This window comes from Arenibacter aquaticus, from assembly GCF_003957295.1.
GTDB lineage: Bacteria > Bacteroidota > Bacteroidia > Flavobacteriales > Flavobacteriaceae > Arenibacter > Arenibacter aquaticus.
This window is the reverse complement of sequence record NZ_RQPJ01000024.1, coordinates 1,730-59,400: the sequence shown is the minus strand read 5'-3', so window position 1 is coordinate 59,400 and position 57,671 is coordinate 1,730. Positions and strand designations below refer to the sequence as shown.

55 protein-coding genes and 3 tRNA genes are annotated in these 57,671 nt (G+C 40.5%); 26 read left to right on the top strand and 32 right to left on the bottom strand.

Translation table 11 applies throughout. From position 1 onward, the window contains the following. Positions 1-22 precede the first annotated feature (22 nt). From EHW67_RS20200 to EHW67_RS20190, 3 genes are all read left to right on the top strand, one after another. On the top strand, positions 23-877 hold the full coding sequence (locus EHW67_RS20200; protein WP_262707179.1) for a transketolase: 855 nt from the start codon (positions 23-25) through the stop codon (positions 875-877). Positions 878-916: 39 nt separating this feature from the next. Continuing rightward, positions 917-1,870 carry a transketolase family protein gene (locus EHW67_RS20195; protein WP_126164217.1) on the top strand — a complete coding sequence of 318 codons (954 nt, stop codon included), beginning with the start codon at positions 917-919 and terminating at the stop codon, positions 1,868-1,870. A 244-nt stretch (positions 1,871-2,114) separates the two neighbouring features. Then, positions 2,115-2,693 (top strand): outer membrane beta-barrel protein, encoded by a 579-nt coding sequence (locus EHW67_RS20190; protein WP_126164236.1) that lies wholly within the window; start codon positions 2,115-2,117, stop codon positions 2,691-2,693. 80 nt (positions 2,694-2,773) lie between these two features. Here EHW67_RS20190 and EHW67_RS20185 read toward each other — a convergent pair whose 3' ends face one another. Further along, a complete protein-coding gene (locus tag EHW67_RS20185; protein WP_126164216.1) occupies positions 2,774-3,781 on the bottom strand; it encodes an FKBP-type peptidyl-prolyl cis-trans isomerase in 1,008 nt (335 codons plus the stop codon). Between the two features lie 90 nt (positions 3,782-3,871). On the opposite strand from EHW67_RS20185, the gene EHW67_RS20180 reads away from it, so the two are divergent. Genes EHW67_RS20180 through EHW67_RS20170 form a run of 3 tightly spaced genes read left to right on the top strand, consistent with a single transcriptional unit; the run spans position 3,872 to position 5,326 of the window. After that, the gene (locus EHW67_RS20180) at positions 3,872-4,246 is read left to right on the top strand and encodes an RNA-binding S4 domain-containing protein (RefSeq protein WP_126164215.1); all 375 of its coding nucleotides are present in this window, start codon (positions 3,872-3,874) and stop codon (positions 4,244-4,246) included. Continuing rightward, positions 4,230-4,817, top strand: coding sequence for a methyltransferase domain-containing protein (locus EHW67_RS20175; RefSeq protein WP_126164214.1), 588 nt, complete (start codon positions 4,230-4,232; stop codon positions 4,815-4,817). The genes EHW67_RS20180 and EHW67_RS20175 overlap by 17 nt, the downstream gene beginning before the upstream one ends. 8 nt (positions 4,818-4,825) lie before the next feature. After that, on the top strand, positions 4,826-5,326 hold the full coding sequence (locus EHW67_RS20170; RefSeq protein WP_126164213.1) for a phosphoribosyltransferase family protein: 501 nt from the start codon (positions 4,826-4,828) through the stop codon (positions 5,324-5,326). On the opposite strand, the gene EHW67_RS20165 is transcribed toward EHW67_RS20170, so the two are convergent. Then, positions 5,315-5,830 carry a shikimate kinase gene (locus tag EHW67_RS20165; protein WP_126164212.1) on the bottom strand — a complete coding sequence of 172 codons (516 nt, stop codon included), beginning with the start codon at positions 5,828-5,830 and terminating at the stop codon, positions 5,315-5,317. The genes EHW67_RS20170 and EHW67_RS20165 overlap by 12 nt on opposite strands. Before the next feature lie 135 nt (positions 5,831-5,965). On the opposite strand from EHW67_RS20165, the gene EHW67_RS20160 reads away from it, so the two are divergent. From EHW67_RS20160 to EHW67_RS20135, 6 genes are all read left to right on the top strand, one after another. Continuing rightward, positions 5,966-6,038: transfer RNA gene (locus EHW67_RS20160), tRNA-Lys, on the top strand. A gap of 111 nt (positions 6,039-6,149) precedes the next feature. After that, positions 6,150-6,233 (top strand) — tRNA-Leu (locus tag EHW67_RS20155). 150 nt (positions 6,234-6,383) lie between these two features. Further along, positions 6,384-6,456, top strand: a tRNA-Lys gene (locus tag EHW67_RS20150). A gap of 251 nt (positions 6,457-6,707) precedes the next feature. Beyond that, positions 6,708-8,171, top strand: coding sequence for a phytoene desaturase family protein (locus EHW67_RS20145; protein ID WP_126164211.1), 1,464 nt, complete (start codon positions 6,708-6,710; stop codon positions 8,169-8,171). A gap of 2 nt (positions 8,172-8,173) precedes the next feature. After that, on the top strand, positions 8,174-9,013 hold the full coding sequence (locus tag EHW67_RS20140) for a phytoene/squalene synthase family protein (RefSeq protein ID WP_126164210.1): 840 nt from the start codon (positions 8,174-8,176) through the stop codon (positions 9,011-9,013). Between the two features lies 1 nt (position 9,014). Next, a complete protein-coding gene (locus tag EHW67_RS20135; RefSeq protein WP_126164209.1) occupies positions 9,015-9,473 on the top strand; it encodes a sterol desaturase family protein in 459 nt (152 codons plus the stop codon). 17 nt (positions 9,474-9,490) lie between these two features. Here the strand turns inward: EHW67_RS20135 and EHW67_RS20130 are convergent, their stop codons facing one another. The 6 genes from EHW67_RS20130 to EHW67_RS20105 all read right to left on the bottom strand — a co-directional run bounded on the left by EHW67_RS20130 (position 9,491) and on the right by EHW67_RS20105 (position 16,541). Beyond that, positions 9,491-10,069 (bottom strand): TlpA family protein disulfide reductase, encoded by a 579-nt coding sequence (locus tag EHW67_RS20130; RefSeq protein WP_238390003.1) that lies wholly within the window; start codon positions 10,067-10,069, stop codon positions 9,491-9,493. A gap of 86 nt (positions 10,070-10,155) precedes the next feature. Next, the gene (locus tag EHW67_RS20125; protein WP_126164208.1) at positions 10,156-10,716 is read right to left on the bottom strand and encodes a TlpA family protein disulfide reductase; all 561 of its coding nucleotides are present in this window, start codon (positions 10,714-10,716) and stop codon (positions 10,156-10,158) included. Between the two features lie 77 nt (positions 10,717-10,793). After that, entirely contained in the window at positions 10,794-13,061 is a 2,268-nt protein-coding gene (locus EHW67_RS20120) for an aconitate hydratase (RefSeq protein ID WP_126164207.1), read from the bottom strand. A gap of 193 nt (positions 13,062-13,254) precedes the next feature. Then, entirely contained in the window at positions 13,255-14,208 is a 954-nt protein-coding gene (locus EHW67_RS20115) for an AAA family ATPase (protein WP_126164206.1), read from the bottom strand. A 4-nt stretch (positions 14,209-14,212) separates the two neighbouring features. Beyond that, on the bottom strand, positions 14,213-15,664 hold the full coding sequence (locus EHW67_RS20110) for a peptidylprolyl isomerase (RefSeq protein ID WP_238390002.1): 1,452 nt from the start codon (positions 15,662-15,664) through the stop codon (positions 14,213-14,215). Then, complete coding sequence (locus tag EHW67_RS20105; RefSeq protein WP_126164204.1) at positions 15,648-16,541, bottom strand: peptidylprolyl isomerase; 894 nt, start codon at positions 16,539-16,541, stop codon at positions 15,648-15,650. The genes EHW67_RS20110 and EHW67_RS20105 overlap by 17 nt, the downstream gene beginning before the upstream one ends. A 117-nt stretch (positions 16,542-16,658) precedes the next feature. Between EHW67_RS20105 and EHW67_RS20100 the strand changes: the two genes are divergently transcribed. From EHW67_RS20100 to EHW67_RS20090, 3 genes are read left to right on the top strand one after another with little or no spacing between them, the layout of a single operon-like run. Continuing rightward, positions 16,659-16,913, top strand: coding sequence for a hypothetical protein (locus EHW67_RS20100; RefSeq protein ID WP_126164203.1), 255 nt, complete (start codon positions 16,659-16,661; stop codon positions 16,911-16,913). A 17-nt stretch (positions 16,914-16,930) separates the two neighbouring features. Beyond that, positions 16,931-18,073: a serine hydrolase gene (locus EHW67_RS20095; protein WP_126164202.1), complete on the top strand. Its 1,143-nt coding sequence runs from the start codon at positions 16,931-16,933 to the stop codon at positions 18,071-18,073. Positions 18,074-18,075: 2 nt separating this feature from the next. After that, a complete protein-coding gene (locus tag EHW67_RS20090) occupies positions 18,076-18,591 on the top strand; it encodes an SRPBCC family protein (RefSeq protein ID WP_126164201.1) in 516 nt (171 codons plus the stop codon). A 51-nt stretch (positions 18,592-18,642) separates the two neighbouring features. On the opposite strand, the gene EHW67_RS20085 is transcribed toward EHW67_RS20090, so the two are convergent. After that, positions 18,643-19,587 (bottom strand): sugar phosphate isomerase/epimerase family protein, encoded by a 945-nt coding sequence (locus EHW67_RS20085; protein ID WP_126164200.1) that lies wholly within the window; start codon positions 19,585-19,587, stop codon positions 18,643-18,645. Between the two features lie 178 nt (positions 19,588-19,765). Beyond that, complete coding sequence (rimO, locus tag EHW67_RS20080) at positions 19,766-21,067, bottom strand: 30S ribosomal protein S12 methylthiotransferase RimO (RefSeq protein WP_126164199.1); 1,302 nt, start codon at positions 21,065-21,067, stop codon at positions 19,766-19,768. Between the two features lie 115 nt (positions 21,068-21,182). On the opposite strand from rimO, the gene EHW67_RS20075 reads away from it, so the two are divergent. Continuing rightward, complete coding sequence (locus EHW67_RS20075; protein WP_126164198.1) at positions 21,183-22,271, top strand: serine hydrolase domain-containing protein; 1,089 nt, start codon at positions 21,183-21,185, stop codon at positions 22,269-22,271. A 17-nt stretch (positions 22,272-22,288) separates the two neighbouring features. Here the strand turns inward: EHW67_RS20075 and EHW67_RS20070 are convergent, their stop codons facing one another. From EHW67_RS20070 to recR, 12 genes are all read right to left on the bottom strand, one after another. After that, entirely contained in the window at positions 22,289-23,296 is a 1,008-nt protein-coding gene (locus tag EHW67_RS20070; protein ID WP_126164197.1) for an alpha/beta hydrolase, read from the bottom strand. Next, positions 23,293-24,255, bottom strand: a complete 963-nt coding sequence (ftsY, locus tag EHW67_RS20065; RefSeq protein WP_126164196.1) for a signal recognition particle-docking protein FtsY — start codon at positions 24,253-24,255, stop codon at positions 23,293-23,295. Before ftsY ends, EHW67_RS20070 begins: the two co-directional genes overlap by 4 nt. Positions 24,256-24,345: 90 nt before the next feature. Beyond that, positions 24,346-24,498 (bottom strand): DUF4295 domain-containing protein, encoded by a 153-nt coding sequence (locus EHW67_RS20060; RefSeq protein WP_126164195.1) that lies wholly within the window; start codon positions 24,496-24,498, stop codon positions 24,346-24,348. Between the two features lie 6 nt (positions 24,499-24,504). Next, on the bottom strand, positions 24,505-24,687 hold the full coding sequence (gene rpmG / locus EHW67_RS20055; RefSeq protein ID WP_031444791.1) for a 50S ribosomal protein L33: 183 nt from the start codon (positions 24,685-24,687) through the stop codon (positions 24,505-24,507). A 21-nt stretch (positions 24,688-24,708) separates the two neighbouring features. Then, the gene (gene rpmB, locus EHW67_RS20050; protein WP_031444792.1) at positions 24,709-24,945 is read right to left on the bottom strand and encodes a 50S ribosomal protein L28; all 237 of its coding nucleotides are present in this window, start codon (positions 24,943-24,945) and stop codon (positions 24,709-24,711) included. 72 nt (positions 24,946-25,017) lie between these two features. Further along, positions 25,018-26,265, bottom strand: a complete 1,248-nt coding sequence (locus tag EHW67_RS20045; protein WP_126164194.1) for a competence/damage-inducible protein A — start codon at positions 26,263-26,265, stop codon at positions 25,018-25,020. Further along, entirely contained in the window at positions 26,265-26,603 is a 339-nt protein-coding gene (locus EHW67_RS20040) for an Hpt domain-containing protein (RefSeq protein ID WP_126164193.1), read from the bottom strand. Before EHW67_RS20040 ends, EHW67_RS20045 begins: the two co-directional genes overlap by 1 nt. Continuing rightward, positions 26,604-27,215, bottom strand: a complete 612-nt coding sequence (locus EHW67_RS20035) for a fumarylacetoacetate hydrolase family protein (protein WP_126164192.1) — start codon at positions 27,213-27,215, stop codon at positions 26,604-26,606. It lies immediately after the preceding gene. 99 nt (positions 27,216-27,314) lie between these two features. Continuing rightward, complete coding sequence (locus tag EHW67_RS20030; RefSeq protein ID WP_126164191.1) at positions 27,315-28,091, bottom strand: 3'-5' exonuclease; 777 nt, start codon at positions 28,089-28,091, stop codon at positions 27,315-27,317. Positions 28,092-28,244: 153 nt separating this feature from the next. Further along, positions 28,245-29,483 carry a DUF481 domain-containing protein gene (locus EHW67_RS20025; protein ID WP_126164190.1) on the bottom strand — a complete coding sequence of 413 codons (1,239 nt, stop codon included), beginning with the start codon at positions 29,481-29,483 and terminating at the stop codon, positions 28,245-28,247. A 167-nt stretch (positions 29,484-29,650) separates the two neighbouring features. Then, positions 29,651-31,030: a dihydrolipoamide acetyltransferase family protein gene (locus tag EHW67_RS20020; RefSeq protein WP_126164189.1), complete on the bottom strand. Its 1,380-nt coding sequence runs from the start codon at positions 31,028-31,030 to the stop codon at positions 29,651-29,653. A 98-nt stretch (positions 31,031-31,128) separates the two neighbouring features. Then, complete coding sequence (gene recR, locus EHW67_RS20015; protein ID WP_126164188.1) at positions 31,129-31,746, bottom strand: recombination mediator RecR; 618 nt, start codon at positions 31,744-31,746, stop codon at positions 31,129-31,131. A gap of 147 nt (positions 31,747-31,893) precedes the next feature. Between recR and EHW67_RS20010 the strand changes: the two genes are divergently transcribed. After that, positions 31,894-33,396, top strand: coding sequence for a sodium:solute symporter (locus EHW67_RS20010; protein ID WP_126164187.1), 1,503 nt, complete (start codon positions 31,894-31,896; stop codon positions 33,394-33,396). 580 nt (positions 33,397-33,976) lie between these two features. Here EHW67_RS20010 and EHW67_RS20005 read toward each other — a convergent pair. Beyond that, entirely contained in the window at positions 33,977-34,987 is a 1,011-nt protein-coding gene (locus EHW67_RS20005; protein ID WP_126164186.1) for a 3-oxoacyl-ACP synthase III family protein, read from the bottom strand. 273 nt (positions 34,988-35,260) lie between these two features. Between EHW67_RS20005 and htpG the strand changes: the two genes are divergently transcribed. The 3 genes from htpG (at position 35,261) to EHW67_RS19990 (ending at position 38,483) form a co-directional block, all read left to right on the top strand. Further along, on the top strand, positions 35,261-37,147 hold the full coding sequence (htpG, locus tag EHW67_RS20000; protein WP_126164185.1) for a molecular chaperone HtpG: 1,887 nt from the start codon (positions 35,261-35,263) through the stop codon (positions 37,145-37,147). 78 nt (positions 37,148-37,225) lie between these two features. Then, positions 37,226-37,585 carry a DoxX family protein gene (locus EHW67_RS19995; protein ID WP_126164184.1) on the top strand — a complete coding sequence of 120 codons (360 nt, stop codon included), beginning with the start codon at positions 37,226-37,228 and terminating at the stop codon, positions 37,583-37,585. A 253-nt stretch (positions 37,586-37,838) separates the two neighbouring features. After that, entirely contained in the window at positions 37,839-38,483 is a 645-nt protein-coding gene (locus tag EHW67_RS19990; protein ID WP_126164183.1) for an MOSC domain-containing protein, read from the top strand. 68 nt (positions 38,484-38,551) lie between these two features. Here EHW67_RS19990 and EHW67_RS19985 read toward each other — a convergent pair whose 3' ends face one another. Beyond that, the gene (locus EHW67_RS19985; protein ID WP_126164182.1) at positions 38,552-39,139 is read right to left on the bottom strand and encodes a hypothetical protein; all 588 of its coding nucleotides are present in this window, start codon (positions 39,137-39,139) and stop codon (positions 38,552-38,554) included. Between the two features lie 223 nt (positions 39,140-39,362). On the opposite strand from EHW67_RS19985, the gene EHW67_RS19980 reads away from it, so the two are divergent. Beyond that, positions 39,363-40,235, top strand: a complete 873-nt coding sequence (locus EHW67_RS19980) for an AraC family transcriptional regulator (protein ID WP_126164181.1) — start codon at positions 39,363-39,365, stop codon at positions 40,233-40,235. Continuing rightward, complete coding sequence (locus EHW67_RS19975; RefSeq protein ID WP_126164180.1) at positions 40,232-40,831, top strand: alpha-ketoglutarate-dependent dioxygenase AlkB family protein; 600 nt, start codon at positions 40,232-40,234, stop codon at positions 40,829-40,831. The genes EHW67_RS19980 and EHW67_RS19975 overlap by 4 nt, the downstream gene beginning before the upstream one ends. Before the next feature lie 236 nt (positions 40,832-41,067). Here the strand turns inward: EHW67_RS19975 and EHW67_RS19970 are convergent, their stop codons facing one another. After that, entirely contained in the window at positions 41,068-41,841 is a 774-nt protein-coding gene (locus EHW67_RS19970) for a S1/P1 nuclease (protein ID WP_126164179.1), read from the bottom strand. 210 nt (positions 41,842-42,051) lie between these two features. On the opposite strand from EHW67_RS19970, the gene EHW67_RS19965 reads away from it, so the two are divergent. The 4 genes from EHW67_RS19965 (at position 42,052) to EHW67_RS19950 (ending at position 47,316) form a co-directional block, all read left to right on the top strand. After that, a complete protein-coding gene (locus EHW67_RS19965; protein ID WP_126164178.1) occupies positions 42,052-44,307 on the top strand; it encodes a transglycosylase domain-containing protein in 2,256 nt (751 codons plus the stop codon). A 153-nt stretch (positions 44,308-44,460) separates the two neighbouring features. Beyond that, the gene (locus EHW67_RS19960) at positions 44,461-45,264 is read left to right on the top strand and encodes a Cof-type HAD-IIB family hydrolase (protein WP_126164177.1); all 804 of its coding nucleotides are present in this window, start codon (positions 44,461-44,463) and stop codon (positions 45,262-45,264) included. Positions 45,265-45,304: 40 nt separating this feature from the next. Beyond that, a complete protein-coding gene (locus EHW67_RS19955) occupies positions 45,305-46,567 on the top strand; it encodes a DUF819 family protein (protein ID WP_126164176.1) in 1,263 nt (420 codons plus the stop codon). A gap of 44 nt (positions 46,568-46,611) precedes the next feature. Next, entirely contained in the window at positions 46,612-47,316 is a 705-nt protein-coding gene (locus EHW67_RS19950) for a DUF4369 domain-containing protein (RefSeq protein ID WP_126164175.1), read from the top strand. Between the two features lie 53 nt (positions 47,317-47,369). Here the strand turns inward: EHW67_RS19950 and EHW67_RS19945 are convergent, their stop codons facing one another. From EHW67_RS19945 to EHW67_RS20960, 7 genes are all read right to left on the bottom strand, one after another. Continuing rightward, on the bottom strand, positions 47,370-47,639 hold the full coding sequence (locus EHW67_RS19945; RefSeq protein WP_126164174.1) for a hypothetical protein: 270 nt from the start codon (positions 47,637-47,639) through the stop codon (positions 47,370-47,372). A gap of 31 nt (positions 47,640-47,670) precedes the next feature. After that, positions 47,671-48,639: a type I phosphomannose isomerase catalytic subunit gene (locus EHW67_RS19940; RefSeq protein WP_126164173.1), complete on the bottom strand. Its 969-nt coding sequence runs from the start codon at positions 48,637-48,639 to the stop codon at positions 47,671-47,673. A gap of 108 nt (positions 48,640-48,747) precedes the next feature. Continuing rightward, complete coding sequence (locus tag EHW67_RS19935; protein WP_126164172.1) at positions 48,748-49,155, bottom strand: 6-pyruvoyl trahydropterin synthase family protein; 408 nt, start codon at positions 49,153-49,155, stop codon at positions 48,748-48,750. Positions 49,156-49,361: 206 nt separating this feature from the next. Further along, positions 49,362-49,895 (bottom strand): isopentenyl-diphosphate Delta-isomerase, encoded by a 534-nt coding sequence (gene idi, locus EHW67_RS19930; RefSeq protein ID WP_126164171.1) that lies wholly within the window; start codon positions 49,893-49,895, stop codon positions 49,362-49,364. Between the two features lie 370 nt (positions 49,896-50,265). Then, positions 50,266-51,234: a PorP/SprF family type IX secretion system membrane protein gene (locus tag EHW67_RS19925; protein ID WP_126164170.1), complete on the bottom strand. Its 969-nt coding sequence runs from the start codon at positions 51,232-51,234 to the stop codon at positions 50,266-50,268. 3 nt (positions 51,235-51,237) lie between these two features. Beyond that, positions 51,238-53,262, bottom strand: coding sequence for a T9SS type B sorting domain-containing protein (locus tag EHW67_RS19920; protein ID WP_126164169.1), 2,025 nt, complete (start codon positions 53,260-53,262; stop codon positions 51,238-51,240). 31 nt (positions 53,263-53,293) lie between these two features. Next, on the bottom strand, positions 53,294-57,671 hold a 4,378-nt coding region (locus tag EHW67_RS20960; protein WP_317126900.1), incomplete at its 5' end, for a hypothetical protein.

Here is a 57,671-nt window from a genome sequence, read left to right as displayed (position 1 = left end):
ACTTTTGGAAAGTTTTAAAAAGATAGAAAAAATGCCAAAACTTCAAGAATTACAAGATTTGACCGTTCAGGTCCGCAGAGACATTCTAAGAATGGTCCATAAGGTTAACTCGGGACACCCAGGAGGCTCTTTAGGCTGTACTGAATTTTTTGTTGCTCTTTACAATGAGATAATGGAGCTCAAGGACGGATTTGACATGGACGGCAAGGATGAAGATTTATTCTTTTTGTCCAACGGCCACATATCTCCTGTCTTCTATAGTGTTTTGGCGAGAAAGGGTTATTTTCCCATTGAGGAGTTAAATACTTTTAGGTTAATAGATTCCCGACTACAGGGACACCCTACCACCCATGAAGGCTTGCCAGGGGTACGTATTGCCTCCGGATCATTGGGGCAGGGCTTGTCCGTTGCCTTGGGCGCGGCGCAGGCAAAAAAACTTAACAATGACCCCAAATTAGTTTATACCCTTCACGGCGATGGTGAATTGCAAGAAGGACAAAATTGGGAAGCTATAATGTATGCTGCCGGTAAAAAAGTGGACAATCTAATTGCCACCGTGGATTACAACGGACAGCAGATTGATGGTTCTACGGATGACGTATTGCCAATGGGCGACCTTAAGAAGAAATTTGAAGCCTTTGGCTGGGATGTACTGGAAATCCAAGAAGGGAACAACCTTGAAGCCATCATCAACGGAATGAAAGAAGCCAAGGAAAGGACCGGAAAAGGTAAACCTGTCTGTGTTCTTTTACACACCATAATGGGTCACGGAGTAGATTTTATGATGTATACCCACGCTTGGCACGGAAAAGCCCCCAACGATGAACAACTGGAAACGGCCTTGGCCCAGAATCCCGAAACCGCTGGAGACTACTAATCCCTATCATTTTCTAACAAACAAAAAAAGAAAGTACAAATGAAAAAATATATAGATCAAGGTAAAAATGATACGCGAAGTGGCTTTGGAGCGGGACTGACCGAATTAGGAAGAACCAATCCGAATGTAGTAGCACTCTGTGCCGATTTGGTGGGCTCCCTTAAAATGCAGGATTTTATTGATGAAAACCCTGAACGTTTCTTTCAGGTCGGAATTGCAGAGGCCAACATGATGGGTATAGCTGCCGGACTCACCATTGGAGGTAAAATTCCTTTTACCGGAACATTTGCAAACTTCTCCACCGGTAGGGTTTACGACCAAATTAGACAATCTATTGCCTATTCTGATAAAAACGTAAAAATTTGTGCCTCCCATGCGGGGATTACCCTTGGAGAGGATGGCGCTACACACCAGATCTTGGAAGATCTTGGATTAATGAAAATGTTGCCAGGGATGACCGTAATTAATCCTTGTGACTACAACCAGACCAAAGCTGCCACTATTGCCATTGCAGAGCATCAAGGCCCCGTTTATCTTAGATTTGGACGTCCCAAAGTAGCCAACTTCACTCCAGTGGACCAAAAATTTGAAATAGGAAAAGCTTTAATGCTTAACGAAGGTACAGATGTTACTATCGTAGCTACAGGTCACTTGGTATGGCAAGCCTTAATTGCCGCCGAGAACTTGGAGAAAGAAGGTATATCTGCCGAGGTAATCAACATACACACCATTAAACCTTTGGACGGGGAAGCTGTGTTAAAATCTGTTAAAAAAACAGGCTGTATCGTTACTGCGGAAGAACATAATTATTTGGGCGGTCTAGGTGAGAGTATTGCCGGATTCCTTGCTACCACGCATCCTACGCCGCAAGAGTTTGTTGCTACCAAGGATACTTTTGGAGAAAGTGGCACCCCGGAACAATTAATGGATAAATACGGATTGAACAATAAAGCTATAGAGAAAGCCGTTTTGAGTGTGTTAAAGAGAAAGTAAATCAAATTTCCCTTCGGAAAGATGATTGCCCTTAACACGGAACACAGTGAACAATATAGCGTATAGTACACTTTAAACAGTTGCGTATATCGGTTATGAGGATCGATATGCCCAGCTGTTTTTTTTGTGTTTTACCCAATTGACCCTTTTTCGTGTCAAGAAATTTTCTTTTTAGGTTAAATCAATAAAGGAATTGTGCATAGTATTGCACAATGTATTCTAATTTAAAAAAGAAGACATTATGATCAAGAAAACAATTTTATTTGCAGCTGTCGCTTTAATGGGGCTTACGGCCCAGGCACAAAAAGGCTCTGGATTTGGTATCAAGGGTGGACTAAATTATGGTGGAACCGGTGATTATTTTGAATCTACCGAACAAGCCTACAAGGACCCCAAAGGCAATGTAGGCTACCATTTGGGTATCTTTGGCCAGGTAGGGCAAAAAGTTTACTTGCGCCCAGAATTAATTTATACCAAAACAAAATCGGACTATGAAAACAATAGTTTGGATATGAGCAAACTGGACCTTCCTGTTCTTTTGGGCATCAATGTTATTGGCCCATTGAAGGTTTTTGCAGGACCTGCTTTTCAGTATATTTTGGATACGGATTATGACGGCATCACCATAGGGGATGTTGAAAATGATTTTACCGTAGGCCTTAATATTGGTGCTGGACTTTCTTTTGGCAACTTCGGAATCGATTTACGATACGAAAGAGGTTTTAGTGAAAATGAGGTTACGGTTGTGGAAGGCGCTTTTTCCAACGACCGCATTGACACCAGGCCAGATCAATTGATTTTGAGTGCCTCCTTAAAGTTATAAAAAATCATTTTGAACTATACAAAAAATGCCCCTGCATCTGCGGGGGCATTTTTTATTTAAAGACCTGATCTTTTTCAGCTTCAAATATTTTCATCCAGATAATCGGGAACCCCGTCATTATTAGCATCTCCCAATTCGTCTTCAGTAAGAACCCCATCGCCATCATCATCCGTATCCAGATAATTTGGGATACCATCTTCATCGGTATCATCATTAAAAAGGTTACCATCCTTATCCAAATCCTCAGATATAGTATCTACGCCGTCCCTATCATGATCTGTGGTATTGATAGCCAAAAGGTTTACTTCAAATATTAATGGCGCATAGGTCTGCCCCGGCGCACTACCACTAAAATAAGCGATTCCGGATGGCATAAATATTAAACCTACTCCACTACCATTAACGCTAAAGGTACCATCTTCATTTTCTACGACCTCTCCACCTGCTTTAAATTTTGGCATACCCTTTTTAAACCCTGTTATCACTCCAGAATTACCAGATACACCTGATCCCTGCATATCAAACCAAACCGGCGAACCTAATCTACTGTCAAACACTCCCCCGTCCAATCGCGTACCTTGATACTTAAGGTATACAGAATCTACAGGCGTTGGATTTCCACCAACTCCCTCCCTGGCCACAACATAATACAAGGTATGTGGCACATCTACTTCCTCAGCATCCAAGCCCAAGTCACTGGAAGATAAATATATCACCTCTGTCTTGGCATCCTCAAAAAGCGATCTTTTATCGGCATTTTCACCCGCTATGGTATCAATCTTTATCCTTAAATCAAAATCTTCCGCAATAGGTTCTTCAAAATCTTCGTAGTTATAAAAGTGCGTTTTTAAATAAGCTTGAATCTCAGCATCGTCCTCAACGGCAACCTCGCTTAGCAATCTTGGTGGCACTATTTCAATATCATTATCATCATCTTTCTTACAAGACCAGATAGCCACAAAAATTAAACCTAGCAAAACAATTCCTTTTATATTCATCAGTATCGTATTATTGTCCTTTAAACCTCCTATAAAACCTTTGATCATCAAAACAATCTTCCACAAGCGCAGGTTGATTGGTTTAACCATTACGGTTCCATAGATTTCTTATTTAAAGGCCGCAAGATACAATTTTCAACTATTTTTGTAGAAGACGTTAACAAAGAATTTCAATAGTTTATGCGAATAGACAAATACTTATGGAGCACACGCTATTTTAAAACCAGAAATATAGCGACAGAGGCCTGTAAAAAGGGCCATGTAAGAATTAATGGGCAGGTAGTAAAACCATCTAGGGAGGTATACCCCGTGGACAAAGTAATTGTGAGAAAGAACCAGATTAATTATGAATTTACAGTTTTGGACATTCCAGAAAGCAGGGTGGGTGCCAAGTTAGTGGATATATATAGGAAGGACATTACCCCAAAAGAAGCTTTTGAGCATAACGAACTATTGAAGTTTTCTAAAGACTACTACAGAAAAAAAGGTACCGGAAGACCTACAAAAAAAGACCGAAGGGACATAGACGATTACTTGGATGAAGAAACTGAATAGGGAATTCTGGGAAAACAAATACATACAAGGTGATATGGGCTGGGACATTGGTTATGTTTCTCCCCCTTTGAAGCACTACATTGATCAATTGACGGATAAGAATCTAAAGATTTTGATCCCAGGTGCCGGTAATGCCCACGAACTGATGTATTTGACAGAAAAGGGTTTCACCAATACCTACATCATAGATATTGCCAGACCTCCTTTGGAAGCGATAAGGGCCAAGCTGCCAAACTTCCCTGAGGAAAGACTGTTAGAGGGAGACTTTTTTGACTTGAACATAGGTGACTTTGACCTTATTTTGGAACAGACCTTTTTCTGTGCCCTTAGTCCGCAATTAAGACCAAAATATGTCCTAAAAATGAAAACTCTGCTTAAACCGCAGGGCAAATTGGTTGGTCTACTTTTTAATTTCCCACTATCCAAATCGGGACCTCCTTTTGGGGGCAGTACAGAAGAATACATTGCCCTTTTTGAAAAGCACTTTAACATAAAGCTTCTTAAAACCGCTTACAATTCCATAAAACCCAGAGCTGGTAAAGAACTCTTTTTTATATTTGAACCTAAATAAGAACCACTATGTCCAACAGAATTCTTTCCCATGAGGAAATACAGCATAAAATAAAGCGCATTGCCTACCAGATCTATGAGGCCAATGTAGACGAAGCAGAGATTATCATCGCCGGTATTGAAAGTGGGGGGTTAAATTTTGCAAAGAAAATCCAGTCCGTACTTAAAAAAATTACCGAAGCCGAGGTTATTTTATGCAAGGTCTCCATGGATAAATCCAATCCCCTATCCAGTGGTGTAAGCACCTCTCTCCCAGAATCTGAGTACACCAACAAGTCTGTGGTCTTGGTTGATGATGTCCTAAATTCCGGAACCACCCTTATATACGGAGTACATCATTTTCTACGGGTTCCCCTTAAACAACTTAAAACTGCTGTATTGGTTAACAGGAACCATAAAAAATATCCGGTAAAGGCAGATTACAAAGGAATTTCCCTTTCCACCTCCTTAAGAGAACACATTAAGGTTACCTTTGAATCCAAAAATGATTCTGTTCACCTAACGGAGTAATTCCTTTATTTCGTCTACTATTGTATTGGGATCCTTATTATCACATTCTATAACTTTATTGGCCTTTAGATAAAAGTTATTGCGTTCAAACAAATGCTTCCCAATAAATTCTGGAAGTTCTTTGTCTTCTATGTCCCTGATCAATGGTCTATGCTCCTTTTCCTTCAAAAGTCTTTTTACCAACCCAGGAATGCTTAGTTTTAGATAAATTACATGATCTGCCAAGTTTAACATAGTCTCCATATTTCCCGAATAACAGGGAGTGCCCCCTCCGGTGGACAAAATAAACTGCCTTTGATCCATTAAAAGAGCATTTAAATATTCGTGCTCCTTTCTTCTAAAAAAGAGTTCTCCCTTAGCCTTAAACACATTGGAAATAGAGTCCCCAAGCCTTTGCTCAATAACATCATCCAAGTCTAAAAAACTAGATTTCAAATCCTTAGCCAACAATTTCCCTATAGTGCTTTTACCACTACCCATGTACCCTACCAAAACAATTTTCACGTCTTTTTTTTTGTAAAAATGGTCTAATTTGGGCGTATTTCAAAAAAAAATAAAAAAATCCAAAAAAGCCCTTGTAAAACAAACAAATGATTTTATATTTGCACCCGCAAACAGCTATTGTCTGCTACACATTATGACCTGGTAGCTCAGTTGGTAGAGCATCTCCCTTTTAAGGAGAGGGTCCTGGGTTCGAGCCCCAGCCCGGTCACAAAAAAGTTAAGTCTTGCGCTTAACTTTTTTTGTTTTAAATAGTTTTGAAATACGTAAATTTAGAAACTATTTAAAGGTTTTTCTCATCATGGAGTAAAAATACCGAATGGCCCACGTGGTGAAATTGGTAGACACGCCACCTTGAGGGGGTGGTGTTCGCAAGGACGTGCTAGTTCGAATCTAGTCGTGGGCACCTAATACCGCCAACTGAAAAAGTTGGCGGTTTTTTTTAGGAACAGTTCATTTCCAAGAGTTTTTTCAAGGATTTAAAAAAAGCCTTGTGAAACAAAAAAATGATTATATATTTGCACCCGCAATCAGCAATATGGCTGTTGCCCATTATGACCGGGTAGCTCAGTTGGTAGAGCATCTCCCTTTTAAGGAGAGGGTCCTGGGTTCGAGCCCCAGCCCGGTCACAAAAAAGTTAAGTCTCGTACTTAACTTTTTTTGTTTTAAATAGTTTCTATTGGGTCAAGACTAATGGTACTTACTGTATAAACTACTGTCTTGAAAAACCATCCCACTATTCTAAAGCTAAAGCCTTAGCCCCCCTACACTCATTTATTATAATTAACCGATTGGGTTAATTTTTTAAAAAAATAAACATTATTTTCATACTTGATCAGAGTATTGAAATTCTATGGTACTACCAACAGATTAATACACAATGGGCAAAAAAGTAATTATTATAGGGTCAGGGTTTTCTTCCCTATCAGCATCCTGCTATTTAGCTAAAATGGGCTATGAGGTACACATCTATGAAAAAAACCAAACGGTTGGTGGTAGGGCCCGTCAATTTACCAAAGATGGATTTACCTTTGACATGGGACCAAGCTGGTACTGGATGCCCGATATATTTGAACGGTTTTTTAATGACTTTGAAAAAAGGGTGTCCGATTTTTACCAACTGGACAAACTGGACCCAGCCTATAAAATATTCTTTACGGATGATGTTATCACTATAGGTGATTGTATGGACAAAATTTGTGATGAATTTGAACGAATAGAACAAGGTAGCTCCAAACCATTGAGAAAGTTCATAGCCAAGGCACAGGACAACTATCGCATTGCTATTCACAAAATAGTTTTACGGCCAGGGGTATCTCCCCTGGAATTGGTAAGCAGGGATACCATAGTTCGTTTGGACCAATTTTTTAAATCTATTAGTCATGAAGTCCGAAAGAAATTTAAAAACCAAAAATTAATATCCACCTTGGAATTCCCAGTTCTATTCCTAGGTGCCAAACCAAGCAAAACCCCCTCCTTTTATAGTTTTATGAATTTTGCCGATTTTGGACTGGGCACTTGGCACCCCAAAGGCGGTATGTACCAGGTTATTATGGCAATGAAAAACCTGGCACTGGAATTGGGAGTATCCATAAACACCCAACAGAATGTTACAAAAATAGAGGTAGACAAGGGGAAAGCCACGGGTATTACAATTGGAGAAACCACTATAGCTGCGGATATTGTATTAAGCGGAGCTGATTACCACCATTCAGAAACCCTGTTAGATACAGAATATCGCCAGTATTCGGAGGCTTACTGGGATAAAAAAACCTTTGCACCATCGTCCTTACTATTTTATGTAGGCTTTAATAAAAAGCTTAAAAACGTATCCCATCATAATTTGTTTTTCGACACTAGTTTTGAGCAACATGCCCAGGACATCTACGACCGCCCACAATGGCCAGAAAATCCTCTTTTTTACGCAAACTTCCCTTCCATTACTGATGCTAGTATGGCTCCAGATGGTTGCGAAACAGGTTTTTTTCTGATTCCCATTGCCCCCAATCTAAAAGATACCAGTGAGCTCAGGGACCAATATTTTCATATTATTACAAAAAGATTTGAAAAATTAACCAAACAAAAAGTAGAAAATGCTATCTTATTCAAGGAAGATTTTTGTGTGAGAGATTTTATAGAACAATACAATTCCTATAAAGGAAATGCTTACGGGATGGCCAACACCTTATTGCAAACGGCTTTTCTTAGGCCCAAACTAAAAAGTAAAAAAGTTGACAACCTCTATTTTACCGGCCAACTTACCGTTCCAGGACCTGGCGTACCACCAGCTCTCATATCGGGTAAATTGGTTTCAGAACTAATCGATAAACACCAAACTCCTTAATTATGAAAGCTATTTTTGATAAGGTGTCCATAGATTGCAGTAAGCTGGTGACAGAACATTACAGTACTTCCTTTTCCCTGGCTACCAAAATGTTGGATTCCTCCATAAGGGGCGATATCTATAACATCTATGGTTTTGTTCGTTTTGCAGATGAAATAGTAGATAGTTTTCACGATTATGACAAATTGCACCTATTAAACAAATTTGAAGAGGATCTAATGCTGTCCATAGATCAAAAAATAAGCCTTAACCCCATTTTAAATTCATTTCAACATACGTATCACAAGTACAATATCCCCTTACACTTGGTTCAATCCTTTATGAGCAGTATGCGTATGGACCTGGAAAAGAAGGTTCAACTAAGTGATATGGAATACCAAAAATACATTTACGGCTCTGCGGATGTAGTGGGATTAATGTGTTTAAAAGTTTTTGTAAAAGGAGATATACAATTATATGAAACCTTAAAACCATCGGCCATGGCCCTGGGGTCGGCTTTTCAAAAAGTAAACTTCCTGAGAGACCTAAAAACCGATTACGAGGATCTAAACCGGACCTATTTCCCCAACACCAACCTAAACCGACTTAACGAAGAGGCCAAAAGCAAAATTGTAAATGAGATCAGGGCCGACTTTGCCTTAGGATATTCCGGCATAATAAAGCTACCCAAGGAGGCCAAGTTTGGTGTTTATACAGCCTACAAATATTACTATAAGCTACTGCTGAAGCTGCAGCGCACCCCTTCATCAGAGATCAAAAACACCAGAATAAGGGTATCCAACTTACAAAAGTTGCGTTTATTGGTAAAATCGTATATTAACTATAAATTAAAACTGGTCTAGAATGAACATCTTAATATGGCTCCTAATATTCATCGCTACATTCTGCTTTATGGAATTTATGGCCTGGTTTACCCATAAATACATTATGCACGGCTTCCTATGGAACCTACATAAGGACCACCATAAAAAGGACCATGACTCATGGTTTGAGCGCAATGACGCCTTTTTCCTGTTCTACGCTGCGGTAAGTATTACCTTTTTCTGGCTGGGATCACAAACCGAATTTTGGTACGGATGGCCGTTGGGATTCGGTATCTTAGCCTATGGTATAGCCTATTTTTTGGTACATGATATATTTATTCACCAACGCTTCAAAATATTCCGAAATGCAAATAATTGGTATGCCAGAGGTGTTAGAAGAGCACATAAAATGCACCATAAACATTTGGGGAAAGAAGATGGAGAGTGCTTTGGAATGCTTATTGTTCCCTTTAAATATTTCACCAAAAACCAAAAATAGCCTTGGACTACCTTGTGTTATTGGCTTAACAGGCTATCCAATAATTTCCTTATTTCCCTGCTATTCCAATCTGCAGCACCTGTCTTCGCCACAACAATTTCACCTTCCCTATCTATGATGTAGGTGGCCGGTATACTCTTGGAGAAAAGCTGTTTAGGCGTAGTAGACATTTCATAATAAACAGGCAAGGTATAGTCCTTTTTATCTAAGAATGCCTCTACCCTTTTTTGCTGATCCTCCGCAACGAACAAAAATTCCACCTTATCCCCATAAGCATCATACAGATCTTGCATCGCCGGCATTTCGGCAACACAAGGAGGACACCAGGTTGCCCAAAAATTAATGAAAACTACTTTTCCCTTTACCGTTTCAAACTGAAAATCATTGTTCTCTAAATCCCTTAATGTCCAGTCATAACTAGCAATATGTTCCCGCTGTCTTTCTTCCACCGGAGTAGGATTAAACGCAAAAATTCGATTTACATAGACTTTTACATAAAAACCCAAAGGGGTAAAAAGATATAGCGCCAGGGCACCTATCAGCACTAAATTAAATATTTGATCCTTTGACAGCTTCTTAAAACGTTCCTTCATCATACATTCATTACTGTTTCCCAATATAACACTCCCCCAGCACTCCTTATACACAGATAGGAACAAGACCGGTTTATACCAATATACTACTACATTTTTAAAAGCGACTCTACAATACCATAGGTTTTATCGTTGTCCCAAGCGGCAACCCCGTCCTTGCTAATAACTATCTTACCTTCTTTGTCCAGCAGGTAAGAACAAGGTGGTTTGGAACCATCTACCGGCATGGGATCTCCCACAATAGAATACGTTACGGGAAAGCTAAAACCGTGATCGGCCATAAACTTCTCTACAGGCTCCCTTTCTTCATTGGTAATAATATAAAAATCGATCTTACCCTTATAGGTATCATAAAACTTTTGGATACTTGCCACCTCCGCAACGCTCTGTATATTCCATGACCTCCAGAAATTAATAAATACAACCCGACCTTTGGACCTATTAAAATTGAAAAAATCCCAGTTTTCATCTTTTAGTTTCCAATCGTAACTACCAATTTGACCTCGGTTTATTTCCTTGGTCACTTCCGGGGAAAAAGAAAACCACTTATTTAATAGAACCTTACTATAGTCGCCCAAAGGCGTTACAAAAAAAGATAGAATTAAAGCCATTACGGCAATATTCAAAACAGTTTTTTTTCGAATTTTCATTTAATTTATCCTTTGGTCAAAACTAAAAAACTCCTGATGATTATCAGGAGTTTTTATTAAGTATTTGTAACAATCAATTAGGCTGCGTTCTCCCTCTTAATAACGTTGAGTGCAGAACCTTCCTTAAACCAATCAATTTGGGATTGGTTATAGGTATGGTTTAGCATAATAGTATCCTTACTACCATCGGCATGTACCAATTCTAATGTAATTTGCTTTTCAGGGGCAAAATCTTTTATGTCTACAAAGTTAAAGGTATCGTCCTCCTGTATTAGGTCATAGTCGCTTTCATTGGCGAATGTAAGACCCAACATACCCTGTTTTTTAAGGTTTGTTTCATGGATACGGGCAAAAGATTTCACTATTACCACAGCAACACCCAAGTGTCTAGGCTGCATAGCTGCATGCTCTCTAGAAGAACCTTCACCATAGTTATGGTCTCCTACAACTACCGTTTTAATACCTGCAGCTTTGTATGCCCTTTGAGCATCGGGCACTCCCATGTATTCTCCTGTTAGCTGATTCTTAACAAAATTCGTTTTCTTATTAAAGGCGTTAACGGCCCCAATCAAGGTATTGTTGGCAATATTATCCAAGTGTCCCCTAAAACGCAACCAAGGTCCGGCCATGGAAATATGGTCTGTAGTACATTTCCCGAAAGCCTTGATCAATAATTTGGCTCCTTGCAGGTTTTCTGGCTGAATAGGCACAAAAGGCTCCAGTAATTGTAAACGCTCCGATTCTGAATTTACCTTAACCTCTACTCCTGAACCGTCTTCCATAGGCGCTAGATAACCAGCGTCTTCCACTTCAAATCCTTTAGTAGGCAATTCTATACCCAAAGGCTCGTCCAATTTCACTTCTTGACCATCTTCGTTGATCAAGGTATCGTTCATGGGATCAAAATCCAATCTACCGGATATAGCAATAGCAGCTACCATTTCTGGCGAACCAACAAATGCATGGGTATTGGGATTACCATCTGCCCTCTTGGAGAAGTTTCGGTTAAAAGAATGAACTATGGTATTCTTTTCCTCTCCTTTAAGATCACTTCTATCCCATTGTCCTATACATGGTCCACAGGCATTTGTAAATACCGTTGCTCCCAAGTTTTCAAATATATCCAATAAGCCGTCACGTTCAGCTGTATATCTAATCTGTTCCGATCCTGGGTTGATACCGAAATCGGATTTAGGTTTAATCTTTTTATCCACTGCCTGCTGTGCAATGGAAGCTGCACGTGTTAAATCCTCATATGAGGAATTGGTACATGAACCTATAAGTCCCCAATCTACCTTTAAAGGCCACCCGTTGGTTTTGGCCTTATCTCCCAACTCACCTACAGGTGTAGCCAAATCTGGAGTAAAAGGACCGTTTAAATGTGGCCTTAACGTACTAAGGTCAATTTCTATAATTTCATCAAAATATTTTTCGGGATTGGCGTACACCTCTGCATCGGCCGTTAAGTAATCCTTAACTTCATTGGCCGCATCCGCTACGTCATTTCTATCGGTGGCCCTTAGATATCTTTCCATGGATTCATCATAGCCAAAAGTAGAAGTGGTAGCCCCTACTTCAGCACCCATATTACAGATAGTACCTTTACCTGTACAGGAAAGGTTTTTGGCCCCTTCCCCAAAATATTCTATGATAGCCCCGGTACCCCCTTTAACAGTAAGTATTCCCGCAACTTTCAAAATAACATCCTTTGCTGATGTCCAACCAGAAATACTACCGGTCAATTTTACGCCTATCAATTTTGGAAATTTAAGTTCCCAAGCCATTCCGGCCATAACATCCACAGCATCGGCACCCCCAACACCTATGGCGACCATTCCCAGTCCCCCGGCATTTACGGTATGCGAATCCGTTCCTATCATCATCCCTCCAGGAAAAGCGTAATTTTCAAGAACTACTTGGTGAATAATTCCCGCACCTGGCTTCCAAAATCCGATTCCATATTTATTGGATACCGATTCCAAAAAGTTAAACACCTCAGCACTGGTAGTATTGGCCACTTTTAAATCGGCCGTAGCACCACTTTTAGCCTGTATAAGGTGGTCACAATGAACGGTTGTTGGTACCGCCACCTTAGGCTTACCAGCCTGCATAAACTGTAATAATGCCATTTGAGCGGTTGCATCTTGACAGGCAATTCGATCCGGTGCAAAATCAACATAATCCTTACCTCTAGTAAACGCCTTACTAGGGTTACCGTCCCAAAGGTGTGAATACAGAATTTTTTCTGAAAGCGTGAGGGGTTTGCCAACAATTTCACGTGCCTTATCCACACGCTCCGTCATATTAGCATACACCTGTTTAATCATGTCAATATCGAATGCCATTATATAAAATAGTTTAAGTTAAAGTAATTCACCAAAATTAAGAAAATACCTTACGTTTTTAAAACTTTTCAACTAAGAATAATCCAATTTTGAGCGATTAAAAACAACAATGTCGTTATAGGAAAGGAAATGCAACAAATTTTAATAATTATTGCTAGGCAAAACAACTAATTTTATAACCCCATCATCATTGCTATAACAGCTTGCGGATAATATCCTCCTCACTAATCCCTTCTGCCTCGGCCTTGTAGTTTTTTATGATTCGATGTCTTAGTATGCCAATAGATACCGACTTGACATCTTCAATATCCGGAGAGAATTTTTCATTTAAGGCCGCGTTGGCCTTTGCGGCCAAAATTAAATTCTGTGAAGCCCTAGGGCCTGCCCCCCAATCTACGAACTGTTTTACAAAATCCGATGCCTCTGGCTGATTGGGCCTAGTACTATTCACCAATTTCACCGCATACTCCACCACATTATCCGGTACAGGGATCCTTCTTACCAAATGCTGGATATCCAAAATTTCCTGAGGTGTAAACAAGGACTTTATAGTTGGTTTGGCGTCCGATGTGGTTTCTTTTACCACCTGTATCTCTTCCGCTATGGAGGGATACTTTAATTCTATGGCAAACATAAAACGATCCAATTGAGCTTCGGGCAATGGATAGGTCCCCTCCTGTTCTATGGGATTCTGGGTTGCCAAAACAAAATACGGTCTATCCAACTTATATTGACTGCCCGCTATGGTGACGGCCCTTTCCTGCATGGCCTCCAATAAGGCTGCCTGAGTCTTGGGCGGGGTACGGTTTATTTCATCGGCAAGGATTATATTGGAAAAAATAGGTCCTTTTATAAACTTAAAGTTCCTATTTTGATCCAGTACCTCACTGCCCAGTATATCGCTTGGCATTAAATCCGGGGTAAACTGTATTCTTTTAAAGCCCAATCCCAAAGCCGAGGCGATAGTGTTTACCATTAGGGTCTTTGCCAGACCGGGAACACCGATCAATAAAGAATGCCCCCCGGTATAGATAGAAAGAAGCACTTGATCTATTACCTCTTCCTGCCCTATGATTACCTTGGCTATTTCCTGTTTAAGTATCTTGTTCTTTCCTACCAGACTTTTAATGGCCACTACGTCTGACATGCAATTACTCTTTTAACCAATTATTCGCAAAATCGCAATCTTTGTTGCCAGAATTGACACTCACATAGGTATCCTTAATATGCTCGTCCATCCATTTCTTAATGGCGTTGTATTGTTTTTCCCTTAAGGCCAACTCTTGTATTTTTATATAATCCTTTGCAAAATCGGCTACATGCTCATCGTAGCGATTCGTAATCTTCATGATCTTGTACTTTGGACCACCTCCCCTTGGATCATTCTCCAAAATGGGTTTGGAAATCTCATTGTCTTTTATATCCCTTACCTGATTATATAAGGAAGGCTCCATCTTGGTAAGCTCAAAACGGGAACTATAATCCGCTGGGTTTCTTAACAACCCACCATCAAACTTGGTCTCCTTTTCATCAGAAAAATTAAGGGCTGCAGCAGCAAAGGAAAATTTACCGTCCAACACGGCCTGCCTAATACTATCCAGTTCCTTTCTTGCGTTATCCAATTCCTTTTGGGATATCTCCGGAGTAATCAAAATATGTCTAAGATCCAGTTCTTGTCCACGTATTTTTTCTACATAAATAATATGGAAACCAAAGCTCGTCTCGAACGGATCGGAAATTTCCCCTTCCCTTAAACTAAATGCTACATCCTTAAACTCTTTTACAAATGGGGTTTCCCGTGTCATGCTATAAAAACCACCTTTGGATTTGGACCCAGGATCTTGGGAATACAATATAGCTTTCACACTAAAGCTGGCATCGTTTTCTTCCACATCGGCCTTTATGGTGTTCAATTTATCTATGACCCGCTGTTTTTCCTCATCGGATGCCTTGGGTTCCTTTACTATCTGTGCTATTTCCAGTTCAGCTCCAAAAACAGGTCTTTCATCTTCAGGGATCTTATTAAAAAACTGCCTAACCTCCTCAGGGGTAATCTCTATTTCCGAAATGATCTGATTCTGCATTTTCTCAGAAAGCATTCTAAGCTTATTGATCTTGTAGAGTTCCTCCCTAAAACTGGCCTCGTCATCCTTCTTATAGTAATCCAGCACTTTCTCCATAGACCCTATTTGGGACACCAATTGCTGCAATTGGCGGTCTCCTTGGGCGTTTACCTCATCGTCCGAAACCAAAATACTATCCTGCACTGCCTGGTGTGCATACAGACGATCCTCCATTAGCTTCCCCAAGAGTCCACATCTGGTAACATCTGCCGTGGAGGCACCCTGACTTTTAAGGTCGATCAACGTTTTTTCAATATCCGATTCTAGAATTACATAATCGCCCACCACGGCCGCTATACCATCCAATTTAATCTTCTTAAAGTTATTGACAGTATCATTCTTATTTACCGTAGATTCCTCAACGGCCACCTCCTTGGGCTCTACTTGAGTATCAGGAATAGTTTCCGTTTCCTGAGCAGCCATTGCCCCAGTAAACAACAAAATGGAAAGGGATATTCCCGCTTTAATTAACTTCTTCATAAATTTCAAATTCTTTTTCTTTAATTGCTTCATCCATTAATTCTACTTCCAATTTTTTCATATAATCCAACTTCCTTCTGTTTAAAAGAAGTTGTTTAATAGTAGGCTCAATATATGAAAGAGGCGCAATATCATTGATTTCCAAGATATCATTTACCTTGGCCAAATATACCCCTAAAGAGTCCTGTAATTCAAAAAATTGTGATTTTTTTAAGTACTTCTCTTGATTTTCAATGGTTAAGGGAGGAATCTCTTCCATAACCCTATACATACTTACCCAAATAGAATCGTTAAAATTTACCTTTTTAAACTGTACGCTGATAGAATCAAGATAACTTTTATCTTCCTCCTTAAAATCCCTTAACTTATTAGCTATTAAATCCTTATCCATATACTGCGTAGGCAATTCTACAAACCTAAGTTGCATAATACGCTCCTTTAGCCTAAAATTTTCCTTTTCGCGCTCGTAAAATTCTTGTAACTGTGTATCACTTATTAAGGTATCGTGCGATTGAAGTACCAATGCCTCCTTATAGGCCCCGGTATATAGATCGGTCCTGTAATTGGAGACCAATTCCTCGAAGAGTTCCAACTGATCTTCAGGCAGATTAATTTTCGCCTTGGAAAGCAACAACTGCTTATAGGCCCAAGTGTTGATATAATTATTCACCAAGGAAGCACTATCGGCCTTGGACATATTTGCCAACAATAAGGCCTGCAGATCTTCTTTGTACAAAAAAGACTCCCCAACCCTAGCTATTGGAATTTTATCCTCCTTCTTTTTAAAAAAAGTGTCACAGGAAACAATGGTAAAGAACAGTATTGTACAGGCAAGGTATCCAGTGATATTCACTAGTTTTATTTTACAAGAATCCATGGGGCAAATTTAGCAATAAAGCAGCATTATGCAAGTTCTCAGTTTTTATTGGTACTATTATCCATTTTACCATTGTATTGCCCCTTAACCTATTTCTTTTATTGTTAATTTTATAGAATGAAGGAAAGAATGATAAAATTAATATGGGATTTTAGGGGAGAATCGGCTGCAAATACGGCCAAGCACCATAAGATTCACCTTGAAGAATATATCCAAGCCCAAAAGCTACATAAGAACATAACCGGCAATGTTGCCATAAATGCAATGCACGCCATCGCATTTCTTGTGGTGAACGAATCGGAAATGATACCCGTAAGGGATGCCTTAAAGCCCCACCGTGGAGAAGTTTACGTTCCTACAGACCATTCATAACGCAACAAACCAACCCTATGAGCGGAAAAGCTATTGTATTTATTACCGTACTAACTATATTGCTTTTAGCTTGTTCCAGCCCAAAAGTACCCCAAGATTTCTTGGCAATGGCCCTATCTTCCCAACACCCCAGCATAAAAAAGGTAATGGATAGCGTAGCCCAATATGAACTTCAAATTAAATACACCCAAATTAACCGGGACCATGACAGCATAACATTCACCGATTACCACTACCAGGTTAACGACAGCAACTACTTTTACCCGGCCAGCACCGTAAAACTCCTTACCGCTATACTGAGCTTGGAAAAATTGAACGAACTGGACTCTGTTGACCTTTATTCCCGATTCTATATTGAGGGTGATTCCCTAGAGACCACCTTTGCCAATGAAATTTCCAAGATTTTTGCTGTTAGTGATAATGAAGCCAATAACCGACTCTTTGAGTTTCTGGGACAGGATAGAATAAACGAAGAGCTAAAAAGCAGGGATATTGGTCCGGCAAGAATTTCGCACAGACTATCCGCTTTAAATTCAGACGAGGTTACTACCGTTCCGCTGGTAATTTATTTAAACGACAGCACAGTAACCCCTCTGAAATACAGTACCAACACCATAGCAAAACCATTAAAACTAAAGAAAATAAAAAAAGGCAAGGCTTTCTATGAAAATAAGGAGCTGATAAATGAAGCCTTTAATTTCAGTCTAAAAAATTATTACCCTATTAACACACAACATGAGGTACTGAAGCGACTTATTTTTCCTGAAGCTTTTCCCAAAGAAAAGCGATTCCGCCTTAAAAAAAATCAACACCAATTTCTTTTAAACGCCATGTGCACCCTTCCAAAAGATCTTGGATATGACCCTGTTGATTACTATGACGGCTATTGCAAATTCTTTATGTACAGGGATACCAAGGACACTATTCCCAAAAAGCTAAAAATTTACAACAAGGCAGGAAGCGCCTATGGCACATTGACGGATTGCGCTTATATAAAGGACCCCACAAACAAGGTAGAATTTCTGCTTACTGCAACGCTATTGGTAAATGCCAACGGCATACTTAATGACAACCAGTACGAATACCAGGATATTGGGCTTCCTTTTTTGGCTCAATTGGGACGAGAAATATACCATTTGGAACGCACACAAAAACATTAATTATGACTAGGCCCATGTTTGATTCCTTTACCAAAAAAATATATATCAAAAGTGACCTACAAAAACTTTATTGGTGCTGGACCACTGCCCAAGGCATAAGTAAATGGTTTTTAAAAAAAGCCACCTACCTCACTCCTACCGGCAACACAAAATCCCCCACGGAACAGATTGCCAAAGGTGATTCCTATATTTGGGAATGGCACAATTGGAATGGACAGGAAGAAGGCAAAATCCTAGCTGCCAATGGAAAGGATTTTCTAGAATTTACTTTTGCCAACAACTGTAGTGTAACCATATCCATGGAACTGCAGGAAGAATATGTACTGCTTACCCTAAAACAATACAACATACCCACAGATGACAAAAGCAAAGTGAACATCTATTTTGGTTGTAGCAATGGGTGGACATTTTGGCTAACGAACCTAAAGGCCTATCTAGAACATGGCATCACCCTCAATGAAACAGACATAGACCTCCGTAATCTTCCCCTTGCCGAATTTGAATTTGTAAACATCTAGCACACCTTAGAAATAGGATCGTAGCTACCCGAAATCCAGTCAGGCTTGCATTTACACTCCGGCCAACTTAATAACATCTAAGGTTTTTTGCAATCCGGTTTTGGCTACCTCCAATAAATCCCGTTTATGGTATTCAGGATTGTAAAGCTCCAAGGATATGCAACCCTTAAATCCCGTACTCTTTAGATCCTTTAATATTTGGGGCAGCGGCAATATTCCATCTCCCGGGAACACCCTATGCTTATCTTTCATATCTCTAATGTCCATACCGTTAGGCGCATCATTAAACTGAAATATAGCAAAGAAATCACCACTCAAACGTTCAATACCCTCAAACCCTCCTTCCGATATATACATATGATATACATCTGGAATAATTTTAGCTTGGGGATGATTGGCATCCAAGGCAACCGCAGCTGCCTGACCCATAGTCTTTAAAGGAAACATCTTTACAAAGACCAGTGCCGGAATTACGTTATACTCCTTTATTCCCATTTCCAACAACCTTCGGTAACACGAAGCCACAAAAGGAAGGTCATAGTTATCACCTACCTCATTGGGAATCGCCTGAACATAGGTACAGCCTATCTCCGAGGCCATCCTCATCCTGTTTTTGGTTGCTGGTAAAGATTTTTGAAAATCCTCTTCGTTCTTGGGAATACACCCCCACAGACCTATCATACTGGGAACAAACAAACCGGCGTCCTTAATTTTTTGCCCCAACTCCTTAAGGTTACCCCCATTCTTTTCATACTCCGCTAGATCACTATCCCAAGGTTCTATGGCATCGTAGCCGGCCGAAATGGCAATATCCACCTTTTTTTCCAAACCTTTAACCGGCCTAATGGTAGCCGTATCCAAACATATAGGCCACGGACTTTGTCCATTTTGATATCTTTTTTCCTTCTTGGAAGACTCTGCAACAAAAGTATTGGCAAATGAAACAGTGGTAATACCAGACATGGCAGCACCGGCAATAAATTTTCTACGATTCATAATTTTAGTTAGTTGATCCTCTAAAAATATGAAAATTTATGAAGAATGTACCATAGAAAGCAGACATAGCCTATAGATAAGAATAGGTTAAGTACCCACAAAAGACTTAACAGTTCAGGCCATTCCATCATTTATGGTAAACCTAAATCACAAATGACTTACCCTATCCCCCAAATCACTACACCGGCTCGCCGTAAAGGTCAAAATCTGCCGCTTCATAAATCTTAAGATCTACAAATTCCCCAACCTTTAAATAATGCTTGGCGGCATCCACCAAAACTTCATTATCCACGTCAGGAGAGTCAAATTCCGATCGCCCGACAAAATATTTGCCTTCTTTACGGTCTATTATACAGCGTAGCGTTTCCCCCACCTTTTCTTGGTTTAATTCCCAAGAAATCTGGGATTGCAGTTCCATAATTTCGGAGGCTCTTTGTTGCTTCACCTCTTCTGGAACATCATCGTTTAATTGATAGGCATGTGTATTTTCTTCATGGCTATAGGTAAAACAACCAAGACGTTCAAAACGCATTTCTTCCACCCAGGTTTTTAGGGTTTGAAAATCTTCCTCTGTCTCCCCAGGGTAACCAACTATCAAGGTGGTCCTAATGGTCATTTCTGGTACAGCTGCCCTAAAATCGCGCAACAACTGGGTTGTTTTGGCCTGTGTAGTACCCCTGCGCATACTTTTTAAAATAGCGTCCGATATATGCTGCAATGGAATATCAAGGTAATTACACACCTTAGGCTCCCTTTTCATCACTTCCAGAACATCCATAGGAAAACCAGTAGGAAAGGCATAATGCAACCTTATCCATTCAATACCGTCTACTTTTACCAGTTCCTCCAATAATTGCGCTAAATTTCTTTTTTTATATAAATCCAGACCGTAGTAGGTTAGATCCTGCGCAATAAGGATCAGCTCCTTCACCCCTTTTGCCGCCAATTTGTTAGCTTCCTCTACCAGATCCTCTATAGGTGTACTCCTATGTTTCCCTCGCATAATTGGGATAGCACAAAAAGAGCACGGCCTATCGCAGCCTTCGGCAATTTTTAAGTAAGCATAATTCTTAGGTGTTGTAGTTAACCGTTCCCCTATAAGTTCATGCTTATAGTCGGCCCCCAATGCCTTTAACAGATTGGGCAGTTCGCTGGTACCAAAATACTCATCCACATCTGGTATTTCCTTCTGCAGATCTGGCTTATAGCGCTCACTTAAACAGCCAGTAACAAAAACTTTATCAACTTCACCGGCTTCTTTCTTTTGAACGTAATCCAATATTGTGTTTACACTCTCCTCCTTGGCATTGGCAATAAACCCACAGGTATTTATCACTACAACATTCCCTTCTTCCTCATGCACCACCTCTTTATCGTTTGCCCGTAATTGCCCCATCAACACCTCTGAATCGTATACATTTTTGGAACACCCCAAGGTTACTACATTAATCCTATTCTTCTTAAGTGACTTTGTACGCATATTTTCTAAATAAAGTGCAAAAGTACAACTTGAAAAAAGAATGTAATGATATATCTTTTTTTATTTTTTTCCGTTAATCCATTATAACCTTTTGAAATTTAAGCAACAACGCCTAATGAAAGCTAGTTTTCTAATTTCCAGTATATTCATTATCTACTGTATAATGGGATGCTCCAAAAGTAGTGATGATCAGCCACAAACGCCAAAGGAGCAAGATCTCTACTTTCCCCCCTTGCATTCAGAGGAGTGGGAAACCTCCACTATAGAAGAATTGGGCTGGAATTCTGACGCAGAACTAGCTCTCTATAACTTCCTGGAATCCAATAACACCGATGCCTTTTTATTGCTCAAGGACGGGAAAATAGCAATGGAACAGTATTTTGGAGATTTTACGGCCAACAAAAACCACTCATGGAACTCCGCCGCAAAAACCCTTACCGCCTTTACGGTAGGTGTTGCACAACAGGAAAACTTGATATCTATAGAAAAAGCTTCATCGGACTATTTGGGAAAAGGCTGGTCTTCCCTAGAGCCGGAACAAGAAGAGATGATTACCGTTAAAAACCACCTTAGCATGACCACGGGACTGGATTATACGGTTGAAAACAATTTTTGCACAGATAAGGAGTGTCTCATCTACAAGAATGACCCCAGCACCTTTTGGTATTATCACAATGCCACGTACACCCTTTTGGACAACATAATCAGTGCTGCGGTAAACAAAGATTTTAAGGACTATTTTAATGACAAGGTTCGCGATAGAATTGGAATGCAAGGGTCTTGGATAAAGACCGGCTACCTAAACCTTTATTTTAGTAATGCTCGGAGTATGGCACGTTTTGGGCTGTTAAACCTCAATAAAGGAATTTGGAACGACTCCATAATATTGAAAGATCCAGCCTATTTTGAAGCCATGACCAACACCTCGCAAAATCTAAATAAATCCTACGGTTACCTCTGGTGGCTAAATGGAAAAAGCAGTTATAAACTTCCTGGAACCGAGGACCTATATACCGGAAAACTGATACCGGATGCCCCGGACGATCTTATAGCCGGTTTAGGAGCTTTTGACCAAAAACTCTATGTGGTACCCAGCAAAGGATTGGTTATTGTAAGGCTAGGCGATTCTGCCAATGAAGAAGAATTGGGCCCCTCCTCCTTTGACACGGAATTGTGGCAAAAAATCAACGAAGTAATCAACTAATACAAAAATGAGCCGCCTCACTCCAAGGGCTGCAGCTTGATGACATTTTCCAAAAATCTAATGGTCTCAGTTTTTACAGATTCAATGTCTTTTGAGGTAATATAGGATGTCATAACATGGTTGCCTACATTGGGAAAGGCTACTTTTCGCTTCAAACTATCCTTTACCCCCAATTGATCGTACATGTCCAACATGGCAGGAACAGACACCACCCTATCTTGTTCCTCTTCATTTTTGTAATAATAGCCCAAAAATGTAGGTTGGTGAACCTGCTGAAAAACCTCTTTCTCCATTGTTTCATCCAATAAAGCCTGAAGCTGAACCAATGCCTCTACCCGATATCTCGTAGTCCAATAGCGCTTTTTAAGTGAATCGGCCTCCGACAGATAAAAGTCGCCATCCATCACAGTTCGCACTATCTGCAAACCCCAAGGCCCAGACAACAAGGGAGCAGTAGGATCATAAATTTCCACATTGGGCGAATACAGTAAAAGTGCAGCAATGTCTTTGTTCGCATGAGCCAAATACAAAGCCAGGGTACCTCCAGTTGAAGTTCCCATAATGATCACCTTTTTCCCAATTTGTTTTGCTATCGCCAAAGCCTCCTTGGCCGATTCAAAATAATCCTCGGCAGTTAAATCAAGCATGGCATTATCCTCTTCAAGGCCATGGCCTTTCAATCTAGGTAAATACACATTGGCTCCATATCGTTGCCCCAATTCCCTATGCAAGGGAGCTCCCTCCTCATGACTGGCAGACCAGCCATGAAGGTATAATATGGAATATTCTGTTACTGTAGGAAGGGAATCATACCAGATTATCCGTGAATCATTATCCGCCTTAATTTTGGTATTGGCTTCTTCCCGCCCGTAAAGATTATGTTGAAGAGTATTTAGGTCCGTTGCCACTTTGGGCAACTCCATGGTTAAATTTGGCCTCTTTACCTCCGGGCCACAGAAATAGACCACCGTTGCCAATAACAACACTAGAACTACTGCCACAAGCAATCGGCGGATCAACCTCATTCCTTATTACTAAAAAAAGAATCTACAAATTCCAACTTATTAAAAACCTGAAGGTCCTCTATACCTTCTCCAACCCCAATATACTTCACTGGAATCTGAAATTGATCGGAAATACCTATTACCACCCCTCCTTTTGCAGTCCCGTCCAATTTGGTAACCGCCAAAGAAGTAACTTCGGTAGCCTTAGTAAACTGTTTAGCTTGCTCAAAGGCGTTCTGACCAGTAGAGCCGTCCAAGACCAAAAGGACTTCGTCCGGAGTACCTTCCACCACCTTTTGCATTACACGCTTCACCTTGGTCAACTCGTTCATTAAATTAACCTTATTGTGCAACCTCCCGGCCGTATCAATAATAACCACGTCCGCATCTTGTTTAACCGCAGAGCTCAGGGTATCAAAAGCTACAGAGGCAGGATCACTGCCCATATTTTGTTTTACAATGGGAACATCCACACGATCTGCCCAAACCTGCAATTGATCAATGGCCGCGGCCCTAAAAGTATCTGCTGCACCAAGCACCACCTTTAACCCTTGCTTTTTAAATTGATAGGCCAACTTTCCTATAGTGGTAGTCTTGCCAACTCCATTTACCCCAACAACCATGATCACATAAGGCTTCCGTGATAAGGACACACTAAATTCCGTTTCATTTCCCGTATTGGTTTCAGATAAAAGACCGGCAATCTCCTCCCTTAATATGACATTAAGTTCCTGGACCCCCAAATACTTATCCTTGGACACCCTGGCTTCGATCCGATCGATAATCTTCAAGGTGGTATTTACACCAACATCAGAGGACACCAACACCTCTTCCAGATTATCCAATACATCATCGTCTACCTTTGATTTTCCAACAACAGCTTTACTTAGTTTCGACAAAAAATTGGTCTTGGTCTTCTCCAAACCCTTGTCCAAAGACTCCTTTTTTTGCGTAGAAAATATTTTTTTAAATAGACTCATATTTGCGACAAATTCCTTTTTATCAAAGATATAAAAATAAAAAAGCCACTCTCAAAAGAAAGCAGCTTTATAACCAATATATTTAGGTTATTATTTTTTATTCAACCAGTCTTTGACCATTTCTGGGCTCATTACAGACTCCATAAATGTATATGCTCCGGTTTTAGGTGACTTAACCATCTTAATGGCCTTTGTCAATCTCTTTGAACTTGTTTGTAAACTCGCTACCGTTTTCTTTGCCATGACCTATTATTTAATTTCTTTATGAACTGTCATTCTCTTCAAGATAGGATTAAACTTCTTAATTTCCATCCTATCTGGAGTGTTCTTTTTGTTTTTTGTGGTTATGTACCTAGAAGTACCTGGCATGCCAGATTCCTTATGCTCCGTACATTCCAAAATAACCTGAATTCTGTTACCTTTCTTTGCCATTATTATCTTAGTATTTCAGGATTACTTAATCAATCCTTTTTCCTTTGCTTCTTTCAAAACAACGGAGATTCCTTTTTTATTTATACTCTTTAAAGCCTTAGCGGATACCTTTAAGGTTACCCAACGGTCTTCTTCTGGAATATAGAAACGCTTTTTAGAAAGATTTACATCAAATCTTCTTCTGGTTTTATTAATCGAGAAGGAAACATTGTTCCCAAACATGGCTCTCTTTCCAGTAACATCACAAACTTTTGACATCTCTCTACTTTTATTTTGTTATAAACAGGGTGCAAATTTAAATTAATTTTATGTCACCGGCAAAATTCTTTGTCAGAATTTTAAAATTTCTTTTTGAAGCATTTCAAACGCCTTATTTACAGCCTTTTGCACAATCCTCTCACGCTGACTCCCCATAAGAAACCTTTCCACAACAGTGGCATTTGGTGATACTACGGCAATAAACACCGTTCCAACCTCTGCATCTGAGTCACCTTTTGTGGGCCCTGCGTTGCCAGTTGTGGCTATGGCAAAATCCGTTTTCAACAGGTTCTTTAAGTTAGTGGCCATCTCAACAGCCACCTCTGCACTTACTACAGAAAACCTATCTATGGTCTCCGGGGAAACATTTAGTACATCTATTTTGGTCTGTGTGGCATAACTAACCACACTACCCTTAAAATAAGCCGATGCACCGGGTATTTTGGTAATCTGCTGAGCAATCCTACCCCCAGTACAGCTTTCGGCCGTTCCCAAGGTATACCCTTTTTTGGTAAGTAATTTGGCTATTACCACCTCAACTGGCTCATCGCCTTCATCTCCATAAATAAGATCTCCCAGCGCCTTCCTAATTTTTACCGCCTCGGCATTGACCAAGGCATTTACCTCCTCACTACTACTACCCTTTCCGGTAAGCCGCAACCTAACAGATCCCAAACTAGGAAGATAAGCCAATTTCACTGCGGCAGGAAGATTGTCTTCTATAGAAGATAATTTATCCGCAAGGGCACTTTCCCCAATACCATAGGTAATAATAGTCTTATGAACTATATAGGGACGTTTAAATTCATTTATAATTCTAGGAATTACCGTTTTGCCAATCAAGTTTTTCATCTCAAAGGGCACCCCTGGCAGAGAAATAAATACTTTTCCCTCTCTTTTAACCCACATTCCGGGCGCAGTACCAAACTCGTTGTGAAGAACCTCTGCCTTGGATAGTACCAAGGCCTGGTTTTTATTTACCTGCAGTAAAGGAACCCCTAGATGCTTCTTAAAAATACCCTCTACATGAGTCAACACCTCCTTACTTTCCACAAGGGTATCATTAAAGTACTCACAAAGGGTATGTTTGGTGATATCATCTTTAGTTGGCCCTAAACCTCCGGTCATGATTATGACATCGGCTCTCGCCTCCGCCTCCCTAAGCGCCTCTTTTATATGAAGTCTCTCATCTTGAACAGAGGTGATTTGATATACAGAAACCCCTATTTTATTAAGTTCCTGCGCAATAAAAGCAGAATTGGTATCAATTATTTGGCCAATGAGGATTTCATCACCAATGGTTATAATTTCGGCAAACATTAAATCTTAAAGTCATTTTTCAGTTCAGAAACCACCTGATGCACATCTTTTTTTAACAAGGGCACCAAACGGTGTATCTCCTCCTTATTCTCCTCCTTTTTGCCCAAGGTCTCAATTTGGAGGGCAACGGCCCTGGTTTGTTCCATACCCAACAAATCCACATTGGGCTTTATCTTATGCGCCAACTTATATACACTTTCGTAATTCTTAACTTCCAATGCCCTCTCCAGCTCCTCCAAGTCTTGCGGTACCTCTTCCAAAAAGACCGCTACGACAGATTTAATGAATTCCTCATCGCCATCCGCCATCTCATTTATCTTGTCAAGATTATAGATCATCTATTTAATTTTTAGCGAGAACATTTGTTCATTCTCCAAAGTACCGGAAAGATAGTCATTTGCGTTAATTTTACCAACCCCCGCAGGTGTACCCGTAAAAATAACATCACCTTTTTTTAGAGTAAAAAACCTTGAAACATAGGATATGATCTCATCTATACCCCAAAGCATTAAACCGGTATTTCCTTGTTGAACCAAGCTATCGTTCTTCTTTAGATTAAAGTTTATATTATTTAAGTCCTTAAATTTGGTTTTCGGCAACCATTTTCCAATTACCGCCGAGCCATCAAAACCTTTTGCCTTTTCCCAAGGCAAGCCCTTTTCCTTTAATTTGGATTGTAAGTCCCTTGCAGTAAAATCTATACCGAGACCAATTTCATCATAATAGGTATGAGCAAATTTCTCATCTATATATTTGCCAACTTTTTTAATTTTCACCAACACTTCCACTTCATAGTGCACCTCAGAGGAAAACTCTGGCAAGTAAAAATCCTGTTCCTTGGGCAGTACCGCAGAATCTGGCTTAATAAACAACACTGGATCCAAAGGCCTTTCATTGTCCAATTCCTTTATATGTTCCGCATAATTACGTCCTACACAAACTATCTTCATGATTCAATAACTCTTATGGGGCCGGGAAATTGCTAATATCAAAACCCTCTCACCACACCCTCAACCTTATAATTAAAGTATATTTTTATTTTGCTTGACCTAACCCAACTTATTGTTCAATTTGCTTAATTTAATTTGAGTGAGGACCTTTTTTGTATAAAGAGGGAAATCAGCGTTCAATATCCAACCAAAGTAACCAGGTTCCTTCTCCAAGACATCATGGACTTTTTTCCCCTTGTGCTTTCCAAAAGAAAAAATCTCCTCCCCGTCTTTATTCAAGCCAATAAAACCAGCAAAATCTACCGACTGTTTTCTTGTTGTGAATTCGGATAGCTTCTTTACATTATTCTCCAATTCCGGATAGCGGTCCAATTGGGACAAAAGCACCTCATAAGTGGCAATAGTATCTGCCTCCGCACTGTGGGCGTCCACAAGGTTCTTGTCACAATAAAACTTATAGGCAGCCTCCAATGTCCTTTTTTCCATTTTATGAAAAATAGTCTGCACATCTACAGATACCGTATTTTTCATATCAAAATCGATTTCTGCACGAAGCATTTCCTCTGCCAGAAGTGGAATATCAAAACGATCCGAATTATAACCACCCAAATCACTGTCCTTTATCATGTTATATATCTCTCTGGAAAGTTGCTTAAAGGTTGGTTCATTGGCCACTTTCTCATTGGAAATTCCATGAATGGCCACCACTTCCTCGGGAATTTGCATTTCAGGATTCACCAACCACGTTTTACTCTCCTTGTTTCCGTTGGGATATACTTTTAAAATAGCTATTTCAACTATCCTATCCTTGGCCACATTGGTGCCCGTAGTTTCCAAGTCAAAAAAACATATCGGTCTTGTAAGCTTTAGCTGCATATTGTAGGTTGTTTTGTGCAAATATAGGATATACGGAAGGTAAAGAGAAAATAATAACATACTATATTCTTCACTAGCAATAGCATTTCCCCTAGAAAGAGCACCACCCCCACCATCTCTTAATACCACACCAACCTGCAAAACTTTTCACCACTACAATCTGGTATTGATTATATTGTTAAAAGCCGACCCGAATGTATAACTCAATCCAACACCAAAGCCCATCTCATAATTTGTGGCTATCTGTTTTTGTTGCAAGAGAACATCCTCCAAAGATGCGGAACCGGCCGGTAGGTTTATCTGATCTTTTATAAATTTTACATCCCCTGAAAACCTTACTGCCAGCCCTTTTAATACCCTAACGGACAACCAACTGTTCATCCGCATTCGGTTTTTACGCCAATCGTTCAAAAAACTAGATGCGGAAAGAACCGAAGATACATTGCCCCATGGCTGTCTAAATCTGACCTGCACATTAAGGGAATGATTAAATATAGACTCTTTGTCCTTCCCATATATCGTAGTCTCTATGTAGTCATTATATAAATACCCTATCTTATATGCAAAAACAATTTCGCGCCTTAGCACTTCCCTGTAAGGAAATATATTGTACTCAATTGCCGGCCTAAGATCCACTCTAAGGTCTATATTGGAATAGGTATCAAATCTTGCTCCCCCAAAAATACCTGCAGACCAATGGTCGGACAAGCTATGAACAACGCTTCCATTACCCAGGTACTTTTCTTTACTACTACTAAATTTTTCTCCGTTGTTCTCAAAATTACTAGTAAACTTATTTACCTGAACATCGGTACGTATACGCCATTTCTCAGTAACCCGATCACTTTCAAAACCCAATTCATATTCAAACTCATTTCTACTGGATTCCTTATCCAAAGCCAAAGACCCCCTAAGCTCAAAAATCCAATTGTTCCAAGGGTCATCAAAATCAATATCCAACTGCTCGGCTAGCCCCTGATTGGAAATGGAGTACACCACTTTGTCCGCCAGATCGGATTGCAACACATAACTCAGTAAACCTGTTTTTATACGGTTAAGCAATCCCTTTCTAACATCATCCGAGGTCATGCCCGCCCTTGATTCATAACTGAGCTTCTTTGAAATTCCCTCATATTGCCCATAACCCTCAAATTCCAAGTTATAGGTACGGCCTCCACTCCCATTAATAATATCATAAACAAACAAGGTTACATTGGCCAAGGCCTTATCGCGCACATGGCTGGTAAAATTAAGCTCTTGCCGAATATAATTTTTATCACAATTACAGCTCGTAAACAATTTAAGGGGTTCATTCTGAGCCAACAACGACAATGGAAACAACAATAAAACTACAAGTCTTATTGTTCCCACCATCCTTTTCGGATGTTTCATTACATTTTGGTTTTTGGTTATTTAAACCAAATATAAAGGATGATTATAACAATCCCGAAAGCACACCCACTATATAACCAAAACCCTTTGTATTGTGTTTATAAAACACAATACAAAGGGCTTTACATGTATAGAAAACTTAAACAAAGTCAGTGACCTACCAGGTGCTATACCTCCCTATTAATGTCCCAAGCTTCCAAATAATCTGCCACGGCCTTTACAAACATTCCCCCCAAAGCTCCGTTGACCACTCTGTGATCATAGCTGTGCGACAGGTACATTTTGCTTCTTATAGCGATAAAATCGCCCTCATTGGTCTCTATAACAGAAGGCTGCTTGCGAATAGCCCCTAAGGCCAGTATCCCCACTTGAGGCTGATTTATAATCGGGGTCCCAAATACACTCCCGAAGGTACCTACATTGGTCACCGTATAGGTACCATCCTTAACCTCATCTGGTTTTAGGGAATTGCTTCTAGATCTTTTGGCCAAATCGTTCACAGCCTTGGCCATTCCTACCAGATTCAATTGATCGGCATTTTTAATCACCGGAACAATTAAGTTCCCATCGGGCAATGCTGCTGCCATCCCTATATTTATATTCTTTTTCTTTATAACCGTATCCCCTTCCAGTGATATATTTATCATTGGGTATTTCTTTAAGGCAACAGCTACCGCTTCCATAAAGATAGGCGTAAAGGTAAGCTTCTCCCCTTCCCTTTTTTCAAAGGCATCCTTCACCTTTTTTCTCCAATTCACCACATTGGTCACATCTACCTCTATAAAGCTCTGCACATGGGCAGAAGTAGCCAGACTGGCATTCATGTGGTGGGCTATTAATTTTCCCATACGGGTCAATGGAATGTGCTCATCACCATTACTGGGGCGTTGCTGCACTTCCCCTACCTTTTCTTCTTCCTGCTTATTACCAACTATACCATCGTCTCCACCAATTTTGGCTATGGGCGACTCTTTGGGCATTTCCACTTTTTCGGAAATAGACATAGCGCCACCGCTCTTGCCATTGGCAATATAATCCAGAATATCATTCTTTGTTACCCTTCCTTCACTTCCAGTGCCCGTAATAGTATCGAGCTCAGCCACGGAAATCCCCTCCTGTTTGGCTATATTTTTTACCAAGGGCGAATAAAACCTATCCGTACCACTGTAATCCGATACGGGAGCAGCAACAGCATCCTTCACCTCCTTTACCGCCACCTCCAATTCCTGGGCCGCCTCTTGTGCGGGAACATCAGAAGCAGAAGCTACATTGGCCTGCACAATGCTGTCCTGGGCTACATCCGCTCCATTGACCTCTATAATAGCAACCGTCTCACCTACCTTGACAACATCATCTATATTGAATAATTTTTCCACCAAAACACCATCAACCTCACTGGGCACCTCAGAATCTACCTTATCAGTGGCAATTTCAAAAACAGCCTCATCCATCTCAATGGTATCACCAACTTCCTTAAGCCAGGAGGTAAGTGTAGCCTCAGCAACACTCTCGCCCATCTGGGGTAATTTTAATTCAAATTTTGACATATCTACACTTAAAACACTTATTATGATTAATATTTTGCAAAAATAACAAATAAATATCCATATTTTTGGTTTTTATTCATTATTTACAGCAATGCAATTTACGCTTTTAATGAATTCTCAAAAGGTATCCTATTAAGAATACTTCTTCCCAAGGTAACCTCATCGGCATACTCCAATTCGTCCCCAACGGCAATCCCCCTGGCAATGGTAGATGTTTTTATATCCAAATCCTCCAATTGCTTGTAAATATAGAAATTTGTAGTATCCCCTTCCATGGTAGAACTTAACGCAAAAACAAGTTCTTTTATTTTTCCCTCCTTAGCCTTGTCTACCAAAGGCTTTATAGTTAAATCTTGTGGGCCAACCCCTTCCATAGGTGAAATTTTTCCACCAAGCACATGGTACAACCCTTTGAACTGAGAGGTGTTTTCTATGGCCATTACATCCCTTATGTCTTCTACCACGCATACAATACTTTCATCCCTCCTAGGGTTTGAACATATCTCGCAGAGTTCGGTATCGGAAATATTATGACAACTCTTACAAAATTTGACTTTGTTTTTTAGTCCCACGAGAGCGTCGGCCAACCTTGAAGTCTGCTCCTTTGGTTGTTTTAGGAGATGCAACACCAACCGCAAGGCCGTGCGTTTGCCAATACCCGGTAGCTGCGACATCTCATAAACCGCATTTTCCAATAATTTTGAAGAAAATTCCATATCCACAAAATTACAATTTTATACCGTTATATAGCGATTCAATGTTAAAGTTAATTAGCAATCATCTAGGCCCAGCTTCCCGCCCAATGCCCTTGCATCACTATATTGATTAGGGATTTTTGTACTTTTCCGGACTAATTTATAAGAATGACCCCGACATTAATAGTAATCCTAATCCTCTGCTATTTTTTAATGCTATTGTTTATTTCCCATTATACGGGAAAAAATGATTCCAACGCCGACTTTTTCAGGGCAGGAAGGCAATCTCCCTGGTATCTGGTAGCCTTTGGTATGATAGGGGCCTCTTTGTCCGGCGTAACCTTTATTTCTGTTCCGGGGTGGGTGGGCGGGTCCCAATTTAGCTATTTGCAGGTAGTACTGGGGTATTTCGCAGGTTACCTCGTTATAGCCTATATCTTACTACCCATATACTACTCCATGAACCTTACTTCTATATATGAATACTTAGAAAATAGATTTGGAAAGGTTAGCTACAGAACAGGAGCTTTTTTCTTTTTTATCTCTCGGGTATTGGGAGCTTCCTTTAGATTATTTCTAGTGACCATAGTTTTACAACAATTTGTATTTGACGCCTGGAATGTACCCTTTGAAATTACGGTCTGTCTATCTATACTCCTAATCTGGATATACACCAACAAGGGGGGTATAAAGACCATTGTTTGGACAGATACCTTACAAACCTTTTTTATGCTACTCGCCGTTGGATTGTCTATTTATTACATCAACAGGGAACTAGGATGGAGCTTTACTGAATTTTTAAAATCCGAAGAATTAACCACATACAATAAAGTGTTGTTTACAGACAATTTCTACAGCAAGTCGCACTTCCTAAAATCCTTTATTGGAGGCATGTTCATCACCATCTGTATGACCGGCCTTGATCAAGAAATGATGCAAAAAAACCTCAGCTGTAGAAATCTTAAGGAAGCACAAAAGAATATGATTACCTTTAGTTTGGTCCTTATTCTGGTAAACTTCTTTTTTTTACTTTTAGGAGCTCTGCTTTTCATATATGCCAAAAAGGCCAACATAAGCCTCCCGACAATAGACGGCACCGCCAAGGCCGATCTTCTTTTTCCAGAAATTGCTATCAATAGTGGCCTGGAGACCACAGTAGCCATAACTTTTGTACTGGGACTCATTGCTGCGGCATATAGTAGTGCAGACAGCTCACTAACTTCCTTAACCACATCCTTTTGCCTAGACTTTTTAAATATTAATAAAAAACCAGAGAGAACCCGTAAGTCGGTTCGCAAGAAAACACACTTGGGAATGGGCCTTTTACTCATCACAGTTGTTGTGGGCTTTAAGCATGTACTGGACAAAAATGTAATAGACGGACTCCTTACGGTAGCCACCTACACCTATGGCCCTCTGTTAGGGCTTTTCACCTTTGGCATCTTCACCCAACACAAGATAAAAGACCATTATTCATGGATAACAGCATTATCCTCGGTGGCCTTGACCCTACTTATAGCCAATATTCCAACAGAGCACTTAGGTGGATACCAAGTGGGCTATGAGTTGCTCCCCATAAATGGGATTATAACCTTCTTTGGACTTTGGCTTATAAGAACAAGACCTAAAGACAAGCAACAAACCATGGCCAGTAAAATTATGAAGTCTTAAGCGCGCAGCCTTAAACACCTTTTATCGATAGAAATGCCCTTTTATCCAAGAACTATTACCCAGCTAAAAACAGGGTCTAAAATAGATCCCACACTTCTGAACAACTAGCATTAGTAAATAGCAATAAATTTAAAACATAAAACCAAAGTGTTGATTATTAGTACGTTAAATTATTTTTTTATATTATATAGACCTAATTAGAACAGAAAATCAATCTTCATAACCTCTATAACCGTGCACAAACACAGTGAATATTAAGTTAATTAACAGAAACTAAAGACTCGTATATTTTGATTATTTAAGAATAAACCTTTTATTTGTGTCAGGCATAGTTCCCCCAGTCCTATAGCCGCATTACATCAATGTTTTAAAATTTATTTTGGTTACCTACACATAAAGGTCCCAACTAGGGTTCTTTGTATGTACAATTATACCATATCATCTATACAGTTGATACAAGAAATTGGTCATTGATAGCGCTATATATTTATAGTTAATGGTTAGTGTTTAGTATAGTTTATCAATGAAAGAAACCCGGAACATTTGTTCCGGGTTTTGTTTTTTAAGTACATCTAATCCCTTACCATCTAATTATAACACTTCCCCAAGTAAAGCCACTGCCAAAGGCTGCCAAAACCACCAAATCACCAGATTTGATCTTACCTTGCTCCCAAGCTTCTGTCAATGCAATAGGTATGGAAGCAGCAGTAGTATTACCATAATTCATTATATTGTTAAATACTTGATCATCGCCTAGACCAAACTTTTTTTGTATAAACTGGGATATCCTCAAATTGGCTTGGTGGGGTACCAGCATATCTATATCCTTTGCCTCTAAATTATTGGCCTTTAATCCTTCTATAATCACTTCACTAAAGCGTACTACGGCATTCTTAAAGACAAATTGTCCATTCATATGGGGCAGATAAGAAGCATCCTCTGGATCATTGTCTTTCAAAATATCGGTTACCCAGCGCTTGCCCATTCCCGGGGCTATTAGAGCCAATTCCTCGGCATGCTCCCCTTCGGAATGCAAATGAGTGGAAAGTATTCCCTTGTCCGAACTCTCTTCCCGGCATACGATGGCTGCTCCGGCACCATCACCAAATATCACGGATACCCCCCTGCCCCTAGTTGTCATATCCAAACCATGGGAATGCAGTTCGGATCCTATTACCAGGACATTTTTATACATTCCGGTCTTTACATATTGATCGGCTACAGAAAGGGCATAAACAAATCCCGAGCACTGGTTCCTAACATCCAGGGCCCCTACAGTTTTTATTCCTAGATCCCGTTGTACCAAAACACCGGGGCCAGGAAAATAATAATCCGGACTCAAGGTTGCAAAGATTATAAAGTCGACGTCATCTTTATCAATCCCTGAGCGTTCTATAGCAATTTTAGCAGCCTTTACCCCCATGGTAGTTGTGGTATCCCCATCTCCTTGCACCACATGTCTTCTCTCTTTTATACCGGTACGCTCCTGTATCCATGCGTCATTGGTATCCATTATTTTTGATAGATCGTCATTGGTAACAACATTTTCGGGAACGTAATACCCGAGACCTGATATTTTTGAATTAAACATTTTCTGCTTCATTTTGATTAGCGGAGAATCATCCCCAATAGGTTTTCTTTGAAATCTAATGTATGAGAAATAATTAAACTTTTACCCAAGATACACAAAAATAAACGGATAAAAATCCATATAAATTGCCAAAACCTAGGCCAAACCATTAATTTACAGGATGACATTATGACTCCGATACCCTTACACTAAATAATGTCAGTTTGTCACATTCCCAAACAATGGTATTTTTTTTGACTATGGTAAATTGTAAAACTTAAAAATATTAGAAGTATGGCCACAGGCAAGATTAATGTTTCCGTAGAGAACATATTTCCGCTAATAAAAAAATTCCTATACAGCGATCATGAGATCTTTTTAAGGGAGCTAATCTCCAATGCAACAGATGCTACCTTAAAACTAAAGCACCTCACTACTATTGGAGAAGCCAAAGTAGAATATGGCAATCCAATTATTGAGGTAAAGGTGGACAAAGAAGGAAAGAAAATCCATATTATTGACCAAGGTGTAGGTATGACCGAAGAGGAAGTACAGAAATACATCAATGAAATTGCCTTTTCCGGAGCCGAAGAATTCCTTGACAAATACAAGGATTCGGCAAAAGATTCCGGTATCATAGGTCATTTTGGTCTAGGGTTCTACTCTGCCTTTATGGTAGCAGAAAAAGTTGAGATCATAACCAAAAGCTATAAGGACGAACCTGCAGCCCACTGGATTTGTGATGGTTCTCCCAATTTTACTCTTAAAAAGGCCGATAAGGAATCTAGAGGTTCAGAAATCATCCTTCATATAGCTGACGATTCCACAGAATTTTTGGAAGAAGCCAAAATTGGGAACCTCCTAAGCAAGTATAACAAATTTATGCCCGTGCCCATCAAATTTGGGACAAAGACCGAAACGCTTCCAAAACCTGAAGGGGCAAAGGAAGAAGATCCGGCACCTACTCAGGAAGTAGACAATATCATAAACAATCCTGTTCCTGCTTGGACCAAGCAGCCAACAGAACTAAAAGAAGAGGATTACAAAGGGTTTTACAGGGAACTTTACCCAATGCAGTTTGAGGAACCTTTATTTCACATACATCTAAATGTGGATTACCCCTTTAACTTAACAGGAATCCTATATTTCCCAAAACTGACCAACGATCTAAGTGCCCAGAAAGATAGGATTCAACTGTACCAAAATCAAGTTTTTGTAACGGACAATGTAGAAGGTATTGTTCCAGAATTTTTAACCATGTTAAGAGGGGTTATAGATTCACCGGACATTCCGTTAAACGTTTCCCGTTCCTATTTACAGGCAGATGGAGCTGTTAAGAAAATATCAAGCTACATTACGCGAAAGGTTGCCGACAAACTAAGCTCCCTTTTCAAAAACAATAGGGAAGATTTTGAGGCTAAATGGAACGATATCAAAATCGTTATTGAATACGGTATGCTTTCAGAAGACAAATTCTTTGAAAAGGCCGACAAATTTGCACTGTATCCTACCGTAGACGGCAGCTTTTACACTTTTGAGGAATTACAGGAGAAAATAAAAGCAAATCAAACCGACAAGGATGACAAATTAGTGGTTCTATATGCTTCCAATAAGGAAGAACAACACAGTTATATTGAGGCGGCCAAAGCCAAAGGATATGAAGTATTGTTACTAGATTCCCCAATAGTATCTCACCTAATGCAAAAACTGGAAACCTCCAAAGAAAAGTTGTCCTTTGCCCGTGTTGATGCTGACCACCTTGATAATCTGATCAAGAAAGAGGACACTCAGATCTCCAAACTTTCGGACGAAGAAAAAGAAAGCTTAAAAACTGATATTGAAAAAACTATAGACAGTAAGAGCTATACCATACAATTGGAAGCGATGGACAGCAACGCCTCCCCATTCATTATTACCGAGCCCGAGTTTATGCGCCGAATGAAGGAAATGCAGCAAACAGGTGGTGGCGGTATGTTTGGGATGGGCAATATGCCCGAGATGTACAATTTAGTGGTTAACACCAACCATGAATTGGTAACAGAGATCCTGAATACCAAGACGGCCAAAAAGAAAGAGCGACTAATTAGCCAATCCTTGGATTTGGCTCGATTGTCCAAAGGCTTGCTTAAAGGTGAAGAACTTACCAAGTTCATAAAAAGGAGTTATGAAATGGTGAAGTAAAACGGTCTTGAATCCTAAATAAGTAGAAGCTGAATTACCTAGTGTAGTTCAGCTTTTTTTTATTTATACCTTTACCAAATGGAATACCCTTGGCACCTTTACCTATTAGGTTCAATTTACGTAATTGCCGGAGTGATGCATTTTGTTTTTCCGAAAACATACTTGAGGATTATGCCGCGCTACCTACCTTACCATAAAGTTTTGGTTCTTATTAGCGGTTTGGCAGAGATCCTATTGGGAATAGGACTTTGTTTTCCTTACACCAAGAATGTATCAATTGTAGGCATAATTCTAATGCTAACCGTTTTTCTTTTGGTCCATATTAATATGTTAAAAGGAGAAAAGGAAGCCGCAGGATTGCCAAAATGGATACTTGTCCTTAGAATTCCCCTGCAGTTTCTACTTATGTACTGGGTGTATTCCTATTGGGGATTATAAACCTCCCCAAGGTTATTTTACCCCTATCACCTTTGTTTTATGCGGTGGACCTATGCTTATCCAAAACTTGGATATAAGTGAAAGCTAGGTTACTCAGTTTAAAACTAACCATTGCCCCTTATTATCTATCCTTTGTTTGCTATCTTTATGCTGTGGTATAACAAAGTATTTCTCCTTACAAACAGAAATATTTTTCACAAATGGTTGCCCTTGGCAAAGGCAATGGCTCCTTAAAAATAGAAAACACAAACAGATGAAGGTTATCGCTACCAATATAGGAAAAGCTACCAGCTTTCTGCATAACGGAAAAAAGGAGTTGACGGGAATTTATAAATACCCTACCCCCAACCCGCTATTCTTAGGAAAGACAGATGTGCAAAATGATTCCGTAATAGACCGTAAACACCATGGGGGAGTACATAAGGCTTGTTACCTTTTTAGCTCAGAGCACTACCCCTACTGGAAAAAACTATATCCAAAATTAGATTGGGACTGGGGAATGTTCGGAGAAAATCTTACCGTACAGGGCCTGGATGAGTCCCAAATTAGAATTGGGGATATCTATGCCATTGGTAGTGCTGTGGTCCAGGTTTCCCAACCAAGGGAGCCCTGTTATAAGCTTGGGGTTCGTTTTGGGGATGCCAAAATAATAAAGCAATTTATAGATTATGGATACCCTGGCACCTATGTGCGAATTTTAGAGGAAGGCTGGGCAACAAAAGGAGATGCGCTGGTGTTAAAGGAAATGTCGGCCAATACGCTAAGTATCAGGGAATGCTTTAACCTCATACTGGCCAAAGAAAAGGATCCCATCTCCCTTCAGAAAGCCATTGATAATCTGGCCTTACCGGAATACAAGAGAGAGCGACTATTAAAGTACGCTTTATCCAAAAAATAACAGAGGGGCCAATTGGCCCCTCTGTATTAAACATAACTCTAAATTAAACTCTGAATTACTTTAACCGACTAGTTAACAGAGAATGTTTTTATATACGTGTTACTTCCTTCGCTGATAGTAACAGTATAGCTGTCCTTAAGTGCCTTTTTAAAGTTAAAAGCCTTTCCAACCACAAAGGAACTACCCAAATCCTGGTTGAAGATAACTCTGTTTTGACCGTCAACGACTTTTATCACAATTGGACTAAGCTTTTCGTTAAGATAGTTAACATAAAGCATTCCTCCATCTTGTCTAAAGTATGGCTTTATTGTCTCTTCACTGGAAACCACCTCTACATCAAATTCGGTTACATCAAGAGTATACTCTACAACCTTAAAAGAAGATTCCATTTTTACAAAGTAAAGTCCTTCTTCCAATTTTGATAAATCAAATTTCTTAGAATACTCTCCTTTACCTTTAATAGTCTCAACAAATATCTGATGATCTTCCATATCAGTCATGGTCAAGGTAGAAGACGCTGTCTGATTGTCTAACTTAAGTATAAAGCTCTTGGCTTTTTTTAGTGGTGTTAAGTACATTCCTGGATCGTTCGCCATGGCTACGGTACTAGTTAGTAACAAACCTGCGATTGCTGTTAATTTTAAAATTGCTTTCATAACATTTAGGATTTAATATTAATAAATCATTGATATGGCAAATCTACAGTGGTTTACCCTCCCCCACTACTCCAGAATTCTCCAGTTTCTATTCTATATTAACATCAGCTAATGTTAAGCAATTGTTAACACGGTAATTTTCAACATATTTAAGGTAAATTTGCACACAAATGCATTAAATGGCTATATTATCTTTATAATCCCTAATTAGAATTCATTAGTAATGATACCTAAACCTACATTCGAAGTTATAGAACCCGATTTTGGGCATTCTTATACTTACCAGCAGTTTGATGAACATAGACCCAACAAGAATGGGGTGTGGCATTATCACCCCGAAATTGAACTGGTCTATGTAAACGGAGGCTCTGGGAAGCGACAAATAGGAAGCCACGTTTCCTATTATACAGATGGCGATTTAATTTTAATTGGCTCCAATCTGCCACATTGCGGATTTACCGACCTACTAACAGGTAATAAGAATGAAACCGTTGTGCAAATGAAACAGGATTTCCTGGGCAACGATTTTTTTAATATTCCGGAAATGAAAAAAATCCAGAATCTTTTTGAAATAGCACAAGGAGGAGTGGCCTTTAATGGTAGCACTAAGAAAAAGATTGGTGAAAAAATAGAAATCATGGAATATCAAACAGATTTTCAGCGTTTGTTGTCCATTTTAAATATTTTAAATGAACTGGGAAGTTCCAAAGAGTACCAAGTATTGAATGCTCAAGGCTTCTCGTTACAAACAGAAGTTAAGGATAATGACCGAATCAATATTGTCTTTAATTATGTTAAGACCAACTTTAGGGAAGAAATCACTTTGGAGGAAATCTCACATTTGGTAAGTATGACGGTACCCTCTTTTTGTCGATATTTCAAGAAGATAACCAACAAAACATTTGTTCAGTTTGTAAATGAGTGTAGACTGGTACATGCCTCCAAATTGTTGGCAGAAAAACCAATCAGTATTACAGAGGTCTGTTTTGAAAGTGGATTTAACAATTTTTCGCATTTCAATAAGTCATTTAAGGCCTTTACGGGACAAAACCCCTCTGAGTATAGAAATCAGCTGAAAAGCGTATTGCAATCATGAGCAAATTATTTGCCGAAAAAACAGTTCTGCAACTCCCCAATAGTGACATTGTTTATTATCCCAATTTTTTAGAGAGCGCCAAAGCAGCGTATTACTTTAAAAGACTTCGGGAATCCACGAAGTGGAGACAGGATTATATTACTGTATTTGGCAAAACTTATCCCCAACCTAGGCTAACTGCTTTGTTTGGGGACAGCAACAAGCCTTATTCCTATTCCAATATTACCATGTACCCTAACAGGTTTTCTACGGAATTGTTGGAATTAAAGGATAAATTAGAAGATGAAACCGGCATCCGCTTTAACTGTTGTCTGCTAAACTTATACAGGAACGGCCAAGACAGTAATGGTTGGCATGCAGATGACGAAAGGGAATTGGGAAATAACCCTAGCATTGCCTCCATAACACTTGGACAAGAGCGCTATTTTCATCTAAAACACAAAGAAAAAAAAGAACTGAAATACAAATTATTATTGGAACATGGAAGTTTACTCCTAATGCAAGGTGAAACACAACACTTTTGGCACCATCAAATTCCCAAAACTACCAAACCCATAAAAGAGCGCATTAACATTACCTATAGAGTTATTGCATAAAAAAATCGGTTACGAAAACCGATTTTTTTATGCCTTCAAGATCCCTGTTGGACACTGCCCCTAACATCCCAGGCATTTACGTTAGTCTCCTCACATCCAACTTCAATATTATAAACTCAATTTCTTTGCCAAATAATATAAAAATTGGTCAAAAGCGATGTTTTTTTCGATTATGGACAAAAATACAACATCATAACGCACTGATTTAAAGAACAATACAAACTTTACAGAATGACCTACGAAAAAAGATCATCCAAAACCTTAGCCAACCTAAGTCCTCCTTTTTGTAGTTGTTGGGCTACAGTTCTCCAATATTTATAACTATACGCATATCCAAGTTTTTCACCAGCTTCTACAGAGTCATATATTTCATTGGCCAGCTCCTGGGATTCTTCCACCCAATCATATACATCTCCTTTTTGAATATACTCAATTTGCTTTTTGGTAAGTACTGTCATATTATTGGCCAATTCTGTGTAGCTCATACCGTACTGGTTTATCATATTGGAATCCCACAGTTTATGCAGGTTGGTACCCCTGCCAAACCATTGCAATTGAATATCGTTCCCTCCCTTATCTTCAAACCTTCCCACATGCATAGGTTGATGCAGATCACCAATAAGATGGACCAGCATTTTCAAATAAAATACTTTGTCCTCTTTTAGGCTATTCCTGTTCTTTATGATTTCAATACATTTTTCTATCCCGTTCACCACATCGCCATTCTTACTAGGCGTAACCTCGGTATACTTTTTATCGGATGGATAATTTACATAGTGCCAAGGATCGAAGTTTGTATATTTCCTATCCGCCTTAATATCATCTGCGAAAGTGGATATCAGAGCTAGACTCTGCCCATGTAAAAGCTTATTTAATGCCTTCTTGGTCCTTGTCTTTATATGCTGTTGGGCAACCTCCCCAACTGTCCTATGGCCTGTTTGGGACCATTCCAGCTCATTGCCTTGAGCCATTTGAACAAAAAACAAGCAAAGAAATACTAACTTTTTCATTTATTTATTTAATGGTTTTTACAAATCTATTTCCAATGACTCACAGACCTTCTTTGTGTTAGCATCCTATGTGATGGGACACATCCATGTAAAATCTTAGTCTTATATTAACTATCGCCAAAAATAACATATTGCGGTTTAAGGTATTGTTAATGTATGTCCTTATTTAATTTATTAATTTAATATTGCAGCTACAAAAATTTAAAATCCATGCCCAAAAAAATCAAGAATAAATATCTTAAGTTGGGACTAAAGGTCCTTGCGGTAGTAGGTGCCTTATTGCTTTTGTTTATACTAAGTATCTATTTAGGGGCTTGGGGCAAAATTCCCACTAAAGAAACCCTTGGTAATTTTAAATATCAAAGAGCTTCCGAGGTTTATTCCGCGGATAGTGTTTTAATTGGAAAGTATTTTCTTTTTGACAGACAGCCTATTGAATATACACAAATACCCCAAAACTTAATTGAAGCGTTGGTAGCCATTGAAGACGAGCGGTTTTATGATCATTCTGGAATAGATTACAAGAGCTTGCTTAGAGTTGCATTTAAAACCATATTAATGCAGGACAGGTCCTCTGGTGGTGGCAGTACAATTAGCCAACAACTTGCAAAGAATCTTTACCCTAGGGAAAAATCCGGAAAATTGCATCTGGCCATTTCCAAACTAAAGGAAATGATCATAGCCAGCAGGTTGGAGGAACTCTATTCCAAAGAAGAAATAATAACATTATACCTTAATACCGTGTCCTTTGGTGACAATACCTTTGGTATAGAAAGTGCGTCCCTAAAGTTCTTTAACAAACCCGCGCAGCTATTAAGCCTGGAAGAAAGTGCCACCTTGGTGGGTATGCTAAAGGCAACCTATAGTTACAACCCTCGGATATTTCCAAAAAAAAGCTTCAACAGACGTAATCTGGTACTGAATTCCATGAAAGCCAATAACTATCTCACTGGCCAAGAACTAGATAGTATTATTGCCATTCCATTACAACTAGACTATAGGACCTACGATCACAATGAAGGGGTTGCCCCTTATTTTAGGGAAGAGGTTAGAAAGCAATTATTAACATGGGTCAAAGAAGAACGAAAAAAAGGGAAGGAATACAATCTATACACCTCTGGTCTAAAAATATATACCACTCTTGACAGCAAAATGCAACTTTTGGCAGAAGAAGCCATGAAGCAGCATATGAAAAAACTGCAAAACGATTTTGAAAAAAGCTATGGTGCAAGGGCTCCTTGGATAAAGGACAAAAAACTGATTAAAAAAACCATCCAAAATTCCTCTACTTATAATAAATGGATCAGTGCCGGACTTAGTAAAAAACAGGCAATTGATTCCATGAGTGTAAAAAAAGAAATTTTACTAGGGGGATGGGATCAGGAAAAAATACAATCGGCCAGTACCATAGACAGTCTTATCCATTACCTAAAATTTCTCAATACAGGATCATTATCCCTTGACCCTAATACGGGTGCGGTTAAGACCTGGATAGGAGGCATCAATTATAAATATTTTAAATATGACCATATTTCCCAGAGTCAAAGACAACTAGGTTCTGCTTTTAAGCCAATTGTCTACACGGCTGCCCTAGAAAATGGGATAAGTCCCTGCACCTACTTTTCTGCGCAAGAAGTGGAGTATGAAAATATGGAGGGATGGTCGCCTAGCAATTCTGGAAAAAAGAATGAGGCCTATCTTAATTATTCCATGGAAGAGGCCCTGAGCAATTCGGTTAATACCGTAGCAGTCAAGGTCCTTGAAAAAACAGGTATACCCAACGTAATTGAACAGGCACGAAAAATGGGCATTCGCTCACCTATGCCACAGTTGCCCTCCCTGGCCTTGGGAACGGCCGAAATAAGAATAAATGAACTTGCAGGAGCCTATGCCAGTTATTTAAACAACGGCAGACCGGTTACTCCTTATTTAATAGAAAGTATTACCAATGAAAAAGACTCTATCCTAGTAACCTTTAAACCCAAACAAGCTACAAGAAGAGCTTTTTCCGAAGAAAATGCGGCTATCATGATAGAATTGATGAAAGCCACTGTGAACAGTGGTACGGCCGCCAGATTGCGTTCTACCTATGGCCTTAAAAATGATATCGCCGGAAAGACCGGGACCACCCAAAACAATAAAGATGCTTGGTTTGTAGCCTTAACCCCCAAATTATTAAACATAAGTTGGGTAGGCTTGGATAACCATGAAATTGGTTTTAACAGTACCCGTTTGGGCCAGGGCGCCAATGCAGCCCTGCCCCTATTTGGCATTTGGATGCAGAAGCTAAATGCAGACAAATCCTTTAACCATATTACCCAAGCTAGGTTTAAATCGCCCAGTTCCAATGTACGTAGTAAGTTAAACTGTGATCCCGTTAAAAGGGACGGTTTTTTTAAGAGGCTTTTTAAGAATCCCAACAAAAAGAAAACTAGGGATTTTAGAACTGGGAAAAACAAAACCTAGTCAGTTTACATTTTAATCCCACAATAGAAATCATTTTATGTCCTGCATTTATTTTCATTTGCCACTTAACATTACAACTTAGGATAAATTTTGGTCTTAAACTTTATCTTTGCCCCTTAATACATTTAAAAATTAAACCCCACATATCTACTTATGGATTACAAAATACTTTGTTCCGATTTGGATGGCACCTTATTAACATACAAGGATAACGTCTCCGATTTCACCATTTCCGAAATAAATAGGATAAAGGAACACCTGAGAATTATATTGGTTTCTGCTAGGATGCCCCAATCCATGACCTATATTCAAAAAAATCTCGGGATAGAAAATGAACCTATTATTTGCTATAATGGGGCCTTGGTTCTACATGGGGCCGAAGAGCTGTTCTCTACTTACATTAACATGGAACAAATAACTTCTATTTATGACATGGCAGACAAGGTAGGCATTGAGCTTGGGTTGTATTCCAATAGGGAATGGTATGTGCAAACAGATTCTGAACGGGTACAAAAGGAAATAAAGTATACAAAGACCCTTCCCCTCTACAGGAACACTGGAGAAACCATAGCCGACTGGACAAAGAGAAAAATGGGAGCCCACAAGATTATGCTGATGGGGAACAAAGAAAACACAGACAGTCTTTTGCCCTTACTTCAAAATAAATTTTCAGAAACCTTGAACCTCTATCGGTCCAATGACACCCTGATTGAGATTGCACCAAAAACGGTCTCAAAACTAACAGCCATAAAACTATTGTTACAAGAACATGAAAGTCTTAATGAAGTCATAGCCTTTGGGGACAACTATAACGATATGGAAATGCTGCAAAACGTTGGCCTGGGAATTGCCGTTGGCAACGCTAGGGAAGAAGTAAAACAGATAGCCAAGGCAATTACATTGGAAAACACCAAAGATGGAGTGGCCCAATTCTTAAAAAATCATATTTTAATTTAATTATATTTGGCCCAGCCGATAAGCAATTGAACAAACATTTATGAACGAACCTATAATTGCCAACGATACAGTTGTATTTGGACTACTCACCCTTTGTCTGGGATTTATATTTTACACCTCTTCCATAAAAACAGGTTTTTGGAAAAAATTCTATAATATAGTCCCCGCAGTCTTAATGTGCTATGTATTACCATCCATCTTGGCCAGTAGTGGATTAATAGCGGACGAAACCTCTAACCTATATTTTATGGCCAGTAGGTATCTGCTTCCCGCAGCATTAATCTTAATGACTTTAAGTATAGACCTCAAGGCCATATCCAATTTGGGGTCCAAAGCATTGATCATGTTCCTAACAGGTTCTGTAGGTATTATTATTGGGGGGCCATTGGCTATTTTGTTAATTTCCATTTTCTCCCCGGAAACAGTTGGCGGCAATGATTTTGATGCGGTATGGCGTGGTCTGTCAACTATTGCAGGTAGTTGGATAGGTGGTGGTGCCAACCAAGCTGCCATGTTGGAAATATATCAATACAACCCGGACAAATATGGGGGAATGGTGTTGGTAGATATTGTTGTGGCCAATGTTTGGATGGCCATAATATTATTAGGTGTGGGCAAAACCAATGGTATAGACCGCTGGCTTAAATCTGATACTTCGGCTATTGAGGAATTACGAATTAAAGTTGCTGCATTCTCAGAAAAGATAACTAGGGTACCGAGTTCCAAGGATTATATGATGATGCTCTTTTTTGCCTTTACAGGAGTTGGTATTGCCCATTTTTTAGGAGACCATATCAGCGCTTTCTTAACCAAGAACTATGAAAGTGTCAGTGACAACAAAAGTTTTCTATCCTTTTTAGGTTCCAGTTTCTTTTGGATGGTAGTCCTAGCTACCATGGTTGGAATTAGCCTATCTTTTACCAAGGCCAAAAACTATGAAGGTGCAGGGGCCAGTAAACTAGGCAGTGTATTCATTTATATCCTAGTGGCCACAATTGGTATGAAGATGGATCTAAGTAAGGTATTGGAAAATCCTGGTTTAATTGCTATTGGATTTGTTTGGATTAGCATTCATGCCGGCCTGCTTATTCTGGTTGCCAAGATAATTAAAGCCCCTTATTTTTTCTTGGCTGTAGGGAGTCAGGCCAATGTGGGAGGAGCGGCCTCCGCTCCCGTTGTGGCAGCTGAATTTCATCCGGCCCTGACCTCAGTAGGCGTTTTATTGGCAGTATTTGGTTACGTGGTCGGGACAGGGGGAGCTATACTCTGTACAATTCTTATGGAAATTGCCTCAAAAGTTTAAAATTAGATAAACTTTAATGATATTTGCGCTTCAAAAATAATACTATGAAGAATTTATTGATCGTCGCCCTACTGGCAGCTCTGTTGACCTCCTGTGCCGGGAGTTCAGAAAACACCATGACCGTTAGTGGAAATGTGAAAGGTTTGAAAAAAGGAACTTTATACCTGCAGCATATTGCAGACACCACCTTAGTTACAATTGATTCATTAATAGTAGAGGGCGATGGAAATTTTTCCTTTACCACGGAAGTACAAAGTCCCGAAATTTTTTATCTCTATCTGGACAAAGAGGACAACAACAATATTAATGACCGCATCACTTTTTTTGGAGAGCCCGGAAATATTACCATTAACACCTCTTGGAACACCTTTGATCTTAATGCCAAAGTTGAGGGATCTAAAAGCCATGAGAAGTTAATGGAGTACCAAAAAGTAATGTCTAAGTTCAATACCAAAAATTTGGAGTATATAAGGACGGGGCTGGAACCTGAGATCCAAAATAATCCAGCAGCATGGGATTCCATTCAAAACCTTAGCGATAGAAATGTAAAAAGGGGTTATTTGTTCGCACTCAATTTTGCATTGAACAATACAGACTCTTATGTAGCACCCTATATAGCGGTTAAAGAAGTTGCGGACGCCAATATAAAATATTTGGATTCTATAAACAATTCCCTTTCCGCCGAGGTGGCCAACTCCAAATACGGAAAAGAATTAAAGGAACATATTTCGGAATTAAAGAAAGAATAAAAAAAAGCATCCGAATTCGGATGCTTTTTTTTATTGTTTTTCCTTGGTATCAACTACCCTAGCTTATTCAATTGCTCTATCAATGAATTAGCCTTTGTTTCCAATTCAGCCCTAACCGATTTCAAATGAGCCTGTCTGTTATCTACAGATTTAAGGTTCACTTTTGCGATTAAATCATCAAAGGTTTCTATAGCACTATCTATTACAGCATTCGCTTCCTTTGAATTGTCTTTATTTCCTGAAGCCTCCACTACATATACCGCTTCAATAATATCTCCTAAAACGTAATTAATGTCTTTTTTTAAATCTCTTATACTTGCCATTACTATTATTTTTTTGCAAAAGTAATCAATTTCAGATTGTAACCTCTAAAAGTTTGGCACTCGTTGTACTAATATTAACACTTTTAGATTTGGCAGGCACCAATACGGTCTCTCCATTTTTAATAGAAGTAGCACCAAATTCATTGCTGATAGTAGCCGATCCTCCAACACACATATAGATTGTAAAGGAATCCCTTAAATCCAGTTCCAAGTTTAAATCCTTGGTCAGTTCCATAAAATTAGTATTGAAATAAGGACAGGACACCATATTATTGATACCATTTTTCTGGTTGGCATATTTTACCTTAAAATCATCCTTTTTGGTATAATCCAAAGCATCCAAAGCAAGGTCGGTATGTAACTCTCTCATATTTCCGTTCTTATCCCTTCTATTAAAGTCAAAAACCCTATAGGTTATATCAGATGTCTGTTGGATTTCTGCCAAAAGAACACCTGCACCAATGGCATGCATCTTACCGGTATTAATAAAGAAGGTATCCCCTTCCTTTACCTCTTCATAGTTCAGCAAGTCCAAAAGAGTATCCTCTTCAATGCTTTTGGCATATTCCTCCTTGGTTACATCTTTATTAAAACCTACAATCAACTCCGCTCCTGGATCGGCGTCCATTATATACCACATCTCTGTTTTTCCGAAAGAATTATGGCGCTTTTTGGCCAATTCATCGTTCGGATGAAGCTGTATGGACAAATCTTGCTTGGCATCTATAAACTTTATAAGTATAGGGAAATCCTTCCCAAATCGCTCAAAAACACTTTTTCCCAATAATTCCTCTGGATAATCATTGATCAATTGTTGCAGGGAAGTACCCGCAAGTTCTCCATTGGCCACTGTGGAAACATCACCTTCCACAGCGGACAACTCCCAACTTTCGCCAGTAATATCACTTTCAATTGGCTTGCCCAAAACATCTTTTAATTTTGTTCCGCCCCACAGGCGCTCTTTTAAAATGGGATTAAACTTTAAAGGGTATAAGTTCATGTTTTCTATGTATTGTTGGTTTGTATTCTAATTTTAAATTGTAATAATGCAAGGATTCTAGATATGTTAACTAGATCATGCATTAAACAATTACCTTAATTACATTATTTATCCGGAATAAGTTACAAAGTTTCTTGGGGTTTCGTAAAGTACCACTTCCAATTCCTTTGTTGGCGCAATATAAGGCCTTAATCTATTCCATATATATACAGCAATATTTTCTGCTGTAGGATTTACCGATTTAAACCATTCTATCTCAACGTTTAAATTTTTGTGATCCAATTCGGTTTCCACTTTTTCCTTTATCAGATCTTTAAGCTCTTTCATATCTATAACAAAACCTGTCTCCTCATCTATTTCACCACTAACACTTACCACTAATTCATAATTATGACCGTGAAAATTGGGGTTATTGCACAAACCAAAAACCGAGTCATTTTTTTCAAAACTCCATTCGGGCTTATACAACCTGTGCGCTGCGTTAAAGTGTGCCTTTCTACTAACCTTTACTTTCATTCCTGTTATTTTATTGATTTTGAGGTTACATTTAATCCGTAATTATTTTAACAGTCAATAATCATTAGCCTTAAAATATTTCTTAATCAGTTCGTCTTTATTTATGTAACAACCTAGTATTGATTTAAAACCCCATGTTTTAAAATTTCATTTTACTGTGAGTCGCTTAACTAAAGAATAAAAATAACTATTATCAATAAGTCCATCTACAGGGCTGAATCGTATTGGGAAATATGATTGTAAAATTTGTTAAATATAATTTTAAACCAGGCTGTGTATTTTTCTGGGGACTTAAGCATGTCATCCTTAATATCCAATGGCTTCATCCATTTCCATGATGCAACTTCCTCCGGATTAATTTTAGGTTCCCCGTTATAATGCCCCATCATAACATGGTCGTATTCATGTTCTGTAAGACCATTGTCAAATGGGGCTTTATAGACAAAGGAAAACAATTCCTTTAATTCGGTTACAAAGCCCATCTCTTCCTGCAATCTTCTTTTTCCAGCCTGAATATTACTCTCCCCTTCCCGTTGATGGCTACAGCATGTATTTGTCCACAATAGAGGGGAATGATATTTGTGTCCCGCTCTTTGTTGAACCATAGTTTCTCCTTTATCGTTCATTACAAATACCGAAAACGCCCTATGTAAAAGCGCCTTTTCATGAGCTTCCATTTTGGGCATTGTCCCTATCTGTTCATCATTCTGATTTACTAATATTACCTTTTCCTCTTCCATGTTGTAAAAATAAAACCTTTCAACAATATTACGGACTAAGGAGCTTAAAATATTATATACTATGCGAACAGATTTATAATTACTGCTATACCCGTAATTCTACGCCAATTTAAACAAGCTAGTTATAAATTTTGGAAAAATAAATTGCAGCATACTCTTAATACTGATACGAAGGTGTCTTTTTTCATAAATGCTCAGGTCTTGGAAAGTACTCCCCTACACCGCCACACCCAAAACTTGAAACTGCCAGGTACTGCCGCGGGAGTGTACACTACATTTTTCAGTGACTTGATAGGAATAAATATTACCCAGAAACCGTAATTCTCCCAACAAGTACCTTAAAAAAGAAAATTTAAAGTAATAAGGTGGACTAAAAAAATCGTGGCGATTTTAGGTTTCCAAGCTCTTTTATGAAGTCGTACCTCAAAATAATTTCAAAGGAACCGTCATTAAATGTAGCCTGGCCCAATTCTGTGGTCTCCTTATCATAAGCCATGCCTATAAGAAATGAATTGGAGATGTGAAAGCCTACCATGGCACTTAAAGCTGCATCCCAGCGATAGGCCGCTCCAACAATAAACTTGTCATTGAGCATAAAATTGGCTGATGCGTCTACCTGAAGAGGCGCCCCTTGCACCATTTTGGTCAATATAGCAGGTTTGAACTTTAAATTTGTATTCAAATCAAAAACATACCCAGTAATTAAATACAAATTCATCTGCTCCCTAGCAGTTGATAAGGACTCTCCATCAAAATGCGTGGTCTGCAGAAAACGGGGTACAGATAATCCAGCATAGAACTTCTGTGTATGGTAATAAATACCTGCACCAATATTAGGTGAAAATTTATTGTCCACGTCCTGCTGAAGTGTTGGGTCTGGTCCTCCCGGACTTGAATAATCCTGATTTAACTCGGAAAACCGTATATCCAACAAATGTGCACTTGCCTTAAGCCCAAAGCTCAATCTACCTTCTTGGGAGGTGTAGATAGTATATGAGAAATCACCATCAAAATAGGTTTCCGAAGTGGGACCAATTTTGTCGTTTACAATAGAAATCCCAAGTCCTACCCCCTTATAACTAATGGGTGAGTGCAAATTTAAGGTTTGAGTTGTAGGTGCCCCGTCCAAACCAACCCATTGCGATCTATGCAGGGCAGCTATACTAATATGTCCACGAGAGCCAGCATATGCAGGGTTTACACTCATGGTATTATACATATACTGAGTATATTGTGCATCTTGTTGTGATCTTAAAGAAAGACCGGACAAGACGAATACAATAAACAACCATATTGACAATAAGTGGGATCCTGATATATTTTTTTTAAATTTTGGCATCCGTTATCTGTTTATATAAATATAACCTGTAAGGGTAGTCATCTTTCCGACTGATGAGGGCGTATATTCCAATATATAGAAATAAGTCCCTACCGGTAATTGATTGTCCTTTTCAACGGTTACCCTACCCTCAGAAGTTCCGTCAAAGTAATTGGAGTCATTGTTATAGGCTTTGGTTGCATATACCAATACTCCCCAACGATTATATATCTTTATAGTGTTATTAGGATAGTTTTCTATACCCTTAATGGTTAATACATCGTGAATACCATCATTATTAGGGGTTATAACATTAAACACCTCCAATTCCTCGTCTAGCACAATCAAATCGGAATCTAAATAGTCCGGTGTTCCGTCCGCATCAAAGTCATCATTAGCGTAGTTACCATCGGTATTGCTGTCCTCGTCCACTGTAAGTATCCCATCATCATCGTCATCCGCATCCCTATAGTCCACCTCGTCATCAATATCCGTATTGGGAAGATCATTGTACGGATCATTAATCTCATCATTAACATCTACATCAATTGCCGTATTGCCCTCATAGCCATCATCCAAGCCATCATTATCCTTATCCGAACCAATGAGCAGCACATCGGGAATACCGTCGTGATCATGGTCATGCCCTTCAATATTATCCGGAACATTATCATTATCACTATCATCATCCAAATAATCGGGAAGACTGTCTCCATCTGTATCTATTGGAAATAGTCCTATATTCCCATTGCTCTCATAGGCATCATCCAGACCGTTATTGTTGGCATCCACAGCTGATGGGGCGATATAACCTAAAGTTGTTTGAGCTTCCACATTATCAGGAATACCATCGTTATCACTGTCTATATCCAAATAATCAGGAATACCATCCCCATCTGAATCTGTCGCATCAGTTACCGGATCGTTATCATTGTCCAAATTAAGATCTTCAAAACTATCCAATATGCCGTCATCATCACTATCTATATCCACAATTCCCATTGGGTTTACCAAAATATTGATATTGGCCGTACTGCAATTGGATTGGTTATCACATATAGTATACGTAAACATATCACTTCCTACATAACCATTATTTGGGGTATAGGTTAGTATATCATCCCTTAAGTCGTTTACAGTTCCATTATTGTCAACTACAACATTGCCATTGGAGGGACTTGTAGTAGTAATGGTTCCTTGAATAGGGACATCATTGTCGTTCATTAAGAAATCTATATCTACGGGCGTATTCTCTAAAGTAGCCACAGAATCATCAAAGGCATCCACAATTGGAATCACTTCAACATTAACTGTAGCCGTACTACAATCACCCAATGCATTACAAATGGTATAGGTAAAGGTACTTGATCCATTAAAGTTTGGATTGGGCACATATGTAACCACATCATCCGACGGATTATTTGGCGTACCATTATCATCCACTAGAACATTGCCATTGAAGGGATTGGAGGTTGTTAAAATACCATCTGTGGGCAAACCGCTGTCATTATCAAAAATGGGCACTACCACGGATGAATCTTCATTTACAGTAATAAAATCATCGACCAATACACTGGATTGTTGCAAACAAACCACCGTAAAGTTGGGAAGGTCGAAAGAATTTCCGGCCTTAGTGACCGTAGCAGTATAACGCACTACACTCTCTGTAGCAATAACCGTGGGTCTTAATTGATCTCCGCCAACAGCTGGCGACCAACTTATAGCGGTACTGGGACTTACATTGTTGGATATGTCCAGTGTTACTTCGTTGTCGGGACTTTTGCAGTCTGTAACAATAAAATAACCAGTTGCATTTGACCCGCAAAGGGTTCCGTCATAGGTTGCGAAATAGATACCTGAAGCGGTCGCTTCATAAAAGAAATCTGTCCCCAATACCGTAGTGGTATCAGAAGCCTCGTACCATTTGTAATTATGTTCATCGGTGCTATTGGGCGCCTGTAGCAAAAACTGTGCACTGGCCCTTTCTACACCAAAAAATATGGTTACAAGGGTAACAAAAAGAAATCTATATATATGTATTGGCTTCAAACTCCTGATATACCTTATTGGTTATATATAATTATTTTACTACAAATACCACGTTAATCAATGAATTGTAATCTGTTGGTGTTGCTATAACATCATAAGTCATGACCCCAAATTCATCTACACTTACATTGCTGAATACAGTATTGTCATAATAGGTGACATAATAGTATAGATCTGTATTAGCATAGGTTGGTATAGCCCCAGGTGCTAAATTACTGGCCACCATTGGCGATCCAAATTGAGCCGTATATTGTGCATGCAGGTCAATAGTTCTTCCTGTACCCGTTGTTGAGGCATCCACAGCAATGGAAGGAGGATAAAATATATTTGGTCGGGTATTTGCAATTACATAAGGAGTAGCACTACTACCATTACCAGTTACACTAATATCGTTACCCGCATTTACTATCGTTTCTGTTCCGTCTGCTGTTGGTAGTGTTACCATATTTCCACCAGAGATGGTCAATTCATCCCCGCTAATACTCAAGGTTTGGTCATCACTAGCAGGATCTCCTGCTGGACCCTGTGCCCCTGTAGCTCCGGTTGGACCTTGTGCCCCCGTTGGACCGGCTGGTCCTTGCGGACCTACAGCTCCATCTATACCATCCGAACCTGCTGGACCTGCTGGACCCTGTGGACCTTGGGCTCCTGTATCACCTTTATCTCCTTTGGCTCCTGTTGGACCTGTAGCTCCCGTTGCTCCTGTTGCCCCGTCAGCACCATCCGCTCCATCGGCACCATCAGCTCCTGCAGGACCTTGGGCTCCTGTATCACCTTTATCTCCTTTATCTCCTTTGGCTCCCGTTGCTCCCGTTGCCCCTGTGGCTCCTGTTGCTCCGTCAGCACCATCCGCTCCATCGGCACCATCCGAACCTGCTGGACCTTGGGCTCCTGTTGGACCCTGGGCTCCTGTATCACCTTTATCTCCTTTGGCTCCCGTTGCCCCTGTAGCTCCCGTTGCTCCTGTTGCTCCGTCAGCACCATCGGCGCCATCTGAACCTGCTGGACCTTGGGCTCCTGTTGGACCCTGGGCTCCTGTATCACCTTTATCTCCTTTGGCTCCCGTTGCCCCTGTAGCTCCCGTTGCTCCTGTTGCTCCGTCAGCACCATCGGCGCCATCCGAACCTGCTGGACCTTGGGCTCCTGTATCACCTTTATCTCCTTTGGCTCCCGTGGCTCCGGTTGCCCCTGTGGCTCCCGTTGCTCCTGTTGCTCCCGTTGCTCCTGTTGCCCCGTCAGCACCATCCGCTCCATCGGCACCATCCGAACCTGCTGGACCTTGGGCTCCTGTTGGACCCTGGGCTCCCGTATCACCTTTGTCTCCTTTGGCTCCCGTTGCCCCGGTTGCTCCCGTTGCTCCTGTTGCTCCGTCAGCACCATCCGCTCCATCGGCACCATCGGCACCATCAGCTCCTGCTGGACCTTGGGGACCTGCTGGACCCTGGGCTCCCGTATCACCCTTATCTCCTTTGGCTCCCGTTGCCCCTGTGGCTCCCGTTGCTCCTGTAGCTCCTGTTGCCCCGTCAGCACCATCGGCACCATCCGAACCTGCTGGACCCTGGGCTCCTGTATCACCTTTATCTCCTTTGGCTCCCGTTGCCCCTGTGGCTCCCGTTGCTCCTGTTGCTCCTGTTGCTCCGTCAGCACCATCGGCTCCATCGGCTCCATCCGAACCTGCTGGACCTTGGACTCCTGTTGGACCCTGGGCTCCCGTATCACCTTTATCTCCTTTGGCTCCCGTTGCCCCTGTAGCTCCGGTTGCTCCTGTTGCTCCGTCAGCACCATCCGCTCCATCCGAACCTGCTGGACCTTGGGCTCCTGTTGGACCCTGGGCTCCTGTATCACCCTTATCTCCTTTATCTCCTTTGGCTCCCGTTGCCCCTGTGGCTCCGTCAGCACCATCGGCACCATCGGCACCATCCGAACCTACTGGACCTTGGGCTCCTGTTGGACCCTGGGCTCCTGTATCACCTTTATCTCCTTTATCTCCTTTGGCTCCCGTTGCCCCTGTGGCTCCGTCAGCACCATCGGCACCATCGGCACCATCCGAACCTGCTGGACCTTGGGCTCCTGTTGGACCTTGGGCTCCCGTATCACCTTTATCTCCTTTGGCTCCCGTTGCTCCGGTTGCTCCTGTTGCCCCGTCAGCACCATCCGCTCCATCGGCACCATCCGCTCCTGTTGGACCTTGGGCTCCTGTTGGACCTTGGGCTCCTGTATCACCTTTATCTCCTTTGGCTCCCGTTGCCCCTGTAGCTCCCGTTGCTCCTGTGGCTCCCGTTGCTCCTGTGGCTCCCGTTGCTCCTGTTGCTCCGTCAGCACCATCCGCTCCATCGGCACCATCCGCTCCTGTTGGACCTTGGGCTCCTGTTGGACCCTGGGCTCCCGTATCACCTTTATCTCCTTTGGCTCCCGTTGCCCCGGTTGCTCCTGTTGCCCCGTCAGCACCATCGGCACCATCGGCACCATCGGCACCTGCTGGACCTTGGGCTCCTGTATCACCTTTATCTCCTTTGGCTCCTGTTGCCCCTGTGGCTCCTGTGGCTCCCGTTGCCCCGTCAGCACCATCGGCACCATCTGAACCTGCTGGACCTTGGGCTCCTGTTGGACCCTGGGCTCCCGTTGCTCCTGTAGCTCCCGTTGCTCCTGTAGCTCCCGTTGCTCCTGTTGCTCCGTCAGCACCATCGGCACCATCCGAACCTGCTGGACCTTGGGCTCCTGTTGGACCTTGGGCTCCTGTATCTCCTTTGGCTCCCGTTGCCCCTGTAGCTCCCGTTGCTCCTGTTGCTCCTGTTGCTCCGTCAGCACCATCCGCTCCATCGGCACCATCCGAACCTGCTGGACCCTGGGCTCCTGTATCACCTTTATCTCCTTTGGCTCCCGTTGCTCCGGTTGCCCCGTCAGCACCATCCGCTCCAGCTGGACCTTGGGGACCTGCTGGACCTTGGGCTCCATCACTTCCAGGAGGACCTTGGGGACCTGCCGGACCTTGTGGACCTGTATCAGGGTCAACCCAAGAATATGTTCCTGACCCATCAGTAGAAAGAACTTGACCGCCTGTTCCCCCCACTGGTAATTCTATTTCATTATTAGGATCATCATCTGCATCGCGAATATCGATAGTAGTGCTACCTCCTCGTTCCAAGGCAATATTTACCGATTCGTTTGCACTAACAACGGAACTACTAATTCCTTGATTGTCCGTATCCAACATGGACTTATCTATCCATTCTACCGTACCTACTGCATCAGTAACCAATACCTTATCGTTTCCTCCACTTAGTATATTTTCTGTCTGTACCGCGTCGTCCGCCAATTTTGCATTGGTAACCGCATCGGCACCCAATTTCACGGTGGTAACCGCACCATCAGCCAGTTTGGCCGTTACTATGGAAAGATCCTCTACCTTGAAAGGATCCGCAGCAGTACCTACACCGGTAATCGTTATCTGGTCCGCAATGGCGGCGAAGCTCGACTTGTCGATCCACTCCACTGCACCTACTGCATCGGTAACCAACACCTTGTCGTTACCTCCACTTAGTATATTTTCTGTCTGTACCGCGTCGTCGGCCAATTTTGAATTGGTAACCGCATCGGCACCTAGTTTGGCTGTCACGATGGAAAGGTCCTCTACCTTAAAGGGATCCGCAGCAGTACCTACACCTGTAATCGTTACTTGGTCCGCTATGGCGGCGAAGCTCGACTTGTCGATCCACTCCACTGTTCCCACTGCATCGGTAACCAATACCTTATCGTTTCCTCCACTTAGTATATTTTCTGTCTGTACCGCGTCGTCCGCCAATTTTGCATTGGTAACCGCATCGGCACCTAATTCGGTTGTTCCCACGGCTCCTGCCGATATTTCGAGAGTAACGTCCCCCAATAGGGCATTGGAATCGCCCCCTACAGTTAGATCTGAAGACGTAATATCCCCATCACCGGAAATCGCCGTTCCATCAACTTCCAAAGCTCCAGTGGTAACGTTCTGTACCAATCCACTACCAGCCACATCCGAATTGATCTTAGCGGCAGTTACCGCATCATCGGCCAATTCATTTGCTGTAATCCCAGCTGTAGCAACACCCAAAGTATAAGGACTACCCGTTGTTCCTGCTCCAGAGCGCACCAAGGTGCCATCAGTTGCGTTTGTAACCTCATTTCCTATGACCCCATCATTTTCAGTAACGGTTACAGAACCCAAATCCACAAGGGTCCATTCAGTTCCGTCCCATTGCATTACCTGGCCTGAAGCCGTACCATCAGCAATATTTTCCAATTGCACTGCATCATCCGCAATTTTGGAGTTGGTAACCGCATCCGCACCTAGTTTGGCCGTTACTATGGAAAGATCCTCTACCTTGAAAGGATCCGCAGCAGTACCTATACCTGTAATCGTTACTTGGTCCGCT

Coding starts and splice junctions, on each gene's coding strand:
- EHW67_RS19995 (WP_126164184.1), top strand. CDS start 37,226: ATGGAATACCCTTGGCACCTTTACCTATTAGGTTCAATTTACGTAATT.
- EHW67_RS20185 (WP_126164216.1), bottom strand. CDS start 3,781: ATGGTTAAACCAATCAACCTGCGCTTGTGGAAGATTGTTTTGATGATC.
- ftsY (WP_126164196.1), bottom strand. CDS start 24,255: ATGAGTCTATTTAAAAAAATATTTTCTACGCAAAAAAAGGAGTCTTTG.
- EHW67_RS19925 (WP_126164170.1), bottom strand. CDS start 51,234: ATGCCAAAATTTAAAAAAAATATATCAGGATCCCACTTATTGTCAATA.
- EHW67_RS20125 (WP_126164208.1), bottom strand. CDS start 10,716: ATGAAAATTCGAAAAAAAACTGTTTTGAATATTGCCGTAATGGCTTTA.
- idi (WP_126164171.1), bottom strand. CDS start 49,895: ATGGAAGAGGAAAAGGTAATATTAGTAAATCAGAATGATGAACAGATA.
- EHW67_RS20115 (WP_126164206.1), bottom strand. CDS start 14,208: ATGTCAGACGTAGTGGCCATTAAAAGTCTGGTAGGAAAGAACAAGATA.
- EHW67_RS20100 (WP_126164203.1), top strand. CDS start 16,659: ATGAAGGAAAGAATGATAAAATTAATATGGGATTTTAGGGGAGAATCG.
- EHW67_RS19950 (WP_126164175.1), top strand. CDS start 46,612: ATGAAGAATTTATTGATCGTCGCCCTACTGGCAGCTCTGTTGACCTCC.
- EHW67_RS19985 (WP_126164182.1), bottom strand. CDS start 39,139: ATGAAAGCAATTTTAAAATTAACAGCAATCGCAGGTTTGTTACTAACT.
- EHW67_RS19960 (WP_126164177.1), top strand. CDS start 44,461: ATGGATTACAAAATACTTTGTTCCGATTTGGATGGCACCTTATTAACA.
- EHW67_RS20010 (WP_126164187.1), top strand. CDS start 31,894: ATGACCCCGACATTAATAGTAATCCTAATCCTCTGCTATTTTTTAATG.
- EHW67_RS19945 (WP_126164174.1), bottom strand. CDS start 47,639: ATGGCAAGTATAAGAGATTTAAAAAAAGACATTAATTACGTTTTAGGA.
- rimO (WP_126164199.1), bottom strand. CDS start 21,067: ATGCGTACAAAGTCACTTAAGAAGAATAGGATTAATGTAGTAACCTTG.
- EHW67_RS19935 (WP_126164172.1), bottom strand. CDS start 49,155: ATGAAAGTAAAGGTTAGTAGAAAGGCACACTTTAACGCAGCGCACAGG.
- EHW67_RS19965 (WP_126164178.1), top strand. CDS start 42,052: ATGCCCAAAAAAATCAAGAATAAATATCTTAAGTTGGGACTAAAGGTC.
- EHW67_RS19980 (WP_126164181.1), top strand. CDS start 39,363: ATGATACCTAAACCTACATTCGAAGTTATAGAACCCGATTTTGGGCAT.
- EHW67_RS20035 (WP_126164192.1), bottom strand. CDS start 27,215: ATGAAGATAGTTTGTGTAGGACGTAATTATGCGGAACATATAAAGGAA.
- EHW67_RS20085 (WP_126164200.1), bottom strand. CDS start 19,587: ATGAATCGTAGAAAATTTATTGCCGGTGCTGCCATGTCTGGTATTACC.
- EHW67_RS20180 (WP_126164215.1), top strand. CDS start 3,872: ATGCGAATAGACAAATACTTATGGAGCACACGCTATTTTAAAACCAGA.
- EHW67_RS20040 (WP_126164193.1), bottom strand. CDS start 26,603: ATGATCTATAATCTTGACAAGATAAATGAGATGGCGGATGGCGATGAG.
- EHW67_RS20195 (WP_126164217.1), top strand. CDS start 917: ATGAAAAAATATATAGATCAAGGTAAAAATGATACGCGAAGTGGCTTT.
- EHW67_RS20060 (WP_126164195.1), bottom strand. CDS start 24,498: ATGGCAAAGAAAACGGTAGCGAGTTTACAAACAAGTTCAAAGAGATTG.
- EHW67_RS20095 (WP_126164202.1), top strand. CDS start 16,931: ATGAGCGGAAAAGCTATTGTATTTATTACCGTACTAACTATATTGCTT.
- EHW67_RS20130 (WP_238390003.1), bottom strand. CDS start 10,069: ATGATGAAGGAACGTTTTAAGAAGCTGTCAAAGGATCAAATATTTAAT.
- EHW67_RS20025 (WP_126164190.1), bottom strand. CDS start 29,483: ATGAAACATCCGAAAAGGATGGTGGGAACAATAAGACTTGTAGTTTTA.
- rpmB (WP_031444792.1), bottom strand. CDS start 24,945: ATGTCAAAAGTTTGTGATGTTACTGGAAAGAGAGCCATGTTTGGGAAC.
- EHW67_RS20140 (WP_126164210.1), top strand. CDS start 8,174: ATGAAAGCTATTTTTGATAAGGTGTCCATAGATTGCAGTAAGCTGGTG.
- EHW67_RS20170 (WP_126164213.1), top strand. CDS start 4,826: ATGTCCAACAGAATTCTTTCCCATGAGGAAATACAGCATAAAATAAAG.
- recR (WP_126164188.1), bottom strand. CDS start 31,746: ATGGAATTTTCTTCAAAATTATTGGAAAATGCGGTTTATGAGATGTCG.
- EHW67_RS20120 (WP_126164207.1), bottom strand. CDS start 13,061: ATGGCATTCGATATTGACATGATTAAACAGGTGTATGCTAATATGACG.
- htpG (WP_126164185.1), top strand. CDS start 35,261: ATGGCCACAGGCAAGATTAATGTTTCCGTAGAGAACATATTTCCGCTA.
- EHW67_RS19990 (WP_126164183.1), top strand. CDS start 37,839: ATGAAGGTTATCGCTACCAATATAGGAAAAGCTACCAGCTTTCTGCAT.
- EHW67_RS20090 (WP_126164201.1), top strand. CDS start 18,076: ATGACTAGGCCCATGTTTGATTCCTTTACCAAAAAAATATATATCAAA.
- EHW67_RS20030 (WP_126164191.1), bottom strand. CDS start 28,091: ATGCAGCTAAAGCTTACAAGACCGATATGTTTTTTTGACTTGGAAACT.
- EHW67_RS20110 (WP_238390002.1), bottom strand. CDS start 15,664: ATGAAGAAGTTAATTAAAGCGGGAATATCCCTTTCCATTTTGTTGTTT.
- EHW67_RS20070 (WP_126164197.1), bottom strand. CDS start 23,296: ATGAGGTTGATCCGCCGATTGCTTGTGGCAGTAGTTCTAGTGTTGTTA.
- EHW67_RS19940 (WP_126164173.1), bottom strand. CDS start 48,639: ATGAACTTATACCCTTTAAAGTTTAATCCCATTTTAAAAGAGCGCCTG.
- EHW67_RS20045 (WP_126164194.1), bottom strand. CDS start 26,265: ATGTTTGCCGAAATTATAACCATTGGTGATGAAATCCTCATTGGCCAA.
- EHW67_RS20020 (WP_126164189.1), bottom strand. CDS start 31,030: ATGTCAAAATTTGAATTAAAATTACCCCAGATGGGCGAGAGTGTTGCT.
- rpmG (WP_031444791.1), bottom strand. CDS start 24,687: ATGGCAAAGAAAGGTAACAGAATTCAGGTTATTTTGGAATGTACGGAG.
- EHW67_RS20145 (WP_126164211.1), top strand. CDS start 6,708: ATGGGCAAAAAAGTAATTATTATAGGGTCAGGGTTTTCTTCCCTATCA.
- EHW67_RS20075 (WP_126164198.1), top strand. CDS start 21,183: ATGAAAGCTAGTTTTCTAATTTCCAGTATATTCATTATCTACTGTATA.
- EHW67_RS20105 (WP_126164204.1), bottom strand. CDS start 16,541: ATGGATTCTTGTAAAATAAAACTAGTGAATATCACTGGATACCTTGCC.
- EHW67_RS20135 (WP_126164209.1), top strand. CDS start 9,015: ATGAACATCTTAATATGGCTCCTAATATTCATCGCTACATTCTGCTTT.
- EHW67_RS20005 (WP_126164186.1), bottom strand. CDS start 34,987: ATGTTTAATTCAAAAATATCAGGTCTCGGGTATTACGTTCCCGAAAAT.
- EHW67_RS19970 (WP_126164179.1), bottom strand. CDS start 41,841: ATGAAAAAGTTAGTATTTCTTTGCTTGTTTTTTGTTCAAATGGCTCAA.
- EHW67_RS20175 (WP_126164214.1), top strand. CDS start 4,230: ATGAAGAAACTGAATAGGGAATTCTGGGAAAACAAATACATACAAGGT.
- EHW67_RS19975 (WP_126164180.1), top strand. CDS start 40,232: ATGAGCAAATTATTTGCCGAAAAAACAGTTCTGCAACTCCCCAATAGT.
- EHW67_RS19955 (WP_126164176.1), top strand. CDS start 45,305: ATGAACGAACCTATAATTGCCAACGATACAGTTGTATTTGGACTACTC.